57 protein-coding genes, 1 tRNA gene and 1 pseudogene (1 of these 59 cut by a window edge) are annotated in these 55,123 nt (G+C 70.6%); 30 read left to right on the top strand and 29 right to left on the bottom strand.

Annotation, left to right across the window (positions count from 1 at the left end; genetic code table 11):
* The 7 genes from A9A59_RS00285 to A9A59_RS00255 all read right to left on the bottom strand — a co-directional run.
* Window positions 1-402: the 5' portion of a class I SAM-dependent methyltransferase gene (locus A9A59_RS00285; protein ID WP_098502365.1), read on the bottom strand. 468 nt of this gene lie to the left of the window's left edge; 402 of the gene's 870 nt are visible here — the first part of the coding sequence; it begins with the start codon at window positions 400-402; its stop codon lies beyond the left edge, outside the window.
* A gap of 63 nt (window positions 403-465) precedes the next feature.
* Window positions 466-541: transfer RNA gene (locus tag A9A59_RS00280), tRNA-His, on the bottom strand.
* Window positions 542-606: 65 nt separating this feature from the next.
* On the bottom strand, window positions 607-1,272 hold the full coding sequence (phoU, locus tag A9A59_RS00275; protein WP_098502364.1) for a phosphate signaling complex protein PhoU: 666 nt from the start codon (window positions 1,270-1,272) through the stop codon (window positions 607-609).
* Between the two features lie 23 nt (window positions 1,273-1,295).
* A complete protein-coding gene (gene pstB, locus A9A59_RS00270) occupies window positions 1,296-2,180 on the bottom strand; it encodes a phosphate ABC transporter ATP-binding protein PstB (RefSeq protein WP_098504755.1) in 885 nt (294 codons plus the stop codon).
* 21 nt (window positions 2,181-2,201) lie between these two features.
* The gene (pstA, locus tag A9A59_RS00265; RefSeq protein WP_098502363.1) at window positions 2,202-3,098 is read right to left on the bottom strand and encodes a phosphate ABC transporter permease PstA; all 897 of its coding nucleotides are present in this window, start codon (window positions 3,096-3,098) and stop codon (window positions 2,202-2,204) included.
* Window positions 3,098-3,964 carry a phosphate ABC transporter permease subunit PstC gene (gene pstC / locus A9A59_RS00260; protein WP_423242391.1) on the bottom strand — a complete coding sequence of 289 codons (867 nt, stop codon included), beginning with the start codon at window positions 3,962-3,964 and terminating at the stop codon, window positions 3,098-3,100. The genes pstA and pstC overlap by 1 nt, the downstream gene beginning before the upstream one ends.
* Window positions 3,965-4,136: 172 nt before the next feature.
* Complete coding sequence (locus tag A9A59_RS00255) at window positions 4,137-5,303, bottom strand: PstS family phosphate ABC transporter substrate-binding protein (protein WP_423242389.1); 1,167 nt, start codon at window positions 5,301-5,303, stop codon at window positions 4,137-4,139.
* A gap of 325 nt (window positions 5,304-5,628) precedes the next feature.
* Between A9A59_RS00255 and A9A59_RS00250 the strand changes: the two genes are divergently transcribed.
* Together A9A59_RS00250 and A9A59_RS00245 are read left to right on the top strand one after the other, a co-directional pair.
* Window positions 5,629-6,309 carry a response regulator transcription factor gene (locus A9A59_RS00250; protein ID WP_098502361.1) on the top strand — a complete coding sequence of 227 codons (681 nt, stop codon included), beginning with the start codon at window positions 5,629-5,631 and terminating at the stop codon, window positions 6,307-6,309.
* A gap of 77 nt (window positions 6,310-6,386) precedes the next feature.
* Window positions 6,387-7,910, top strand: coding sequence for a sensor histidine kinase (locus A9A59_RS00245; RefSeq protein WP_098502360.1), 1,524 nt, complete (start codon window positions 6,387-6,389; stop codon window positions 7,908-7,910).
* Here the strand turns inward: A9A59_RS00245 and A9A59_RS00240 are convergent.
* Genes A9A59_RS00240 through A9A59_RS00225 form a run of 4 tightly spaced genes read right to left on the bottom strand, consistent with a single transcriptional unit; the run spans window position 7,861 to window position 11,522 of the window.
* A complete protein-coding gene (locus A9A59_RS00240; RefSeq protein WP_098502359.1) occupies window positions 7,861-8,823 on the bottom strand; it encodes a phosphotransferase family protein in 963 nt (320 codons plus the stop codon). The two genes, A9A59_RS00245 and A9A59_RS00240, sit on opposite strands and share 50 nt — an antisense overlap.
* On the bottom strand, window positions 8,823-9,758 hold the full coding sequence (locus A9A59_RS00235; protein WP_098502358.1) for a phosphotransferase family protein: 936 nt from the start codon (window positions 9,756-9,758) through the stop codon (window positions 8,823-8,825). Before A9A59_RS00235 ends, A9A59_RS00240 begins: the two co-directional genes overlap by 1 nt.
* Window positions 9,759-9,794: 36 nt before the next feature.
* A complete protein-coding gene (locus A9A59_RS00230; protein WP_098502357.1) occupies window positions 9,795-10,571 on the bottom strand; it encodes an SDR family NAD(P)-dependent oxidoreductase in 777 nt (258 codons plus the stop codon).
* Window positions 10,572-11,522 (bottom strand): SDR family NAD(P)-dependent oxidoreductase, encoded by a 951-nt coding sequence (locus A9A59_RS00225; protein ID WP_098502356.1) that lies wholly within the window; start codon window positions 11,520-11,522, stop codon window positions 10,572-10,574.
* A gap of 141 nt (window positions 11,523-11,663) precedes the next feature.
* Between A9A59_RS00225 and A9A59_RS00220 the strand changes: the two genes are divergently transcribed.
* From A9A59_RS00220 to A9A59_RS00215, 3 genes are read left to right on the top strand one after another with little or no spacing between them, the layout of a single operon-like run.
* Window positions 11,664-12,413 carry a PIG-L deacetylase family protein gene (locus A9A59_RS00220; protein WP_165772390.1) on the top strand — a complete coding sequence of 250 codons (750 nt, stop codon included), beginning with the start codon at window positions 11,664-11,666 and terminating at the stop codon, window positions 12,411-12,413.
* 39 nt (window positions 12,414-12,452) lie between these two features.
* Entirely contained in the window at window positions 12,453-12,608 is a 156-nt protein-coding gene (locus A9A59_RS13850; RefSeq protein WP_165772389.1) for a hypothetical protein, read from the top strand.
* Between the two features lie 37 nt (window positions 12,609-12,645).
* Entirely contained in the window at window positions 12,646-12,933 is a 288-nt protein-coding gene (locus tag A9A59_RS00215; protein ID WP_165772388.1) for a DUF503 domain-containing protein, read from the top strand.
* A gap of 3 nt (window positions 12,934-12,936) precedes the next feature.
* On the opposite strand, the gene A9A59_RS00210 is transcribed toward A9A59_RS00215, so the two are convergent.
* Genes A9A59_RS00210 through A9A59_RS00195 form a run of 4 tightly spaced genes read right to left on the bottom strand, consistent with a single transcriptional unit; the run spans window position 12,937 to window position 16,181 of the window.
* Entirely contained in the window at window positions 12,937-13,836 is a 900-nt protein-coding gene (locus A9A59_RS00210) for a glycosyltransferase family 2 protein (RefSeq protein WP_098502354.1), read from the bottom strand.
* Window positions 13,833-14,465 carry a serine O-acetyltransferase gene (locus tag A9A59_RS00205; RefSeq protein ID WP_278286737.1) on the bottom strand — a complete coding sequence of 211 codons (633 nt, stop codon included), beginning with the start codon at window positions 14,463-14,465 and terminating at the stop codon, window positions 13,833-13,835. The genes A9A59_RS00210 and A9A59_RS00205 overlap by 4 nt, the downstream gene beginning before the upstream one ends.
* Complete coding sequence (locus tag A9A59_RS00200; protein WP_098502353.1) at window positions 14,465-15,406, bottom strand: ABC transporter ATP-binding protein; 942 nt, start codon at window positions 15,404-15,406, stop codon at window positions 14,465-14,467. The genes A9A59_RS00205 and A9A59_RS00200 overlap by 1 nt, the downstream gene beginning before the upstream one ends.
* Window positions 15,390-16,181, bottom strand: a complete 792-nt coding sequence (locus A9A59_RS00195) for an ABC transporter permease (RefSeq protein ID WP_098502352.1) — start codon at window positions 16,179-16,181, stop codon at window positions 15,390-15,392. Before A9A59_RS00195 ends, A9A59_RS00200 begins: the two co-directional genes overlap by 17 nt.
* A gap of 68 nt (window positions 16,182-16,249) precedes the next feature.
* Between A9A59_RS00195 and A9A59_RS00190 the strand changes: the two genes are divergently transcribed.
* Entirely contained in the window at window positions 16,250-17,383 is a 1,134-nt protein-coding gene (locus A9A59_RS00190) for an NfeD family protein (protein WP_479725457.1), read from the top strand.
* A gap of 19 nt (window positions 17,384-17,402) precedes the next feature.
* Here the strand turns inward: A9A59_RS00190 and A9A59_RS00185 are convergent, their stop codons facing one another.
* From A9A59_RS00185 to A9A59_RS00160, 6 genes are all read right to left on the bottom strand, one after another.
* Window positions 17,403-18,176, bottom strand: coding sequence for an SDR family oxidoreductase (locus tag A9A59_RS00185; protein WP_098502350.1), 774 nt, complete (start codon window positions 18,174-18,176; stop codon window positions 17,403-17,405).
* Between the two features lie 64 nt (window positions 18,177-18,240).
* Complete coding sequence (locus tag A9A59_RS00180) at window positions 18,241-19,488, bottom strand: MFS transporter (protein WP_098502349.1); 1,248 nt, start codon at window positions 19,486-19,488, stop codon at window positions 18,241-18,243.
* 54 nt (window positions 19,489-19,542) lie between these two features.
* On the bottom strand, window positions 19,543-20,493 hold the full coding sequence (locus A9A59_RS00175; RefSeq protein WP_098502348.1) for a prohibitin family protein: 951 nt from the start codon (window positions 20,491-20,493) through the stop codon (window positions 19,543-19,545).
* 36 nt (window positions 20,494-20,529) lie between these two features.
* Complete coding sequence (locus A9A59_RS00170) at window positions 20,530-21,330, bottom strand: heme ABC transporter ATP-binding protein (protein WP_098502347.1); 801 nt, start codon at window positions 21,328-21,330, stop codon at window positions 20,530-20,532.
* Window positions 21,327-22,403: a FecCD family ABC transporter permease gene (locus A9A59_RS00165; protein ID WP_278286736.1), complete on the bottom strand. Its 1,077-nt coding sequence runs from the start codon at window positions 22,401-22,403 to the stop codon at window positions 21,327-21,329. The genes A9A59_RS00170 and A9A59_RS00165 overlap by 4 nt, the downstream gene beginning before the upstream one ends.
* Window positions 22,404-22,506: 103 nt before the next feature.
* Entirely contained in the window at window positions 22,507-23,559 is a 1,053-nt protein-coding gene (locus tag A9A59_RS00160) for a heme/hemin ABC transporter substrate-binding protein (protein ID WP_098502345.1), read from the bottom strand.
* A gap of 145 nt (window positions 23,560-23,704) precedes the next feature.
* Between A9A59_RS00160 and A9A59_RS00155 the strand changes: the two genes are divergently transcribed.
* Complete coding sequence (locus A9A59_RS00155; protein ID WP_098502344.1) at window positions 23,705-24,019, top strand: antibiotic biosynthesis monooxygenase family protein; 315 nt, start codon at window positions 23,705-23,707, stop codon at window positions 24,017-24,019.
* A 107-nt stretch (window positions 24,020-24,126) separates the two neighbouring features.
* On the opposite strand, the gene ruvB is transcribed toward A9A59_RS00155, so the two are convergent.
* Window positions 24,127-25,173, bottom strand: a complete 1,047-nt coding sequence (ruvB, locus tag A9A59_RS00150) for a Holliday junction branch migration DNA helicase RuvB (RefSeq protein WP_278286735.1) — start codon at window positions 25,171-25,173, stop codon at window positions 24,127-24,129.
* A gap of 25 nt (window positions 25,174-25,198) precedes the next feature.
* The gene (locus A9A59_RS00145; protein ID WP_098502342.1) at window positions 25,199-29,335 is read right to left on the bottom strand and encodes a PAS domain-containing hybrid sensor histidine kinase/response regulator; all 4,137 of its coding nucleotides are present in this window, start codon (window positions 29,333-29,335) and stop codon (window positions 25,199-25,201) included.
* Between the two features lie 201 nt (window positions 29,336-29,536).
* On the opposite strand from A9A59_RS00145, the gene A9A59_RS00140 reads away from it, so the two are divergent.
* Genes A9A59_RS00140 through A9A59_RS13845 form a run of 4 tightly spaced genes read left to right on the top strand, consistent with a single transcriptional unit; the run spans window position 29,537 to window position 34,151 of the window.
* The gene (locus A9A59_RS00140) at window positions 29,537-30,370 is read left to right on the top strand and encodes a universal stress protein (RefSeq protein WP_098502341.1); all 834 of its coding nucleotides are present in this window, start codon (window positions 29,537-29,539) and stop codon (window positions 30,368-30,370) included.
* On the top strand, window positions 30,363-33,041 hold the full coding sequence (locus A9A59_RS00135) for a cation-translocating P-type ATPase (protein ID WP_278286734.1): 2,679 nt from the start codon (window positions 30,363-30,365) through the stop codon (window positions 33,039-33,041). Before A9A59_RS00140 ends, A9A59_RS00135 begins: the two co-directional genes overlap by 8 nt.
* Window positions 33,042-33,096: 55 nt before the next feature.
* Window positions 33,097-34,002, top strand: coding sequence for a TIGR03560 family F420-dependent LLM class oxidoreductase (locus tag A9A59_RS00130; RefSeq protein ID WP_098502339.1), 906 nt, complete (start codon window positions 33,097-33,099; stop codon window positions 34,000-34,002).
* A gap of 5 nt (window positions 34,003-34,007) precedes the next feature.
* Window positions 34,008-34,151 (top strand): hypothetical protein, encoded by a 144-nt coding sequence (locus A9A59_RS13845; protein ID WP_165772387.1) that lies wholly within the window; start codon window positions 34,008-34,010, stop codon window positions 34,149-34,151.
* 3 nt (window positions 34,152-34,154) lie between these two features.
* Here the strand turns inward: A9A59_RS13845 and A9A59_RS00125 are convergent, their stop codons facing one another.
* A complete protein-coding gene (locus tag A9A59_RS00125) occupies window positions 34,155-35,027 on the bottom strand; it encodes a PAC2 family protein (RefSeq protein WP_098502338.1) in 873 nt (290 codons plus the stop codon).
* A 62-nt stretch (window positions 35,028-35,089) separates the two neighbouring features.
* On the opposite strand from A9A59_RS00125, the gene dinB reads away from it, so the two are divergent.
* Window positions 35,090-36,289: a DNA polymerase IV gene (gene dinB / locus A9A59_RS00120; protein ID WP_098502337.1), complete on the top strand. Its 1,200-nt coding sequence runs from the start codon at window positions 35,090-35,092 to the stop codon at window positions 36,287-36,289.
* A gap of 35 nt (window positions 36,290-36,324) precedes the next feature.
* Window positions 36,325-36,990, top strand: coding sequence for a MerR family transcriptional regulator (locus A9A59_RS00115; RefSeq protein WP_165772386.1), 666 nt, complete (start codon window positions 36,325-36,327; stop codon window positions 36,988-36,990).
* Between the two features lie 28 nt (window positions 36,991-37,018).
* Here the strand turns inward: A9A59_RS00115 and A9A59_RS00110 are convergent, their stop codons facing one another.
* A complete protein-coding gene (locus tag A9A59_RS00110; protein ID WP_098502335.1) occupies window positions 37,019-38,119 on the bottom strand; it encodes a hypothetical protein in 1,101 nt (366 codons plus the stop codon).
* Between the two features lie 252 nt (window positions 38,120-38,371).
* Here A9A59_RS00110 and rplI point away from each other — a divergent pair, with 252 nt between their 5' ends.
* The 5 genes from rplI (at window position 38,372) to A9A59_RS00085 (ending at window position 42,954) form a co-directional block, all read left to right on the top strand.
* Window positions 38,372-38,893, top strand: a complete 522-nt coding sequence (rplI, locus tag A9A59_RS00105; protein WP_098502334.1) for a 50S ribosomal protein L9 — start codon at window positions 38,372-38,374, stop codon at window positions 38,891-38,893.
* A gap of 78 nt (window positions 38,894-38,971) precedes the next feature.
* On the top strand, window positions 38,972-40,366 hold the full coding sequence (gene dnaB / locus A9A59_RS00100) for a replicative DNA helicase (RefSeq protein WP_098502333.1): 1,395 nt from the start codon (window positions 38,972-38,974) through the stop codon (window positions 40,364-40,366).
* Complete coding sequence (locus tag A9A59_RS00095) at window positions 40,350-41,078, top strand: DnaD domain-containing protein (RefSeq protein WP_098502332.1); 729 nt, start codon at window positions 40,350-40,352, stop codon at window positions 41,076-41,078. The genes dnaB and A9A59_RS00095 overlap by 17 nt, the downstream gene beginning before the upstream one ends.
* Window positions 40,993-42,396, top strand: coding sequence for an ATP-binding protein (locus tag A9A59_RS00090; protein ID WP_098502331.1), 1,404 nt, complete (start codon window positions 40,993-40,995; stop codon window positions 42,394-42,396). Before A9A59_RS00095 ends, A9A59_RS00090 begins: the two co-directional genes overlap by 86 nt.
* A gap of 24 nt (window positions 42,397-42,420) precedes the next feature.
* A complete protein-coding gene (locus A9A59_RS00085; protein WP_098502330.1) occupies window positions 42,421-42,954 on the top strand; it encodes a hypothetical protein in 534 nt (177 codons plus the stop codon).
* On the opposite strand, the gene A9A59_RS00080 is transcribed toward A9A59_RS00085, so the two are convergent.
* Genes A9A59_RS00080 through moaD form a run of 3 tightly spaced genes read right to left on the bottom strand, consistent with a single transcriptional unit; the run spans window position 42,941 to window position 44,183 of the window.
* Window positions 42,941-43,483 (bottom strand): NUDIX hydrolase, encoded by a 543-nt coding sequence (locus A9A59_RS00080; protein ID WP_165772385.1) that lies wholly within the window; start codon window positions 43,481-43,483, stop codon window positions 42,941-42,943. The two genes, A9A59_RS00085 and A9A59_RS00080, sit on opposite strands and share 14 nt — an antisense overlap.
* Window positions 43,480-43,932 carry a molybdenum cofactor biosynthesis protein MoaE gene (locus A9A59_RS00075; RefSeq protein ID WP_098502328.1) on the bottom strand — a complete coding sequence of 151 codons (453 nt, stop codon included), beginning with the start codon at window positions 43,930-43,932 and terminating at the stop codon, window positions 43,480-43,482. The genes A9A59_RS00080 and A9A59_RS00075 overlap by 4 nt, the downstream gene beginning before the upstream one ends.
* A gap of 2 nt (window positions 43,933-43,934) precedes the next feature.
* Entirely contained in the window at window positions 43,935-44,183 is a 249-nt protein-coding gene (gene moaD / locus A9A59_RS00070; protein WP_098502327.1) for a molybdopterin converting factor subunit 1, read from the bottom strand.
* A 49-nt stretch (window positions 44,184-44,232) separates the two neighbouring features.
* On the opposite strand from moaD, the gene A9A59_RS14270 reads away from it, so the two are divergent.
* The 8 genes from A9A59_RS14270 to A9A59_RS00030 all read left to right on the top strand — a co-directional run bounded on the left by A9A59_RS14270 (window position 44,233) and on the right by A9A59_RS00030 (window position 51,897).
* Window positions 44,233-44,943 carry a ComF family protein gene (locus A9A59_RS14270; protein ID WP_278286733.1) on the top strand — a complete coding sequence of 237 codons (711 nt, stop codon included), beginning with the start codon at window positions 44,233-44,235 and terminating at the stop codon, window positions 44,941-44,943.
* Between the two features lie 94 nt (window positions 44,944-45,037).
* Window positions 45,038-46,027, top strand: a complete 990-nt coding sequence (locus A9A59_RS00060) for an AAA family ATPase (RefSeq protein ID WP_098502325.1) — start codon at window positions 45,038-45,040, stop codon at window positions 46,025-46,027.
* 22 nt (window positions 46,028-46,049) lie between these two features.
* Window positions 46,050-46,994, top strand: coding sequence for a DUF58 domain-containing protein (locus A9A59_RS00055; protein WP_165772384.1), 945 nt, complete (start codon window positions 46,050-46,052; stop codon window positions 46,992-46,994).
* Window positions 46,991-47,908, top strand: coding sequence for a hypothetical protein (locus A9A59_RS00050; protein WP_133117449.1), 918 nt, complete (start codon window positions 46,991-46,993; stop codon window positions 47,906-47,908). The genes A9A59_RS00055 and A9A59_RS00050 overlap by 4 nt, the downstream gene beginning before the upstream one ends.
* On the top strand, window positions 47,905-48,849 hold the full coding sequence (locus tag A9A59_RS00045) for a vWA domain-containing protein (RefSeq protein ID WP_098502322.1): 945 nt from the start codon (window positions 47,905-47,907) through the stop codon (window positions 48,847-48,849). Before A9A59_RS00050 ends, A9A59_RS00045 begins: the two co-directional genes overlap by 4 nt.
* Window positions 48,846-50,732, top strand: a complete 1,887-nt coding sequence (locus A9A59_RS00040) for a VWA domain-containing protein (RefSeq protein WP_098502321.1) — start codon at window positions 48,846-48,848, stop codon at window positions 50,730-50,732. The genes A9A59_RS00045 and A9A59_RS00040 overlap by 4 nt, the downstream gene beginning before the upstream one ends.
* A 46-nt stretch (window positions 50,733-50,778) precedes the next feature.
* Entirely contained in the window at window positions 50,779-51,024 is a 246-nt protein-coding gene (locus A9A59_RS13840) for an Lrp/AsnC family transcriptional regulator (RefSeq protein ID WP_158067395.1), read from the top strand.
* Between the two features lie 3 nt (window positions 51,025-51,027).
* Window positions 51,028-51,897: a cytochrome c oxidase assembly protein gene (locus A9A59_RS00030; RefSeq protein WP_098502320.1), complete on the top strand. Its 870-nt coding sequence runs from the start codon at window positions 51,028-51,030 to the stop codon at window positions 51,895-51,897.
* A gap of 10 nt (window positions 51,898-51,907) precedes the next feature.
* On the opposite strand, the gene A9A59_RS00025 is transcribed toward A9A59_RS00030, so the two are convergent.
* Window positions 51,908-52,408, bottom strand: a complete 501-nt coding sequence (locus A9A59_RS00025; protein WP_098502319.1) for a YajQ family cyclic di-GMP-binding protein — start codon at window positions 52,406-52,408, stop codon at window positions 51,908-51,910.
* A gap of 130 nt (window positions 52,409-52,538) precedes the next feature.
* Between A9A59_RS00025 and A9A59_RS00020 the strand changes: the two are divergent.
* From A9A59_RS00020 to A9A59_RS13835, 4 genes and pseudogenes are all read left to right on the top strand, one after another.
* Window positions 52,539-54,184, top strand: a pseudogene (locus tag A9A59_RS00020) (acyl-CoA mutase large subunit family protein); the annotation flags it as partial.
* Between the two features lie 29 nt (window positions 54,185-54,213).
* Window positions 54,214-54,519: a pyridoxal phosphate-dependent aminotransferase family protein gene (locus A9A59_RS14195; protein ID WP_098502318.1), complete on the top strand. Its 306-nt coding sequence runs from the start codon at window positions 54,214-54,216 to the stop codon at window positions 54,517-54,519.
* Window positions 54,520-54,527: 8 nt separating this feature from the next.
* Window positions 54,528-54,878, top strand: a complete 351-nt coding sequence (locus tag A9A59_RS14190) for an aminotransferase class I/II-fold pyridoxal phosphate-dependent enzyme (RefSeq protein ID WP_181950220.1) — start codon at window positions 54,528-54,530, stop codon at window positions 54,876-54,878.
* Window positions 54,853-55,123: aminotransferase class I/II-fold pyridoxal phosphate-dependent enzyme (locus A9A59_RS13835; protein ID WP_165772383.1), on the top strand; the 271-nt coding region annotated here is incomplete at its 3' end. The genes A9A59_RS14190 and A9A59_RS13835, both read left to right, overlap by 26 nt.

Genomic DNA, 55,123 nt, shown 5'->3' with positions numbered 1-55,123 from the left:
CGCTGCGGCACCAGGGCCCGGCGGCCAGGCCATCTCCACGATCTCGATATTCGTCCGCCCCGCCTCCTGTGCCGCCTCAGCCAGCTGCGCCCGCATCGCGCGCGACGGCTCGACCGCAATCACCCGCGCCACCTTCGCCGCCAGCGGCACCGCAAACCGCCCGCCGCCAGCACCGATATCGAGCCAGGTATCATCGGGCTCAGCCAGCGCCAGCAGCGGCTCCAGCTCCGGGACCGGCATCCGCCCCGGCCGAAACGCTGCCGCGCGGGCGGCCCAGTAGTCCTGCCCCGGCCGCTCAGGGCCTTCGATCGACTGGATGTACGCCCGGTTGGCGGCGACCTGCGCGGCGTACGCCGCCAGTGCGTCCTCAGGCGTTGGCCTGAGCGTCACCGTCGCGGTCATTCCGGGGCCTCGCAGCGGCCCGCCGCAGTCCGTGCCCGGGTCGAGAGGGAAGGGAGAAAGCAATGGGGCGAGCGGTGGGATTCGAACCCACGATCTTCTGAGCCACAATCAGACGCGTTAACCACTACGCTACGCCCGCCATGGCGCACCTTAATCCTACCAGCCCCGGGCCGCGTCGCGCCAATCGTCCTGAGCCCACCATGGTCAGTAATTCGAAACGTTCAGCTCGTCCATGTGCCCGGTGACCGTGTAGATCACCCGCTCGCAGACGTTCGTGCACCGGTCTGCGATCCGCTCCAGGTTGTGGGCGGTCCACAGCAGGTAGGTATACCGCTGGATGGTCGAAGGGTCGGCAACCATCGCCCGGAACGCCTCCTCGTACACGCTATCCTGCAGTCGGTCCACCTCGTCGTCCGCGTGGCAGATCTGCCGCGCCGCCTCAACATCCTGGTCAATGTACGCCTTCAGCGAATCGCGGAGCATCGCCACCGCACGGTCGGCCATCGCGGGGATGTACCCAAGCTTTCGCGGCAGCGGCTCCGGCTCCATCATCGTGTTAATCCGCGCGATGCCCTCCGCGTGGTCGGCCATCCGCTCCAGGTCGGTGATGATATACAGCACGCTCACCAGCGCCCGCAGGTCGGTCGCCATCGGCTGCTGCGTCGCGATCACCGAAATCGTCCGCTCCTCGATCTCGAACCGCTTCCGGTTGATCCGGTCGTCGTCCGCGATGATCTGGCGCGACCACTCGACATCGCCATCGCGCAGCGACTCCATGGCGTCGAGGATGGCCTTCTCGGTCATCGAGCCGAGCGTCAGCACATCGTCCTGGAGCTGCCGGAGCTCCGACTTGAACAGGTCCCGTGTCATCCCCGCGCCCCTTCCTCGATGCCTTAGCCGAATCGGCCGCTGATGTAATCCTCGGTCCGCCGGTCCTTCGGAGTCGTAAAGAGTTCCTCAGTGGGGCCGTATTCTATCAGCTGGCCCGAGACCCGTTCGTCCGTCAGCATGAACGCCGTGTAATCGGAGACGCGCGCCGCCTGCTGCATATTGTGCGTCACGATGATGATCGTGTAGTCCTTCGCGAGCTCCCGCATCAGGTCCTCGATCTTCAGCGTCGCGATCGGGTCCAGCGCCGAACACGGCTCGTCCATCAGGATGATGTCCGGCGCCGTCGCAATCGCCCGCGCAATGCACAGCCGCTGCTGCTGCCCGCCCGAAAGCGCCAGCCCCGACTTGTTCAGGTCGTCCTTCACCTCGTCCCACAGCGCCGCCCGCCGGAGCGACTCCTCCACCAGCCGGTCCTTATCCCCCTTGAACCCGTTCACCTTCGCCCCGAACAGGATGTTCTCCTTGATCGACCGCGGGAACGGGTTCGGCTTCTGGAACACCATGCCGACCCGCCGGCGAACCTCCACCGGGTCCACCGACCTGTCGTAGATGTCCTGTCCGTCGAGGTAGACCTTCCCCTCGATCCGCACCCCCGGGATGAGGTCGTTCATCCGGTTGAAACAGCGCAGGAGCGTGCTCTTCCCGCAGCCGGAAGGCCCAATCAACGCCGTCACCTTGTTGCGCGGGATCTTGAACGAAACGTCGGTCAGCGCCTGCTTGTGCCCGTACCAGAGCGAAAGCCCCCGCACCTCGATCGTCGGGTTCGGAATGTCCTCCAGGATCGCGCCCTGGGTCGCGCCCTGCGGCCGGAGATGCTGCTCGGCCCCATCCCGGCCGAGAGCCGGCACCCGCGTCAGCGTCGTCGGCTGCGTCTGCTGTTCAGTCATCACGTCCTACCTCCTCGGCGCCTAGAACCGCCGCTGCAGCTTCTGCCGCAGGAAAATTGCCACGGAATTCATCAACAACAACACCACCAGCAGCACAATAATGCCCGCCGCGGCGACCCCCTGGAAATCCTGCTGCGGCCGCGACACCCAGTTGAAAATCTGGATCGGCAGCACCGTAAACCGGTCCAGCGGATTATCGGGCGTGAAGGGGACGTACGTCAGTGCGCCGATCGTAATCAGCGGCGCGCTTTCGCCAATCGCCCGGGAGGCGGCAAGGATGTTCCCGGTCAGGATGCCCGGCAGCGCGTACGGCAGCACGTGGTACCGGATCGTCTCCCACCGCGTCGCTCCCACCCCGTACGACGCATCCCGGATGCTCGGCGGTACCGCCCGCAGCGCCTCCTGGGTGGCCACCACGATGATCGGGAGGATGAGCAGCGCCATCGTCAGTGAACCCGCAAGCACGCTCCGTCCCAGCTCCATCCAGCGGACGAAGACCTGCAGCCCGAGCAGCCCGTAAATGATCGACGGCACCGCCGCCAGGTTCGAGATGTTGATCTGGATAAAGCTCTTCAGCTTCCCCTCCCGTGCGTACTCCTCCAGGTAGATCGCCGACATCACCCCGATCGGCAGCGCCAGCACGATGGTAAAGAACATCATGTACGCCGTGCCGTAAATCGCCGCCTTCGCCCCTGCCCGGTCCGGGAACCGCGAGTCGAAGCTCGTCAGAAATTGCCAGTCGAGCCACGGCAGGCCGGACACGAACGTATCGACCAGCAGCCACAGCAGCATCCCCAGGCCGACCGCAATGGCAACCAGCCCAATGCCCGTGAAAATGGCCCCCGTCACCTTCCGGAAGCCCAGCCGTGGCCGGAACTGCTCCCGCGCCGGGAATTGCTCCGCAGTCGTTACCGCCATCAGTCGTACACCTCACGGAATTTCCGCACGAACCAGAAGCTGAAGATGTTCATCACGAACGTCAGCACGAACAGCGTCGTCCCGACCGCGAACAGCGTGCGGTACTCAAGCGACCCGTACGGCGTGTCGCCAAGGCTCACCTGCACGATGTAGGTCGTCATCGTCATCACCGGCACCGTCGGGTCGAACGTGAACGTCGGATTCTGCCCGGCCGCGATGGCCACGATCATCGTCTCGCCGACCGCCCGCGAAAGGGCCAGGATGATCGACGCCACAATCCCCGAAAGGGCCGCCGGCACCACAACCCGGGTCGCCACCTCCATCCGCGTCGCCCCAAGCCCGTACGCCCCTTCGCGCAGCGCCTGCGGCACCGACGACATCGCATCCTCGCTGAGCGAGGCGACCAGCGGCACGATCATGATGCCCATCACAATCCCCGGGCTCAGCGAGTTGAAGAGCGTCATGTCGATGAACCGCTGCAGGAACGGCGTCATCACCGTCAGGGCGAAGAAGCCGTACACCACCGTCGGCACCCCGGCCAGCACCTCCAGCGCCGGCTTCAACACCGCCCGCGCCTTCGGGTGCGCAAACTCGCTGAGGTAGATCGCCGACATCAGCCCAAGCGGAACCGCCACCAGCAGCGCAATGAGCGACGTCAGCGCCGTCGCCGAAACCAGCGCCCAGATGCCGAACTTCTTAATCGAAAACAGCGGCGTCCACTGCGTCTCGGTAATGAACTCGATGAACGAGACCACCCGGAAAAACGCGATCGTCTCGCCCGCCAGCGAAAGGATGATGCCCGCCGTTGTGAACGCGCCCACGGTGGCGGCCACAAAGAACACCCCGGCGATGGCACCCTCTCTCAGCTGCCGCGACCGCTTGTGACCGAGGCTCACCCGCGACGGGTACGCTCCCTTCCAAATGTCCTGCGCCACGATTCGCACCCCGTTCCCGAAACGTTAGGCTGGCAGGGGGCCAGGCTGCGCCCCCTGCCAGCCTCCATCCTGGCCGGCCAGGTTGTCGCCGGCCGGCTGCACCTTACTTCAGGTACCGGTCGAGCGTCGCCCCGACCTCAGCACCCTTCGGGAACAGCGTCCCGAGCGTCTTCGATTCGAACCGCTTGGTGATCGCGGCGTACAGCTCGTCCGTCAGGGGGACGTAGCCGACTTCCTTGGTCGGGATGATCGGCGTGAAGCTCTTGCTCAGGTAGAACTTCACGAACGCCTGGACCTCCGGCCGCTCCGCAGCCTCCTTTCGGACATAGATGAAGATCGGCCGCGACAGCGGCTGGTACTTGCCGGTGCGGATCGTCTCCTCGCTCGGCAGCACGCAGTTGCCGTCACCCTTCTCGTCGATTGCGACGAGCTTCAGCTTGCCCGGGTTCTCTACGTAGTACGCATAGCCGAAGTAGCCGAGCGAGTTCTCGTCACCGCTCACGCCCTGGACGAGGATGTTGTCGTCCTCCGACGCCTGGTAGTCGCCGCGGCTCGACTTCGCCTTGCCCACGATCGCTTCGGTGAAGTAGTCGAACGTCCCAGAGTCCGCGCCCGCGCCGTACAGCTTCAGCGGCCTGTCCGGGAACGAATCCCGCACCTGCTTCCAGTTCGTGATCTTCCCCTGGGCATCCGGCTCCCAGATCTTCTTCAGCTCGGCCACCGTGAGGCACTGCGCCCACGTGTTCTTCGGGCTCACCACGACCGACAGGCCGTCATACGCCACCGGCAGCTCGATGTACTCGATCCCCTTCGCCTTGCACGCCTCGACTTCCTTCGGGTCGATCGGCCGAGAGGCGTCCTGGATGTCCGTCTCGCCGTTGCAGAACTTCTTGAAGCCGCCGCCCGTGCCCGAAATGCCGACCGAAATGCGGACGTCCTTCGCGTACTTGCGGAACTCTTCCGCCGCCGCCGCCGTCACCGGGTACACCGTCGACGACCCGTCGATAATGATCTCGCCCTTCAGCTTGGCGAGCTCATCCTTGTTCGCCGGCGGCACCGGCTTCCCGGCCGCAACCGTGGGCGTCGGCTGCGCAGTCGGAGACCCCGCCTGGCCGCCCGACGGCTGCGTGGCCGTCGGACCCGCAGCCGGCGTCTCGCCGCCTTCGTCATCGTCGTCGCCGCCGCACGCGACCGCGACCAGTGCGATGAGGGACACGAGCGCTCCAAGCAGGATCGCCCACTTCCCTCCACGTACGTTGCGAAGCATCAAGCTATTCCCCCTGAAGTCAGTATGGTTGGTGCTTCGTGCCGCATGCTCCCCCCGCCCCTTTAACCCGGGTTTAACGGCAGCGGCCCGTCACCCCGGCGCTTCGTCAAGGTTTTACACCCGCTTTGCAGCTCGCCGCTGATTCCCCCGGCTCCGCCCGCGAACATACCTTCAGGCAGCAGGCGGACGACGGCCCCGCCCGTCTGCCTGGCCAGGTCGCCCGGGGCTCCTGGTCCGCCAGCTCCCCCGTCCGGGCTTCCGCCCGGTGGCGGACCATGAGCCCCCGGCGCATACTCGAACCACCTACCTCCACGGCCACAAGGCGCCCATGGCCCAGAAAATCCTCCTCGTCGACGACGAAGCCAACATCCGCGACCTCAACGCCCTCTACCTCGAAAAGGAAGGGTTCACCGTCGAACACGCCGCCGACGGCCGCGATGCCCTCGCACGCTTCGCCCAGTCGCCCCCGGCCCTCGTCGTCCTCGACGTCATGATGCCCGGCCTCGATGGCTTCGAAGTCCTCCGCGAACTCCGGCGCGAAAGCGACGTCCCCGTCATCATGCTCACCGCCCGCTCCGACGACATCGACAAGATCGTCGGCCTCGAACTCGGCGCCGACGACTACATGGCCAAGCCGTTCAACCCCCGCGAGCTCGTCGCCCGCGTCAAGCGCATCCTCCACCGCGTCGAAGGCGGCCGGAAGCCGCAAACCGCCATCACCATCGGCAACCTCAGCGTCGATAAGGCCCGCCGCGAAGCCCGCGTCGATGGCCAGCTCCTCGACCTCCGCACCAAGGAGTTCGACCTTCTCGTCGCCTTCGTCGAAAACCCCGGCATCGCCCTCACCCGCGACCAGCTCCTCGGCTCCGTCTGGGGCTACGACTTCGCCGGCGAAACCCGCACCGTCGATGTCCACGTCCAGCACCTCCGCTCTAAACTGGTCAACGCGACCGTCCAGATCGAAACCCTGCGCGGAGTCGGCTACAAGCTCGTCGAACCCGAGGCCTGAACCGCCGGTCGCCCATCCTTTCCCCCGGAGCCCGCCCGCCGTGACCCGCCGGCTGCCCCGCAACCCCCGTCAGCCCCATGGGTAGCCTCCAGGTCCGCCTGCTCTTCACCTACCTCTTCATCATCGCGGTCACCCTCTTCCTCGCCGCACTCTCCCTCTTCCTCCAGATTGGTGGCTACCGCGACGACATCTCCTACGGCAACCTCGAAGACCTCGGCCGCCTCATCAACGCCCAGGCCAACGCCGAGCTGCAGGCCCGCCTCGAAACCGCCCCCGGCGACCCCGTCCCGACCACCAACGACCTCCTCCTCACCCTCCGCAGCTTCCTCGGCCGGCCCAACCGCGTCTCCGCCGAAACCGCCCTCGCCCTCGTCGACGCCAACGGCCGCGTTATCCCCGGCCTCACGTCATCCCCCGCCGACCTCTCCCTCGATAACGCCGTCGTCCGCGACCTTGCCAGCCAGCCGCTCCCCCCGCCCGGCTCCCCAGCCGCCCTCGAGCCGCGCCGCTGCCGCCTCGAAGTCCCCGGCCGCCAGCCGCTCCTTTGCGTCTCCATGGCCCTCGAGCCCGAAGTCCTCCAGGCCCTCAGCGAAACCGGCGCCGCCGCCATCATCGTCGCACGCCCGGCCGCCTCCCTCGGCGAAATCGTCGGCGACCTCATGCCGCGCCTCCTCTTCTCCGGCCTCATCGGCGTCGCCGCCGCCCTCGTCCTCGGCTTCGCCTTCAGCCAGAGCGTCGCCGCCCCCCTCCGCAACATCGCCCGCGCCGCACGCTCCGTCGCCCGCGGCAACTACCGCCAGCGCGTGCCGGCCACCGGCCCCCGCGAAGTCCGCGACCTCGCCGCCAACTTCAACCGCATGACCGAAGAAGTCCAGCGCTCCCAGCAAACCCTCCGCGACTTCCTCGCCAACATCTCCCACGAACTCAAAACCCCGCTCACCTCCATCCGCGGCTTCAGCGAAGCGATCCTCGACGGCACCATCGACGACCCCGAGGGCATCCAGCGCTCCGCCCGCGTCATCAGCGACGAATCCGCTCGCGTCCTCCGCCTCGTCCAGGAGCTCCTCGACCTCTCCCGCATCGAATCCGGCCAGGTCTCCATGGAGCAGAACGACGTCGACCTCAACGAGCTCTTCGCCCACCTCGCCGACGTCTTTAGCCTGCGCGCCGAAGAGCACGGCATTCGCCTCGAATTTGCACCCTCCGGCACCGCTCGCGTCCGCGGCGACTTCGACCGCCTCGAGCAGGTCATGAACAACCTCATCGACAACGCCCTCCGCTACACCCCGCCCGGCGGTACCGTCCGCGTCACCTGCCGCGACCTCCAGCCCGGCACCATCCAGGTCGCCGTCTCCGATACCGGGCCCGGCATCCCCTCAGAAGACCTCCCGCACCTGTTCGAACGGTTCTACCGCAGCCGCACCACCCGCGAGCCTGCCAACGGCCGCAAAGGCTATGGCCTCGGCCTCGCCATCGCCCGCGAAATCGTCCGGGCCCACGGCGGCGAAATCTGGGCCACCAGCGAACTCGGCCGCGGCACCACCTTCGTCTTCACCCTTCCCATCGCGGGCCGAGCAGCACCGCGAGCCGCCGCGCGATGACTTCCAGCGTGTGCCCCGCCGACATCGCCCCGAACCGGCCCGCCCAGCCCGCCATCACGATCGCCATCCGGTACAGTCCGAGCGCCTCGTAGTACTCCAGCGCGGTCAGCTGCTGCCCGGTCACCGCCGCGTACGCCTCCGAGAGCAGCGTTTCGCCCCGCGGCCCGCCCATCCCGCCGAATACCGTCTGCAGCGCCGCATAGAACCCCAGGTCGGAGCGCGGGTCGCCCAGCGCCGCCAGCTCCCAGTCCAGCACCGCCACTACCTGCCTGCCCGCGAACAGGTAGTTGCCCGGGTTCGGGTCGCCGTGGAGCAGCGCCACCCGCGCATCCGCGGGCTGGTTCGCCCGCAGCCACTCCCCCAGCGCGATGAGGAGCGGCGCCCGCGCAATCCGCAGCCGCTCCGCCCGTGCCCGCCACGGCCCCAGCTCTGCCTCCAGCGGATCCTCGGCCGGCCCTTCCGCCAGGAATTCGAGCCCCGCCGCCCGCCAGTCCACCGCGTGCACCGCCGCCAGCGCCGCTGCCGCCGCCGGCAGCCGCTCCGACCGCCCGTACCAGAAGAGCGGCAGGGTCTTCCCGCGCACACGGCTCATCACGTAGAACGGCACCCCAAGCACCGCGCCGGTCGGTTCCAGCCACGCCGCCGCCGGCACGGGCACATGCGTGCCGGCCAGCGCCCGCAGCACCCGGTACTGCCGGCTCACGTCGTACGGCGCGAGGATGCCTGCCTCCCGCTGCGGCCGCAGCACCATCGGCAGCGCCCAGGTGCACCCATCGGCCCACACACACAGGTCGAACCCCACCGTCTCGTTGCTCGCCCCGGCCGGCATCGCCCGGGGATTCCTCACCTCCACCCGCTCGGCCGCCGGTAGCTGCTCCCTGAGGTACGCCGCCAGCCGCTCCGTCCAGTGCATCAGTCCAGCTCTGCCAGCGCCATCAGGAGCAGCTCCGAAGCCTGCTCCAGCGAATACCAGGGAGTGCTGCCGTTGCCGTATCGCCGCCACCCGTAGTGGATGACCGCCAGCTGCCAGAGCCACATCGCCCGGAACCAGCGCAGGTCGCCCGGGTCCGCCCCCGCAGCCGCCCGGTAGCGCACCGCAAAGGGCATCCGCTCCGCCGGCCCGAATGGCGCACCCTTCAGGTGCGAGAGCGCCAGCAGCTGCCCGACATCGACCCGCGGGTCCGAAATCCGCGCCTGCTCCCAGTCGACCACCCTCACCACCTCGCCGCCGCGAAACAGGTAGTTGAACACGTTGATATCGCCCTGGCAGAGCGCCAGCCTCCCTTCCGCAGGGACCGTTGCACGCAGGCGCGACAGCGCGTCCTCCAGCAGCGGCTCGCCCGCGCAGCCGAACCCCGGCATCCGCGCCTCCACCGCCGCAAGGTCACGCTCCAGCGCCTCCGGCACGCTCGCCGGGACGCCGAGGAACGCCAGCCCGGCTGCCTGCCAGTCGACCGCATGGATCCGCGCCACCATCCGCGTGAACGCATCGAAGTCCGCATCCGGCGCCAGCCCCATGTGCGGCGCATCGACCCACTCCAGCACGATGAACGGCGCGCCGAGCGGATCCGCCGAGGGCTCCATCCCCAGCAGCCGCGGCACCGGCACATCCGTCGCAGCCAGCGCCGCGATGACCCGCCCCTCGCGGATGACATCGTACGGCTCGAAAATTCCCCGCTCCCGCTGCAGCCGCAGGCACACCCGCCGCACCGTCCCCGAGAGCAGCTCCACCCGGCAGGTCACATTCGAGGCGCCGCCGTCGACCGCCGTGATCGAACCCACCCGGGCATCCTCGAAGCCCGGCAGCCGGTTCAGCCACGGTTCGAAGTCGGCCGGGCGCGGCACCATCCCCCGGATTGTACGGCCCCGCCCGCTGCCCGGCCTTCAGCGCGCGTCGTAGCCGCCGTCGACCGGCAGCACCGTCCCCGTGATGAACGAGGCGTCGTCGCTCGCGAGGAACGCCGCCGCCGCGGCCACCTCCTCCGGCCGCCCCAGCCGCCCCATCGGGTGGAGGCCGACCAGGAACTCCTCCGCCATCTCCAGCGAACGGATCTCCGCCGTCATCGGCGTGACGATGTACCCCGGCGCCACGGCGTTCACCCGCACCCCGCGCCTCCCGTAGATGATGGCAAACTGCCGCGTCAGCCCCACCACGCCGTGCTTCGCCGCCGTGTAGGCGCCCGCGCCGGGCAGCACCGGCGAAAGCTCGGCGCCCGGCAGCGGCGGCCCGACGAGGCCGTTCAGCCCCGCCACCGAGGCCGTGTTCACCACCGCGCCCCCGCCCAGCTCGGCCAGCCGGGCGCACCCGTGGAAGCAGCCGTAGTACACCCCCGTCAGGTTCACCGCGATCGTCCGCTCCCACGAGTGGCCGCGCCCGCCGATCCCCGCGTTGTTGAACACCACGTGCAGCCCGCCCAGTTCCCGGACAGTCCGGTCCAGCGCAGCCACGAACGCTGCCTCATCGGTCACATCCAGTTCAAGCGCGAGGCTGCGCCCTCCGTGCTCCGCGACCCGCGCCGCGACCGCCTCCGCAGCCGCGCCGTCGATATCCGCGCACGCCACGGCTGCCCCCTCCGCCGCAAAGCGCAGGGCCGAGGCTTCGCCGATCCCCGACCCTGCGCCCGTGACGAACGCGACACGCCCCGCGAGCCGCCCCGCCACTCAGCTCTGCTCCGGCGGCCGCGGATTCACCAGCCCGGCGCCCAGCGTCCCCGGGAACACCTCGATGAGCGATTCGAGGTCCCATCCGCCCTTCTTGTAAATCGTCTTCTCCCGCGTCGGCAGGCTCATCAGGCTGATCTCATCGCCTCCCACGATGAAGTCTCGCCCGTTGACGTTCGCCGCCTCCGGCAGGCAGAGGTACACCACCAGCGGCGCGACCAGCTCCGGCGACATCGACGCGATCCGCGCGATCGCATCCTCCGCCGAGGTGGGCGGCGTCGCCGGCTCCTGCCCCTGCGCCGCGAGCTGCGCCCGCCGCGCCCGGGCCGCCTCCATCTCAGGGCTGAGCGTCAGCCGCGTCGCCGCCCGCGGCCGGATGGCGTTCGCCGTCACCCCGTACTTCCCGAGGTCGAGCGCCAGCGTCCGCGTCAGCCCGACGATACCCTCCTTCGCGGCCGAATAGTTCGCCTGCCCGAGGTTGCCGAGCCCCGACTCCGAGCTCGTGTTGATGATTCGGCCGCTCCGCTGCTGCCGGAACACCATCGCCGCATGCTTGGTGATGGTGAAATGGCCCTTCAGGTGCACCGCGATGACCGCATCCCACTCCGCCTCCGTCATGTTGAAGATGATCCGGTCCCGCAGGATGCCCGCGTTGTTCACGAGGATGTCGAGCCGGCCCCACGTATCGAGCGCCTGCTTCACCATCGCCTCGCCGTCCGCCATCGAGGTCACGTCGCCGAAGTTCGGGACCGCCTCGCCGCCCATCTTCTTGATCTCCGCCACCACCTCTTCCGCAGGCGTCGTGTCGCGACCCTCGCCGGCCGCGCTCCCGCCGACGTCGTTCACGATGACCCGGCACCCCTCGCGCGCCAGCGCCAGCGCCTCGGCCCGGCCGATGCCCCGGCCAGCTCCCGTCACAATCGCAACTTTGCCTTCCAATCTCCCGGCCATGCTGCTGTTCGAACTCCTCTGCAGGGGTCTTCGCGGCCGCCCGGGACTCTCCGCCCCGTCGGCCGGCGAGAATCTACCACCTTACCGGCCGACTGTCTTTCGCCCCTGACGAACCATCGCCCCGGCACGTACCATTGCCCCGTGCCCCGCATCCTCGCCCTTATCCCCCACCCCGACGACGAGGCCTACAGCGTCGCCGGGACCCTCGCCCTCGCCGCCCGCGCCGGTTGGATCTGCACCGTCATCGCCATCTCCGCCGGCGAAGCCGGCCAGTGCCACAACGGCGCCGCCGCTGACCCGGCAGCTCTCGCTGACCTCCGCCTCGCCGAACTCGCCCGCTCCTGCGCCGTCCTCGGCGCCGAAGCCGGCCCCTCGCCCCGCCTCCCCGATGGCGGCCTCGCACGCGACCCCCGCCTTGCCGATGCCGTCGCCGCCGCCATCGCCGCCGCCGCCCCCGACCTCCTCCTCACCCTCGGCCCCGACGGCGCCTACGGCCACCCCGACCACCTCGCCCTCCACCGCGCCGTCGTCGCCGCCGTCGACGCAGCCCCCGCACCGCCGGCACTCCTCTTCGCCGCCTTCCCCTCCGGCCTCTTCCTCCCCCAGTACGAACTCTGCAGGCCCATCCTCGGCAACCCGCCCGCCGTCGCACCGGCCGACCTCGGCGTCGAACGCCCCGACTTCCGGATCCCCATCGCCGCCGTCGCAGACCGCAAACGCGCAGCGCTCGCCGCTCACCGCTCCCAGCTCCCCGGCGGCGACCCGGCCGCCATCTTCCCGCCCGGGATCGTGCCTGCCCTCCTCCGTGAGGAGTGGTTCCTCCTCCACCGCCCCGGCGATATGGCCCGGGTCGCCCGCCTCCTGCTCGATATCGAAGCGGCCTGCCCCTGACCGGGAACTCTTGCGGCCACGTTTCGCGTCTTCCATGGCATGACCCCATGGTTCGCCCTCGCAGCGCTCGCCCCCGCCGCCGCGCCCGCCGATGACTCGCCCTTCTGGATCGCCGCCATCGTCGCGGCCGGCGCCATCCTCCTCGTCCTCTTGCTGCTCCTCGGCGGCCCCCGCAACGACCGGCCCCGCCGCTGACCTTCGCCCGTCCCGTGCAGCCCCCTACACTGGGCCCATGACCGTCGGCGTCCTCAGGGTCTCGCTCCGCATCCCCTCCCGCACCCTCAAAGAGAAGCGCGCCATCGTCCGCCCTGTGGTCGAACGGCTGCGCAGCCGCTTCAACGCCTCCGTCGCCGAAATCGATGCCCTCGATGCCGTCGGCCTGGCCGTCATCGCTGCCGCCGTCATCTCCAACGACCCGCGCCACGCCGATGAGCAGCTCCAGGCCATCGCCGCCGCCATCCAGGACTGGCGGCTCGACGCAGAACTCGTCGACCTCGAAACCGAACTCCTCGACGCCTGAGCGCTACCCTCGCCGCGGCCCCATCCGCCCCAGCGCGAAGTCCCGCATCCCGGCGGCCGTCGCCCGGACCAGGTCCCACCGTCCCTCCCGCGCCCAGAGCGCCATCCGCGCCGCCCGCGTGGCCAGGTAGTACGCCAGGAACGCCGCGAACGCCGCCCGCCCGCGGTGTTTCCGGATGAGATACGGCCGGTTCCGCGCCAGGTAGTAGCAGCCGAACGCGCTCGCCTGCCCGCCCAGCGTCGCACCCTTCCGGTGGTACACCACCGACCGCGGCTCGTAGAACAGCCGGTACCCTGCCGCCCGCGCCCGCCGGCAAAAGTCCGTGTCGTCGTAGTAGACGAAGAACGCATCGTCGAGCAGCCCCACCACCCGGAACGCCCCGACGGGCACCAGCAGGCACGAGAGGTTCACCGTCTCGACCGCATGCGCGTACCGGTCCCCCGGCCCCTCCGGCCGGCCGAGCACCCGCCGCTTCCACGTCCCCCGCAGCCAGTCGAACGTCCCCGCGGCATCGTCGAGCACGCCCGGCTGCCCCGCCAGGTACGTCTTCGGCGCAACCATCGTCCGTTCGTCAGCCAGCGCCACCAGCGGCTCGAGGAAGCCGGGCGTCACCTCCGTGTCGTCGTTCAGGAAGAGCACATATTCCAGGTCCTCCCGCTCCCGGAGCAGCGCCAGGGCCCGGTTGCACGCCCCCGTAAAGCCGAGGTTCGCCCCGTTCTCCAGCACCGTTGCAGCGGGCAGCCGCTCCCGCACGCAGGCCGCCGAACCGTCCGCCGAGCCGTTGTCGACCACCCAGAGCTCCCACGCCGGGTAGGTCACCCGCTCCAGCGCAGCAAGGTACGCCGGCAGGTGCGCGCCGGCATTCGTCGTCACCGTCAGGATCGCGACCCGCGGAGCCGTCATCCCCTCGGCGGCTCCCAGGTCTCCGTCTCCCGCCTGCGCCCGCCCGGGATCGCCCGCGCCGGCACGCCCACCGCCGTGTGGAACGGCGGGATATCGCTCACAACCACCGCGTTCGCGCCGATCTTCACGCCCTCGCCGACCTTCACCCGCCCGATCACCTTCGCCCCGGTCCCGATGTTCACATCGTCGCCGATCTCCGGGCCCCACAGTTCGAACGGCCGCCGTGAACTGTTGCCGATGCCCAGCGTCACGAACGGGTTGATCTCCACCCGCTTCCCCAGCCGCGTCCAGCCGTCGAGCACCACGTGCCCGTGCGCGATCAGCAGCCCGCCGCCGGCCCGCACGTGGTTCCCAATCGTCACGTCGAACAGGAACGCGTTCAGCCGCGAGACCGCCGTCGCCGCCCGCGGGAAGCCGCTCTCATACAGAAACACCTGCAGCCGGTAGAGCACCACCGCCGGGAACATATGAATCGCAAACAGCAGGTACAGGAACGTGAACCACGTCGGCCGGTCCCTCCGGATCAGCCCGAAGGTCCGGGGCCACGCCGCGTGCAGCTCGATGTCCTCCCGCAGCAGCGCCCGCAACTCCCGCCAGTTCGCCCGGATCCGCTGCAGCCGACCGCCCATCATCCGCGGCCCTCCCGCTCCGCCTGCTCGCGCAGCCGCTCGTGGAACGCCGGGTTCCGTTCCAGCGCCGCTGCGAACGCCGCGGCCCATTCCGGGTCCTCCTCGAGCATCTGCCGCACGCGCTCCTCATCTGCCGCGATCCCTTCATCGATCGCCTGCCGGATCTCCGGCGACGTTTCGGCCAGCCGTTCAAGGTGCAGACCGATCACCTTCCGCGGCGGCCCGATCGCCACCATTCGCCCCCGCTCCATGAGCGCCGCCCGGTCCGAGAACCGCTCCACCGCAGCGAGGTCGTGCGACACCATCACCATCGTCACCCCCTTCCGCTGCAGCCCCGCGATGTGCTCGTAGCACTTCTCCTGGAACTTCGCATCCCCCACTGCCAGCACCTCGTCCACCAGCAGGATCTCCGGGTCCATAAACGCCGCGATGGCGAAACCCAGCCGCACGTACATCCCCGATGAGTACGTCCGCATCGGCTGGTCGATGAACTCCTGCAGCCCCGCAAACTCCACAATCGCCGGCAGCAGCGCCTCCATCTCCCGCTTCGTCCGGCCCATCAGCAGGCCGTTCATGATCACGTTCTCCCTGCCGCTCACCTGCGGGTGGAACCCGCTCCCCAGCTCGAGCAGCGTGCTCACCCGGCCTCGCACCTCCACCGACCCCCGCGTCGGCTTCGAAAGCCCGGCCAGCAGCCGCAGCAGCGTGCTCTTCCCGCTGCCGTTCGCCCCGACAATCGAGAAGAACTCCCCGCGCCGCACCTCAAAGGTCACATCCCGCACCGCCCAGAGCTCCCGCCGTCGCCGGGTCCGCCAGGCCCGCAGCGCCTGCCCCGGGTGCAGGAGCGTCGTCTTCAGCGCCTGCCCCGGCACGGCCAGCGGGTACCGTCGCGATACCCCGCGCGCCGTCAGCACCACCTCGCCGTCAGATGGCGTCGGCAAAGCCGTCCTCCAGCCGCCGGAACGTCATCCAGCCCGCCGCCAGCGCCGCCGCCGTCAGCGCCGCCGATGCCCCGAGGTGGCTCCACGCCGGGAGCGCCCCGTCGAGCAGGATGCTCCGCCACCCCTCCATGATCGGCGCCAGCGGATTTACATAGGTCAGCCAGCGGTACCCCTCCGGCACCCGGTCCACGCTGTAGATGATCGGCGTCGCGTAGAACAGCAGCGTCAGGAGCACCTCGGTGATGTGCTCCAGGTCGCGGAAATACACGGTCACGCTTGCCACGAACAGCCCCAGCCCGGCCGTCAACCCCAGCTGCAGGACGAACACCAGCGGCAGCCCCAGCCAGGCCGCCGATGGCTCGTTGCCGGCCGCCACCACGAACCCGAGCAGCACCGGCAGCGAAAGCGCAAACTGGAGCGTGGCTCCCAGCACCGTGCTCAGCGGCAGCACCGCCCGCGGAAAACGCACCTTCTTCAGCAGCCCTCCGTTCCCGATGAAGCTCCCGGCCGCGCCCTGCACCCCGCCCTGGAACCAGAACCATGGGAACAGCCCCGCCAGCAGGAACTCCGCCGTAATCCCCGTGCCCAGCACGCGCCCCAGCGCAAACGCCAGCACCGCCCCCAGCGCCAGCGGCCGCGCCAGCGACCACGCCCACCCCAGCACACTCCCCTGGTAGCGCAGTTTCAGGTCGCGGCTTGTCAGCGCCGCCACCAGCTCGAGCGCGTTCCGCAGGCTCCGCTGCGGCGCCGGCCGCGCCATCGCCATCGCCGTCATGCCGCCAGTATCGCCCGCCCACACCCGTCGGAGAAGCGCCCGCCCATCCCGGCTATACTCGACGTGTGATGCGCCGAATCTTCACCGCCGCCTGCATTGCCCTCGGCCTCCTCGCAGCCTGCGCCGGCGACGAACCCCCCGATGGCGCCGTCCACGTCGCCCGCGTCGATGGCACCGTCGGCCCCATCATGGCCCGCTACATCGACCGCATCATCTCCGATGCCGAAGACCAGAACGCCCGGCTCGTCGTTCTCGAGCTCGATACCCCTGGCGGCCTCGACACCTCCATGCGCGATATCGTCCAGCGCATCGGCCGCGCCGATGTCCCCGTCGCGGTCTACGTCGCACCAATCGGCGCCCGGGCCGCCAGCGCAGGCACCTTCATCACCATGGCCGGCCACATCGCCGCCATGGCCCCCAACACCGCCATCGGCGCCGCCTCCGCCATCAACGCCGATGGCTCCGACATCGAGGGCACGCTGGGAAAGAAGATCGAGAACGACGCCGTCGCCTACATCCGCGGCATCGCAGAGCTCCGCGGCCGCAACGCCGACTGGGCCGAGCAGGCCGTCCGCGAGGCCGTCGCCGTCAACGAAAACGAAGCCGCCCGCCTCGACGTCGTCGATTTCGTCGCGGCCGACCTCGATGACCTCCTCCGCCAGTCCGAGGGCCGCACCATCACCCTCCGCCCGGGCGTCACCGCCACGCTCACAGGGCTCCCCGGGGCGCCCCGCGTCGACCTCGAAATGACCGTCTGGGAGCGGTTCCTCGCCTTCATCGCCGACCCGGCCATCGCATCGCTCCTGCTCTCCCTCGGCTTCCTCGCCATCATGATCGAACTCTTCTCACCCGGCCTCGGCGTCCCGGGCGTCGCCGGCGCCATCGCCGTCATCCTCGGCTTCCTCGGCTTCGGGCTCCTCCCCGTCGATACCGCCGGCCTCGTCCTCATCGCCCTCGGCCTCGCCCTCGTCGCTGCCGAACTGTTCGTTACCAGCGGCATCCTCGGCGCCGCGGGGGCTGTCGCCATCGTCCTTGGCGCCATCATCGCCTTCCGCGATACCCCCGCCGACTTCCGCCCGCCGGCCTGGGCATTCGCCACCGCCGGCGGCATCCTCCTCGCCGTCGTCCTCCTCCTCGTCGCTATCGTCCTCTTCGCAGACCGCCAGGCCCGGCGTGCCCGCTCCGACCCCTTCGCCTTCTGACGCGCCTTCTGACGCGCCGCTACTCGTGCCGGGTCGACATCCCCCCGTCGACTGGCAGGACGACCCCCGTCACGTACGCCCCCGCCTTCGACGCCAGGTAGATCGCCGTCCCCGCCATATCCTCCGGACGCCCGATCCGCCCCAGCGGATTGCTCGCCCGGATGCTGTCGCCGAACCGCCGCAGCGTCTCCGCCATCATCTTGCTCTCGAACGGCCCCGGCGCAATCGCGTTCACCGTGATCCGGCTCGGCGCCAGCTTCTGCGCCAGGTGCCGCGTCAGGTGGTGCACCGCCGCCTTGCTCGAAGAGTACGCATAGGTGTCGAACCCCGGCGCCTGCAGCCCGTCGATCGAGCCGATGTTGATCACCCGCGCCGGGTCGTCATCCGTCGCAGCCCGCTCCAGCAGCGGCACCAGGAAGCGCGTCAGGTGGAATACGCCTTTCACATTCAGGTTCATCACCTTGTCCCAGGCATCATCCGGGAACTCGGCAAGCGGCGCATTCCAGTTCGCCCCGGCGTTGTTCACCAGGATGTGGAGCCGCTCCTCCCGTTTCGCCATCTCCTCCGCGAGGTACCGGCACCCGGCTTCCGTCCCGAGGTCCGCCGGGATGGCGATGCACGTCCCCGTCTTCGAAAGCTCCGCGGCCACCTCCGCGCACACGTCCGCCTTCCGCGACGAAATGTAGGTCTTCGCGCCCGCCTCCACGAACCCGCGCGCAATCATCAGGCCGATCCCGCGCGACCCGCCCGTGACGAGCGCCACCTTCCCCGCAATGTCGAACAATCCGGTCATCGCCAACGTCTCTCCTGCCGAGCATCGTGGTGAGGGGCAGCCGCCATTCTCGCCCCGCCCGGCCTTACGGTCCGCCGGCCGCTCCCGGCTCCGCCGCCAGCCCGCCGTCCGGCGCACGCGACCTCCACGCCGCCAGCGCCGGTCCGCCGAACGCCAGGACACCGGCAGCCGCCGCAGCTGCCCCCAGGCCGAAGGCGGCGCCCACGCCCCAGGTATCCACCGCAAACCCGATTCCCGGCGCCAGTACCGCCATCGCGATGCTCAGGCTCATGCTCCCGATGGAAAGCACCGTGGCCCGCCGCTCCGACCCCACCTGCCGGTTGATGGCCCCGGTCATCAGCGGGTAGGCGCACGAATTCAGCGCCATCAGCGCCGGCAGGGCGCCGTACAGCCACAGGCTGGGCCGGGCCGCCAGCAGCCCGAGCAGCACCGCGCCCACGGCTCCCAGCCCGAGCAGGCCCCCGGTCGGCCCTGCCAGCCGCTCCACCCGCCCCGCAACCAGCGCGCCCGCCATCCCCGCCGCGAACAGCGGGACCTGCAGCAGCGAGAACGCCGCGCCGACCTCGACCCCGTTCTCCACGAGGAACGGCTGCACCAGGTAGTGCACCGTCTCAATCCCGGCGACGGCCACGCCGAACAGCAGCAGCACGTAGCGGATGGCCCGCACCCGCCACGCCTCCCGGAACGCCCGCCCGATCGTCAGCAGGTACCCGCGGACGCCGCCCTCGTGCGCCGCCGTCGCCCGTGGCGGTTCCCACAGCGCAAAAGCGACCGCAGCCGCGGCCAGGCAGGTGGCCGCCCCAATCAGGATCGTCGCCCGGGTGTCCAGCACCGCTGCCACCGGCCCGCCGAACAGCGTCGCCAGCCCGACACCCGCCCACGACACCGCCTGCCCGCGCCCCGCCGCCCGCTCGTAGGTATGCTCCTGCCCGCCCGCCTTCAGCGTGTCGTAGAGCAGCGCCATGTCGGCCCCCGACATCAGCGTCGTCGCCACGGCCCACCACGCGAACGACGCGAACAGCACCACCGGCGACGTCGTAAACGCAAAGATGGTCACCGAGGACGCCAGGCTGATTGCCCCCAGCCCCAGCGATACCCGCCGCCCGAACCGGTCCGCAATCGCCCCCGTCGGCACCTCCAGCGCCAGCACCCCGACCAGGTACAGGCTCTCGGCAGCCGCGATCTGCGTGAACGAAAACCCCCGCTCGATCGTCAGGTAGACGATCCACACCGGGATCCACAGCTGAAAGTCGCGCAAAAACCAGAACGCACCGAGCAGGCGGAGATTCCGGCCGATGCGCGCCTCGGGCATCCCGCCAGCCTACCAGCCGGCTCCCCGGCGCGGGAGCCGCCCCCGCGCCCGGCCCTACCGGTTCCCCGGCTGCTGCTGCCCCAGCAGCGTCGCCGGGTCGATGATGATCCCCTGCCCTGCCGGCAGCAGCGCGATCTGGATGTTGTCCCCCAGCTTCTGCAGCGCCTGGAACTGGATCACCTCCGGCGTCAGCGACTGCGCCAGCAGCCGGTTCGCCTCAGCCTGCCCCTCGGCCCGCACCCGGATCGATTCCGCCTCGCCCCGCGCCAGCTCGATCTGCTGCTGCGCCTCGAACTGCCGCTGCCGCACCCGCTCCTGCTCCCGCAGCGCGTCCTGCGTCGCAATCTGCTTCTGCTCGATCGCCGCCTTGAACTCCGCGCTGAACTCGATGTTGTCGATCAGCAGGTCGTTAATCTCGATCGAAAACGGCGCCAGCTCCTGGCTCAGCCGCGCCCGCACCGCCGACCGTATGTTCTCCCGGTTCGGCCCAACATCCACCGTCGAATACTTCACCGTCTCTTCCTTGAAAAAGTTCAACACCCGCGGCTCAATCAGCCGGTCGAACCAGCGGGGGCCCACCGTCCGGTAGAGCGTCTGCACCGCCGAGGGCGACACCGAATAGTTCAGCGTTGCAATGAAGAAGACGTCCTGCGTCTCCTGCGAAAACGCCGTAATGTTCTCGAACCGGTACCGCTGCACCTGCACGCTCTCAATCCGCAGGTCCTGCCACGGCCAGATAAACTGCAGGCCCTCCGGCTTCTGCCCCACAATCTCGCCGAACTGGTACACCACACCCACGTGGCCCGCCTCGATCGGCTTCACCGAGCGGAGCGCCGTGTGCACCCCGACCCAGGCAACGAACACAACGATGGCGCCGCCCATAACCAGCCCGCCGCGAACCCGCTCGGGCGAGCCCGGCGCCGCCGCCCCGCGTGCCGCCCGCCCGACCACGAACACCGTCCCGCATACCAGCACAGCAAGGAACACACTGACAACCCAGGGCATCGAACCGCCTCCGAAACGCGTGATGTCCCCGTCACTCTACCCGCTCAGGCCGAACCCTGCCGTCACCGCCCCCGCCCGCGGCAGCACCACCAGGCGGGGCGGCTCCCCCGCGCGCACAACCTCGACCGGGTGCTCGTAGATGCGGCTCAGCACTTCGCCCGTCAGCACCTCCTCAGGGCATCCCGCAGCAGCCACGCCACCCCGGTGCATCGCAACCACGCGCGTCGCATACGCCGCTGCGAGATTCAGGTCGTGCAGCACCGCCAGTACCGCCTTCCCATGCTCCGCCAGCCCCCGCACGACGCCCAGCACCTGGTGCTGATGGCGGATGTCCAGCGCCGCCGTCGGTTCGTCGAGCAGCACCACCGGCGTGTCCTGCGCCAGCACGCGCGCCAGGCATGTCCGCGCCTGTTCGCCACCGGAGAGCCCCGGGTACGCCCGCCCGGACAGCCGCGCGACATCCGCGGCGGCCATCGCCCGCTCGATCAGCCCCTCCTCGTCCTTCCCCCGGGCCCCCCGCCTCATGTACGGGCTCCGTCCCATCTCGACGACCTGCCGCACCGTGAACGCGAACTCAATTCGCGATTGCTGCGGCAGCACCGACCGCAGCCGTGCCAGCCCGCCCGCACCGTACGCATCCAGCGGCTTCCCGCCGAGCAGCACGGTGCCCCCGCTCGGCCGCAGGTCGCCCGCCAGGAGCCGAACCAGCGTCGATTTCCCGGCCCCGTTCGCACCGACGACCGCCACGAACTCGCCAGGCTCAACCGCCAGGTCCACCCTTCGGACCAGCTCGAACGGCCCGACCCGGAAGCTCACCCCGCGCGCTTCCAGCCTCATCCCCAACCCCCTTGCGCCCGCCGCGTCCGGTGAATGAGCCAGAGGAAATACGGACCGCCCGCCAGCGCCGTCACAACCCCCAGCGGCATCTCCGCCGGCGCCACGACCGTCCGCGCCGCCAGGTCCGCAAGCGCTATCACGGCAGCGCCAAGCAGCGCCGATGCCGGCAGCAGCCGCCGGTGGTCGGGCCCGAGCATCAGCCGCAGCATATGCGGCACCACCAGCCCGACAAAGCCGATGACCCCCGCAAACGACACCGCCGCCGCCGTGGCCAGTGCCGCCAGCGCAATCACCTGCAGCCGCAGCCGTTCAGTGTCGACGCCGAGGTGATACGCTTCCCGCTCCCCAAGCGCCAACAGGTTGAGGCGGTGTCCGTACCGCATCAGCGGCACGACGGCGACAACCGCAGCAAGTACTGCCGGCCTCACATTCGGCCAGGTCGCTCCCCCAACGCTCCCCAGCTGCCAGAAGACCACATTCCGCAATTGCGCATCCGTCGCGTAAAACAGCGCGAACCCGATCAGCCCGCCGGCAATCGCATTGAGCGCCACCCCGGTCAGGACCAGGGTGACCACCTCGGTGCGGCCGTCGCGGCGCGACAGTGCATACACCATCAGCGTCAGCAGAAGCCCGCCCGCAAACGCCGCCGCGGGAACAGACCACATCCCGAGCGGACTTACTCCCAGGATGATGAGCCCCACCGCACCCAGCGCCGCCCCGCTCGAAACGCCGATGATGCCCGGGTCCGCCAGCGGATTCCGGAAAATACCCTGGAGGGCGCACCCGGCAGTCCCCAGTCCTGCCCCCACCATCAGGGCCAGCAGCACGCGCGGCACCCGAATGTTCCACACCACCGCCTCCTGCTGCGGGGTGTACTCCAGTCCCGTCGAGAACCCGGCGTGGTCGAGCAGGATGCCGAGCACCGCCGAAGGCGGTACCCGAACAGCTCCAATCGCCAGGTTCAGAAGGACCGCACAACCCAGCAGAATTGCCAGGGTTGGCAGCGCAGCCAGCCGGAAATGCGCACGGGCGTGCCCGGCACGTCGTGCAAGCTCACTCACCGCCAGGGCCATACCTCTGCCTCCTTGCATTCCTGGCCGGCCCGCCCGCGCTTAGGACGCGAGTCAGGCCGGCCGCGACGCCGCCGCTCGCGGCAGCTCCACCGCCTGGGCCGGGCTACCCCTTGAGTTCCGGGTGCAGCGCCTTCACCAGGTCCATCAGCGCCTTCCCCGCCCGCGGGCCCATCCCAAGCAGGTACTGGTCGTCAAAATCCACCACCCGCCGCGCCTTGCCCGCGGGCGTCTGGGCAATGCCCGGGATCTGCAGCAGGCCGTCCACCCCTCCAACCGACTGCAGACCGGACGTCGTCACAACAATGACGTCCGGCGCAGCCGTCACCAGCGACTCCGGCGTGAGCGGCTTGCTCCCGACTATCCCCGCTTCCGACCCCGCGTCGATCCCGCCAGCCGCCGTTATCAGCATGTCGGCGCCCGACCCCTTCCCGGCCATCGTTTGAACCGTCGAACCCCGCAGGTAAAGGAACGCCACCCGCGGCTTGCTCGTCGCCTTCGCTGCAAGCGCCAGCGCCTCATCAATCTCCGCCTTCGTCTGCTGCGCCAGCAGCCTGCCGCGGTTCGGCACGCCCAGCGCTGTCGCGACGTCCGTAATCTTGCGCTGGATGTCGTCGAGCGACGACACCGTCTTGAACAGCACGACCGGCACCCCTGCCGATCGGATCTGCTCGATGACCGCCGGCGGCCCCGCCAGCTCGCTCCCGATAATCACCGTCGGCTGCAGGCTCAGGATCCCCTCCGCGTTGAGCGATCGCTGGTAGCCAATCTTCGGTTTTTCCCGCGCCTCTGGCGGGTACGTCGCCGAGGTGTCCACCCCCACGACGTTCTCGCCGAGCCCCAGCGCGTACACCACCTCGGTCAGGTCGCCGTTCAGCACGACAACCCGGCTGATGTCGCTGACGGTGATCTCCTCCCCGTCCTTGTCCTTCACGGTCGCCGGCAGCACCGGCCGGGATTCCGCGGTGATCGCCGGCGTCGGGGTCGGCGCCGCCGTCGGACTTTCTTCCGCAGCTGTCGTCGCCGTCGCAGCAGGAGCAGTCGCGCCTGCCTGCGCGTCGTCATCATCGTCGCCCCCGCAGGCGGTCGCGGCCGTCGCCGCCAGGATGCTGGCAAGCCCGGCCAGGACGAACCAACGGAGCCCGTTCCGTGGAATCATGTCACACCTCCTCATCCCAAGTACGGGATGTCCCAAAGATCTAGCATTAGGATTGACTAATAACAAGTGATCGGATTACCATCTCGACTGACGTCGCTTGCCCTGTATGACCGGCAACGCCCATCCATCAGGCCCTGGAGGCACTATGTTCGTCGCAATGAACCGCTTCTCCATTAACCCCGGCCGCGAGGCCGACTTCGAGGCCGCCTGGCGCACTCGCGAGTCCTACCTCGCATCCGTTCCCGGCTTTGTCCGCTTCGCGCTGCTCAAGGGCGATGAACCGGGCGAATACATCTCCCATTCAACCTGGGAATCCCGCGCAGCTTTCGAAGCCTGGACCCGCTCCGAGGCCTTCCGTGCCGCACACAGCCAGGCGCCCATGAGCGGCGTCCTCGCCGCCCCGCCCCGTCTTTCCGTCTACGAGGCCGTTCTCACCCAGGAGGCTCCGGCGCCCGCCTGAGCCGCGGGTTTGTCCCTCACGCTCCCCCTGCTGCGGAGGCCCGGCACATCGTGCCGGGCCTCCATGTTCTCTGTCACCGCCCCCGCCCGCGGCAGCACCGGCACCCCCTAGGGAGCCCCGGCACCGTCCCACAGCGCCGCCTGCGCCGGCCGTTCCCGCGGCGGCTCCAGCCCCAGGTGGCGGTACGCCGCCTCCGTCGCCACTCGCCCTCGCGGCGTCCGGTTCAGGAACCCGCACTTCAGGAGGAACGGCTCGTACACGTCCATGATCGTGTCCGCCTCCTCCGAAATCGCCGCGGCAATCGTCTCCAGCCCCACGGGCCCGCCGTTGAACGTCTCCACCACTGCCCGCAGCACCGCCCGGTCCGATTCATCCAGCCCGAGCTCATCCACCTCCAGCATCGCCAGCGCCTCCCGCGCCGCCTCCAACGTCACGACCCCTCCGTTGCGTACCGCCACGAAGTCCCGCACCCGCCGCAGCAGCCGGTTCGCAATCCGCGGCGTTCCCCGCGACCTTCGCGCAATCTCCATCGCCGCGTCATCCGGCAGCGCCATCCCGAGGATCGCCGCCGACCGCCGCAGGATCAGCGCCAGCGTCTCCGGCTCATAGAAATCCAGCCGGTACACCGAGCCGAACCGGTCCCGCAGCGGCGCGCTCACCATCGCATACCGCGTCGTCGCACCGATCAGCGTGAACCGCGGCAGCGCCAGCCGCACCGACCGTGCCCCGGCCCCTTTCCCGATGACGAGGTCGAGCGCGAAATCCTCCATCGCCGGGTAGAGGATCTCCTCCACCGCGCTCGAAAGCCGGTGAATTTCGTCGACGAAGAGGATGTCCCCCTCTTTCAGGTTCGTCAGCACCGCCGCAAGGTCGCCCGGCCGCTCGAACGCCGGCCCGCTCGTCGTCCGGATCGACACCCCCATCTCGTGCGCGATGATGTTCGCCAGCGTCGTTTTCCCCAGCCCCGGCGGACCGTACAGCAGCACGTGGTCGAGCGGCTCCCCCCGCTGCTTCGCCGCCGCGATCGCAATCGCAAGGTTCCGCTTCGTCCGCTCCTGCCCGGGGAACTCCGCGAGCCGCCGCGGCCGCAGCGAACGCTCCAGCTCCGCGTCCTCGGCCTGTGCCTGCGGCGCCACCACCCGTTCCTCGGTCACGCCGGCAGTATAACGTACAGATGTTCTAGGGCGTCGAATCCCCCGCCACCCGCCGGACCAGCTCCTGCAGCCCCCCCAGCTCATACGGCTTCTGCAGGAACCCGGCCAGCCCGCCCTCTGCAAATTGCTCAGCGGCGTCCTGCTCGGTATAGCCGCTCATCAGCACAACCTTCGCCCCGGGGTCCAGCGCCCGGATCGCACGGAAGGCGGCCTGCCCGTTCATCCGCGGCATCGTCATATCCAGCAGCACCAGCACCACCCGCTCCCGGTGCTGCGCAAACAGCTCGACGGCCGCCTGCCCGTCTTCGGCCTCAAGCACCTCGAACCCCATCCCGCTCAGCGCCCGCGCCGTCACCTTCCGCACGCCCGGCTCGTCATCCGCCACGATCACCAGCCCCGAACCCCGCCACGCCGCAGTCGAACGGGTGCCTTCCTCGGCTGGCGGCAGCTCACCCGCAGCCGGGAGCATCACCCGGAACCGTGTGCCTTCGCCCGGCGCGCTCGTCACCGAGATCCCGCCCTGGTGGCCCCGCACAATCCCCAGCACTGCGGCCAGCCCCAGCCCGCGCCCCGTGAACTTCGTCGTGAAGAACGGGTCGAAAATCCGCGTCAGCGTCGCCGCATCCATCCCCGACCCCGTGTCCGCCACCTCCAGCACCACGTACCGCGCGGCCAGTTCGCCCGGCGTCACGACCGCTCCCGCGAACAGCTCCGGGCGGCCCGGCGCTGCCGCCGTCGTCACGCGGACCGTTCCCTCCCCCGCGCCAATCGCGTCGGAGGCATTGATGACGAGGTTCATCACCACCTGCCGCAGCTGCGTGGCATCGCCCACCACCGGGGGCAGCCCCGGCGCAAGGTCCAGCACCAGCCGCACGCCCGCCCCCACCGACACCCGCAGCAGGTGCGCCATCTCCTCCACCAGGGCGTTCAGCTGCAGCGGCCCGACCACAAACTTCCCGCGTCCCGAGTACGCCAGCATCTGCCGGGCGAGGTCGGCAGCCCGCTGCCCGGCCGTCTCAATGTCGGCAATCGTCGCCCGCACCGGCGATTCCGGCGGCAGTTCGGCCAGCGCAAGCCCCGCATTCCCGAGAATGCCGACCAGCAGGTTATTGAAATCGTGTGCGATCCCGCCGGCCAGCACCGCCAGCGACTCCGCCTTCTGCGCCTGCAGCAGCCGCTGCTCCGTACGCTTCCGCTCCGTCACATCCCGCAGCGTCACGGCAACCCCGCGCACGCCCCCGTCGGGCAGCAGCACCCGCCCGAACGAGAGCTCCAGCACCCGCTGGTTCCCCTCCCGGTCCGTTACCGCCTGCTCGAACGAGGGCGTCCCCCCCGCCAGCGTCTCCGCGATGACCTCGCCGAAGCCGGCCTCGTGTTCCGGGGGCACCACCTCCCGCCAGTGCATCCCCGGCCCGGGAACGACCCCGAAGACGGCGCCGATGGTCTCCTGCATCGCCGGGTTCACCAGCAGCACGCGCCCGTCCGGGTCCAGCAGCGCCAGCCCCTCGTGGATCGCCCGGAGCGTGCCCTCGAGGTCTGCCGCCTGCTCGGCAATCTGCCGCTCCATCTCCCGCTGCCGGGTCACGTCGTGCGAGGTGCACCCCACCCCGGTCACCCTCCCCTCGGCGTCGCGCAGCGGGAAGTAGGCCGATTCAACGACCAGCCGCCGCCCATCTTTCGTCACCCGCGGCATCTCGCCGCGCAGCGCCTCGCCCGAGAGCAGCCGGGCGAACAGCGCAGCGCCCCGCTCGGCTTCCTCCGGCGGCAGGATCATCGTAAACGGCTGACCGAGCGCCTCCGCTGCCGTCCACCCGTAGAGCTCTTCCGCCGCCCGGTTCCAGCTTTCAATCCGCCCATCCCGCCCGATGGCGATCACCGCCTCGGTCGAGCTCTCCACCACCGTGGCCAGCCGCCGGGCCTCAGCCAGCGCTGCCTCGCGCTCCAGTTCGAGCAGGCGCCGCCCGGTCACGTCCCTCCCGGTGTACACCACCCCGGTCACCTCGCCGTCCCGGCCGACTACGGGCCGGATGCGCACCTCGAACCAGCGCTGCTGACCCGGCGTCCGAGACTGCACCTCGAAGGCGACCCACCGGCCCGCCAGCGCCTCCCGCACGCGCGCCACGAGGTAGGGCGCGCTCTCCGGCGAAACGCACGCCTCGAACGGCATCCCCGGCTCCGGCGAAACCCCCCGCCGGAGCCGCGTCCCTTCGGCGAAGGTCGAGTTGAAGGCGATCAGCCGGAGGTCGCGGTCGAGCAGTGCCACCCCTTCATCGGAGTTCTCGAGGATCGTTGCCAGCTTTGCGTACTCGGCCGCCAGCTCCTCCCGCGCACGCTGCAGCTCCCGCCGGGTGCGGGCCTGCTCCGTCACGTCCCGGGCCGACACCAGCACACCCGTCACGCCGCCCTCGCCATCCCGGACCGGGTTCACCTGGATGTCGAAGTACACCCGTCTCCCGGCTGCGTCACGCGCGGCCAGCTCGCCCTGCACCGCCTCCCCCGCCAGCGCCTTGCGGATGACCCCCGCCAGCAGGCCCCGGTGTTCCCCGTCCGCGAACATCACCATGGAGTCGCCCGGCTGCGGCTCGCGCCCGAAAACGGCCCGGGCGAAGGCGCGCGCCGGGCCGTTGCACATCACCAGCTTCCCGTCCCGGTCCAGCAGCCAGAGGTGGTCCTGCGTGCTCTCGAACACGCCCCGGAGCGTTGCCTCGCGCTCGCGCAGCGCCGCGGTCATCGCCCGCTCCCGGCTGATGTCCCGGACGAACGAAGCCGCACCCGTCGGCCGGCCGTCCCGGTCGTACACCAGGAACGTCGATGCCTGCGCCGGGAACACCCGCCCCCACCGGTCCATCCGCTCCACCTCCACCACCTCCGGCGCCGCGCCCGGGTCGTGGGGGCGTTCTGCCGCCGCTGCGATGCCAGACAGCCGCTCCAGGTACTCCTCCCGGCGGTGCTCCGGGACCGTCTCGAGGCCCAGCCCGCCGACCATCTCCGCCGCCGTGTACCCGAACAGCCGCTCCGCTGCCCGGTTCCAGCTCGTAATCCGCCCCTCCAGGTCACGGCCGATGACCGCGTCCTCCGCCGACTCCACAATCGCCGCCAGCCGCGCCAGCTCCGCCTGCCGCGCCCGCTCCTCGCTCAGGTCGACAATCGCCCCCACCGACCCGACGACGGCGCCCGACTCGTCCCGCAGCGGCGTCCCCCGCACCAGCGCCGGGAAGGTCGCCCCATCGGCCCGCCGCAGCTTCAGCTCGACCGAGATATCTGCCCCCGCGGCCAGCTTCGCCACTTCGCGCATCGCCGCCTCCCCGGCGGACCCCGCCACCAGGTCCAGGGCGTTCAACCCGCGCATCTCCGCTTCACTGCGTCCGAAGAGCCGCTCCGCCTCCCGGTTCCACGTCAGGATCCTGCCCTTGCGGTCCGTCGCGACCGCCGCAACCCCCAGGTGCGCAAACAGCTCCGCCTCCCGCCGCAGCCGCTCCTCCATCGCTCGCCGCGGGCGCAGGTCCCGCGCCACCCCCTCCACCGCCCAAGGCCGGCCTTCCCGCGTCACGACCCGGCTGTTCACCTCCACCGGCACAACCTCGCCCGTTGCCGTGGTGATATGCAGTTGGAGCAGCGACGCATCGAGGAGCCCGTCGCGCTTTTGCTCCAGCTCCTCGGCGGCCCGCGCAGCCTCCGCCGGGTCGCGGACGAGCTGCAGCATATGCATGCCCACCAGCTGATCCTGACCGTAGCCCGTCAGCCGCTCCGCCGCCGGGTTCACCCACCGCAGCCGGCCGTCGAACCCCAGCGTGAACATGGCATCGTTCACCGCCGCCGCAGCCAGGCGTGCGCCGGCCTCCTGCGGCCCCAGCCGCTCCAGCACCGCCAGCCGCGCCAGCAGGGCAGCCACGTCGCCCGCCGGGTAGACGTCGCCAACCCCGGCCTCGAGCGCAGCCTCAACGCCGCCGGGGATGTCCGTGAGCCCGGCGATGACCGGCAGCGCCCCCGTTTCCGCCTCCGCGGCCCACCGCGATGCCTCCGCGCCGGATATGCCATCCACAACCGCGGCCTCCGCCGGCCTGCCGTCGCCCTCGTCCGCCGCCAGCACATGCCCCGCCGCCTGGAGCCCCTTTGCCAGCTCCTCTGCTCCGCCCGCGGCGGCAATAAGCCGAACCCTCACCCGTCCCTCCGCATCTCAGCGCGGATACTAGCCCAGGGTGCCTCCCCTTCGCGTAGGGGAAATCACCGAAATTCCGCGACCCGCCCGCCCCGGAGCCGCCCGAACAGGCCCCACGTTCCGCAACAGATGCCCGCCACGTCCCCAATCGCCACGGCCATTCGGCCCCTCCCGGCGTCAACCGCCCTGCGCAATACTGACCGCATGACCATCCTCTGCGCGCTCCCCCTCCCCGACCTCCACGCCCTCCCCGCAGCCGCCCGGCCGCTCGCCACTGCCCTCGGCCTGCCGCTCCTCGGCACCGCCGTCTTCGACCCCGCCGCGAGCGCCGACCCGGCCCGCCCGGCCGCACTCGTCGCCGCCATCCGCGCCGCCGCCGAAGACCTCGAAGCCATGCTCCCCGCCGGTGTCGCATCCGTCGGCCTCGCGCTCCGCCTCTACGGCGAACCCGAGTGGGCCCCGCCCGTCCGCCGGGCCATCGAACTCGATGCCCGCCTCCTCGCCGTTGACTCCCGCGAAGGCCCCGGCCTCAGCAGCCTCGGCGAAACCGTGCGGGCCGCACCGGTGCCCGTCCTCGCCATCGGCCCGCGCTACAGCCCCGCCGATGAGGCGCCTGTCCGCGTCCTGGCCCTCACCGATGGAAGCCCCACGGCCGCCGCTGTCGGTCCCGGCCTCGCCGGCCTGCTCCAGGGCGCCGCGGTCCCGGTCGAGCTGCTTGCCGTCGCCGTCCCCGCCCTCGGCGAAGCCCCGCGGGAGCGCGAACTCGAACTCGCGAATGCCCTCGAAGAGCTCGAGGCCGCGATGCCCGGCGTCCAGGTCGTCCACCGCCGCGTCGAGCCCGCGCGCTCGTTCGAATCGGTTGCCGCTGCCGCCATCCGCGTCGCTCGCGAATCCGCGGCCACCCACATCGCCCTCTCTACCCACGGCCGCGGCCGCGCCCTCCGCTTCCTCCTCGGCTCGGTTGCCGATGCCCTCGTCCGCTCCAGCCCCCTGCCGCTCCTCCTTGTCGCGCCCCCGGGGGAACACTCCGGTGTCTGAAGCCCGACCCGTGCCGGCCTGGCACACCCTCGCCGCCGACGAGGTCGCAACGGCACTCGGCGCAGGACCCCACGGGCTCACCAGCCGGGAGGCCGCCGACCGCCTCGCCAGCTCCGGTCCCAACGTCATCGACCCCGTCCCGCCGCCGCCCTGGTACGCCACCCTCCTCCACCAGTTCACCTCTCCCGTCATCTACATCCTCCTCGTCGCCGCGCTCGTCACCCTCGCCCTCGAGGAATGGATCGATGCGGGCGTCATCGCGGCCGTTCTCGCCCTCAACGCCACCATCGGCTTCACCCAGGAGCGCCGCGCCGAACGGTCCGTCCGCGCCCTCATGGGCCTCGTTGCGCCGCGCGCCCGCGTCATCCGCGACGGCCACGAACGCGACATCGACAGCCGCGACCTCGTCCCCGGCGACCTCGTCCTGCTCGAATCCGGCATGCGCGTCCCCGCCGATATCCGCCTCATCGCCGTCAACGACCTCGTCGTCGACCAGTCGCTCCTCACCGGCGAATCCGAAGGGGTCGCGAAATCCGCCGACCCCAACCCCGACCCCGCGACGCCCATCGCCGAGCGCTCCTGCATGGCCTATTCCGGCACCATCGTCGTCCGCGGGCGGGGCCGCGGCTACGTCGTCGCCACCGGCATGCAGACCGAACTCGGCGCCATCGCCGGCAGCATGCGGACCCAGGATATCCCCACAACTCCCCTCCAGGAGCGGATGGAGCGCTTTGCCCGCGCAATCGGAATTCTCGTCGCGGCCGGGGCCCTCGTCTCATTTGTCCTCGGCGTCATCGTCGGCGAATCCCCCTCGCAGATGTTCCTCGTCGCGGTCGCCCTCTCGGTCGCCGTCGTCCCTGAAGGGCTGCCCGTCGCCTTCACCATCGCCCTCGCCCTCGGCGTCCGCCGCATGGCCCGCCGCAACGCCATCATCCGCAAGCTCCCCGCCGTCGAAACCCTCGGCAGCACCACCGTCATCGGCTCCGATAAAACCGGCACCCTCACCGAAAACCGCATGACCGTCCGCGAAGCCTGGACGGCAGCCGGCACCCGCGCCGTGCCCCCGCCCGGCTCCAGCACGGCGCCGGACATCTCCGAACTGGAGCGCCTCCTCTTCGTCACCGGCGTCATGACCAACGAAGCTGACGCCTTCCTCACCGATGACGGTTATGAAACCAGCGGCGACCCCACCGAGGCCGCCCTCCTCCTCGCCGCCATCGCTGTCGGCCTCGAACCGGCCGACCTCCGCGCCGCCCCCGTCCTTGCCGATGTCCCCTTCGAGTCAGAACGCCAGTACTCGGCCAGCTGCCGCACCTGGGAGGGCCGCCCCGCCTGGTTCGTCAAGGGCGCCCCCGAGCGCATCGCCGAGCGCTCCGCCAGCATGCTCACGCCCGCCGGCGAAGCGCCGGTGGACCGCGCCGCTATCCTCGCAGCCGCCCACGACCTCGCCAGCCGCGGTTACCGCGTCCTCGCCATGGCCTGGCGCCCCCTCGACGCCCCGCCCGACCCCGACGACCACCCCCGCGACCTGGTCTTCCTCGGCCTCCAGGCGATGATGGACCCGCCGCGGCCCGGCGTCCGCGAAGCGATCCGCGGCTGCCAGCAGGCCGGCATGCGCGTCATCATGATCACCGGCGACCACGCCACCACCGCCAGCGCCATCGCTGCCGAGCTCGGGATTGCACCCCCGGGCGCCCCCGTCCTCCCCGGCCCCGAGGTCGATACACTGGACGACGACGCGCTCCGCGCACGCCTCCGCGAAACCTCCGTCATCGCCCGTGCAGCACCCGAGCACAAGCTCCGCGCCGTCCGTGCCCTCCGCGCCGACGGCCACGTTGTCGCCGTCACCGGCGACGGTGTCAATGACGCCCCCGCCCTTCGCGCAGCCGATATCGGCATCGCCATGGGCCGCTCCGGCACCGATGTCGCCCGCGAGGCCGCCGACATGGTCCTCGCCGACGACAACTTCGTCACCATCTACGCCGCCGTCGAAGAAGGCCGCGTCACGTTTGAAAACGTCCGCAAGGTCACCTTCTTCCTCGTCTCCACCGGCGCCGCCCTCCTCATCGCCATCCTCGCTTCCGTCGCACTCCAGTGGCCCGTGCCGATGGTCGCTGCCCAGTTCCTCTGGCTCAACCTGGTCACCAACGGCCTCCAGGACGTCGCCCTCGCCTTCGAACCCGGCGAGAAAGATGTCCTGCGCTACCCGCCGCGCAGGCGCTCCGAGGGCATCATCTCGCCCCTCCTCTGGGAGCGCACGGCCGTCGCCGGCATCATCATGTGCATCGGCACCCTCGCCCTCTTCCGCTGGGAGCTCGACCAGGGTGCCAGCCTCGAAGCCGCCCGCACCGTCGCCCTCACCACCATGGTCCTCTTCCAGGCCTTCCACCTCGGCAACGCCCGCGTCGAACGCCAGTCCGCCTTCGCCCGCAGCCCCCTCAAAAACCCGTTCCTCTTTTATGCAACCGTCGCGGCCCTCGCCCTCCACATCGCTTCGCTCTACCTCCCGCCGACCCAGTACGTCCTCCGCGTCGAGCCGCTCCCCCTCGAAGCCTGGCTCCGGATGATCCCGGTGGCAGCCTCCGTCATCGTCGTCGTCGAACTCCACAAGCTCCTCGTTCGCCTTCGCGGCGGCAGCCCGCTCTACCGCACCCTCGTGCGCCGCGCCTGACGCTGCCGCCCGTGCGGCGTACGATGCTCGCCACATCCCACCCGGAGCGCCGCCTGTGAAATTCGCCGTCTGGCCCAGCATGAACGACCCCTGGGCCGAAACCCTCGCCATCGCCCGCCACGCCGAAGCCACCGGCTGGGACGGCGTCTACTACGCCGACCACTTCATGCCCAACGATACCGACCTCTCCGCCCCCGTCGGCGAATGCTGGACGACCCTTGCCGCCCTCGCCGCCGCCGTCCCACGCATCCGCATCGGCCCCCTCGTCACCGGCAACACCTACCGCCACCCCGCCGTCCTCGCCAAGATGGCCGCCACCGTCGACATCATCAGCGGCGGCCGCCTCGTCCTCGGCCTCGGCGCCGGCTGGCAGGAAAACGAACACCGCGCCTACGGCATCGAATTCTCCACCGTCGGCGGCCGCCTCTCCCGTCTCGAAGAAGCCTGCCACATCATCACCAGCCTCTTCGCCAATCGCCGCACCACCTTCGCCGGCCGCTATTACCAGCTCACCGATGCCCCCCTCGAGCCGAAACCGGTCCAGTCGCCGGTTCCGCTCCTCATCGGCGGGGGCGGCGAACAGCGCACCCTTCGCATCGCGGCACGCTACGCAAACGAGTGGAACGTCTGGGGCACCCCCGAAGTCCTCGCCCGAAAAGGCCAAATCCTCGATCGCTACTGCGAAGAGCTCGGCCGCGACCCCCGCACCATCCGCCGCTCCGCACAGGCGCTCCTTGTTATGACCGACGACCGCTCCCTCATCGAACGCGTCCGCGCCTCAGGGCGCCCCGTTCTCGGCGGGACAGGTCCCGAGCTCCGCGCGCTCGTCGAACAGTACGCCGAGGCCGGCGTCAACGAGCTCATCATTCCCGGATTCAGCATCGGCCGCACCCTCGAAGAGAAGCTCGCCACGCTCGACCGGTTCAACGAGCAGGTCATCACCCGCGTCAGCAGGGAGTAAGCCGTATGCGCACACTCGCCGCCGCGCCGCTCCGCCTGGTTCGCCGCCTCGTCCGCATCGCCGTCGTGACGCTCGTCCTCGTTGGCCTCTACGCCGTCCTCGATGCGCTCCTGCTCCCCGGCGAGCCAAGCGGCCGCCGGTCCGCCTGAGCCTTAGTCCTCGCCCCGGCCCTCGCGCTGCTCCCGCAGGAACCGCTCGATATCAAGCACGAGGTCCTCGCCGCGCGGCAGCTGCGGCGCCTCCGGCCCCGCTTCTTCGTAGCTCGCCTCGAGCCGGCGTACGTACTCCTGCGCCTCGGGATTCGCCTGGAGCGCACCCTCCACCTCGGCCAGGAACCGCTGAGCCGCTGCGTCGAGCTCCGCAAGGTCGAAGGTCACCTCGAGCAGCCCCGAAATCCGCCGCAGCAGCGCCGCCGTCGCCGCCGGGTTCTGGCTGGCCGTCAGGTAGTGCGGCACGTTCGCCCAGAGGCTCGCGCCCGGCAGCCCCGCATCCCGCAGCGCCGTGTGCAGCACCCCCACGATCCCGGTCGGCCCTTCGTACCGCGACGGCTGCAGCCCGAGCCGCTCACCCACCGCCGGGTCGAACGCGCTCCCCGTCACCCGCACCGGCCGCGTATGCGGCACATCCGCCAGCAGCGCCCCAAGCGACACCACCAGCTCGGCCCGCATCCACGTCGCCAGCTCCACCAGCTCCCCGGTATACGTCCGCCACTTCAGGTTCGGCTCCGTGCCGATGAACACCAGCACATCGTGCGGCCCCGTCGGGTTCCGGGCGTAAAACGCGTCGTTCGCCGGCCAGATCACCTCCCGCTCCCCCCGCACCGTCAGCCGAACGTGCGGGCGCACCTCCCGGAAGTCGTAAAACGGCTCCGGGTCGAAGCTCCCGAACTTCCGCGCCCCGAACCGCCGCACCACGAATCGCGCCGCGTTCGTCGCCGCCGAAGCTGCGTCGTTCCACCCCGCAAAGGCGCAGATGAACACCGGCGAGCGCAGCTCCGGGAGGTTCTCCAGCCGCAGATGCTCCATGCCCTCAGCATACACCCCGGCCGGTCACCTGCAGCTCGTCCCGCCTGCTACCATCCGAACACATGGTCGATTCCGCCACCGTCCTCCACGTCGACCTCGATGCCTTCTTCGTCGCCATGGAGCTCCTCCGCCGCCCCGAGCTCCGGGGAAAACCGGTCGTGGTCGGCTACCTCGGGCCCCGCGGCGTCGTCAGCACCGCCAGCTACGAGGCCCGCCGCTACGGCATCCGCTCCGCCATGCCGACCCTCCGCGCGCGCGAACTCTGCTCCTCAGCCGTCTTCCTCCCTCCCGACTTCTCGTGGTACGCACCCGCCTCGAAGACCTTCCACGCCATCCTCCGCAGCTACACCCCCGTCGTCGAATCAGTCAGCGTCGACGAAGCGTACCTCGATGTCGCCGGCTCCGAGCAGCTCTTCGGCACCCCCGTCGCCATCGCCGAGGCCATCCGTCGCCGCGTCCGCGACGAAATCGGCATCACCGCATCCGTCGGCATCGCCGCGAACCGCCTCGTCGCCAAGGTGGCCAGCGACGCCGCGAAGCCGGACGGCCTCCTCCGCGTCCCGCCCGGCGAAGAGTCAGCCTTCCTCGCGCCCCGGCCCGTCCGCGACCTCCCCGGCATCGGCCGCCGGACGGCAGAGATCCTCGAACGCCTCGGCGTGACCACCATCGGCGACCTCGCCGCCCTGCCCGAGTCGGTCCTCGTCGCGAAGTTCGGCCGCCACGGCGCCGACCTCCGCCGGCGCGCCCTTGGCATCGCCGATGACCGCGTCGTCGCCCTCCGCCCCGACCGCCGCTCCATCTCCCGCGAACACACCTTCGCCCGCGACGAGCCCTCCGCCGACGTCCTCCGCGCCACCCTGCTCCGCCAGGCCGAGCGCGTCGCCGACGACCTCGCCCGTGAGCAGCGCGCCGCCCGCACCGTCGTGCTCAAGCTCCGCTTCCCGCCCTTCGAAACCCTCACACGCTCCCACACGCCCGGCCGGCAGCTCCTCTACACCGAAGAGCTGTACCGCGAAGCTCTCCGCCTCTTCGAAGCCGCCTGGGACGAGCACGCCCGCCGGCCCGTCCGCCTGGTCGGCCTCGGCGTCACCGGCCTCACCGAACGCGCCCGCCAGCTCGCCCTCGGCGAGAGCACCGCACCGGCTGCTCTCCAGCACGCCCTCATCGACCTCCGCGACCGCTTCGGCGATACCGTCATCCGGCGTGCCGCAGAGCTCGAACAGCCGCCGCCCCGCGAGAGCCCCGGCCGCGCGCCGCATTGACACCCTCCGCCGACAGGCGAAAGAATTGGCACGCTTTGGAGAAGTTTGACGACCCCTTGCCCGAGCTTGATGCCGGCGGCAGCCGCTGGCTCACCCTCGGCGCCGCCAGCAAACTCCTCGGCGTCAGCGAATCCACCATCCGCCGCTGGGCCGATGCCGGCGAAATCCGCTCCTACCGCACCAGCGGCGGCCACCGCCGCATCCTCGCCGAAGACCTCAAGCACATCGTCGCCAGCATCGCCCCCCGGCAGGCTGCGCGAGACCCCTCCCGCATCAGCGACCTCGCCACCGCCCGCGTCCGCCGCCGCCTCCACCCCCGCGGGCGCGCTGCCCACGCCGCGCCCGCCTTCGACCAGCTCAGCCCCGATGCCATCGACCGCCTCCGCCTCCTCGGCCGCCAGGTCGTCGACCTCTTCTCGCGCATCATCGCCGGCGAGGCCCGCCGAGAACGCGCCCTCGAGGATGCCCGCTCCATCGGCCGCGAGTACGGCCGCACCCTCGTGAGCGAGCACATCAGCCTCACCACCGCCGTCGCCACCTTCAACGCGCTCCGCCGCTCTCTCGAAGAAACGGCCGCCCAGATCGCCACGGAGGCCGGCCTCTCCGCCGAAGAGGCCGTCGACGCCGTCGAGAACGTCCTCTCCCTCGCCGACGTGATGCTCGAGGGCATGGCCTCCGTCTACGAAGCCCAGTCGCGCTGAGCCCCAGGCGTCGCCGCCGCGCCCGGGCCTACCGCCCCTCCCAGGCCGCGTCGTTGAGCGCCATCAGCCCGCCCGAGACGAGCGAGTGCCCGCCGAGCACGACGGGCACCGGCGCCTCCAGCGCTGCCTTCGTGAACCGCCGCAGCTCCGGCTCCGCCACCCGCTCCCACGCCCCCAGGTCGCTCTGGAACCGGTCCTCCCGCGAGGGCGTAATCCCCAGGTGCGCCTCGATCACCCGTGTATCGATCACCACCGCGTCACCCAGCTCCGCCATCCGCTGAAAGAACCGCTCCGGCCCAATTTCCTCCAGCAGAAAGCCGAGCACGCTCCGCGCCCGGTACCCCTCCGGCGCCGTCGCCAGCCCCCGCTCCTCGCTGATCACCCGCACCCGGCATGCCGTCTCCCGCTCCAGGTACTGCCACGCCTGGCTCCCCACCCGCCCCGCGACTACCAGCTGTGCCGAGCGGTCGCACAGCACCGGCATTACCGCCCGCAGCCGCTCCGTCAGCGCTGCCGCAGGGGCCGCAGCAGCCCGCAGCGCCGGCGGGACCCCCGGCGCCAGCCCAAGCACCGCCAGGTCCGTCGGCGTGTCGAGGTCGAACTGTGTCGCCGTCGTCCGCGGCAGGATCACCGGCGCAAGTTCCGCCTCGTCCCGGAGCCTTCGCGGCAGCAGGTTGTCCCTCCCGAACGGCCCCAGCCGCCGCACCGCATCCCCCGGCGTCCACCCCGTCAGGTCCGCCGAGTAGAAGTTGTTCGTCACAAACCGGCCGTCGCGCGCCTGGAGCTGCTCCACCACCAGCGCGAACTCATCCGCCCCCAGCAGCGGCACCGACCCCGACCCCATCACCGCCGGGCGCATCAGGCCGTACCGCTCGATCAGCCGCACCAGCCGCTCCTGGTACACGAACGGCTCCCCGGCCGGGTCCGGGTCGACCAGCACGCCCGGCTCCGGCGGTTCGAACGCCCCCGGCTCGTCCGTCGCCACGATAACCGCCTCGAAGCCGGCCGCCAGCGCCGCCCGCGCCGTCTCCCTGGCCGCGGCCACCCGCGCCCGGGCCATCAGCCGCTCCGCGTCGCCCGTGCCCGTGCCCCCGTGAAAAATCACCAGCACCGGCTGCTCGTAGCCCATGGCGCACAGCGTAGGACGCGCACCGTTTCGCCGCGAATCCCGCCCCCTCCGCCAGCCCGCGACAGCACCTGTCGCCGCCCCTCGCTAGCCATAAGCCAGCGCGAACGTGAACGTCCCGTCAAAACCCTGCACACCTGACCATAACCGCTGGAACCGGTATGCTAACTTCCCTACCCTGCCCCCGGGATCGCCCCGGGCGGGCTTCCACCCCGCCGGGACCCGCCGGGCCATCCCGCAAACCCCGAGGTCACCATGAAGGTCGTCTTTTTCGAAGACGTTGAAGGCACCGCACAGGCCGGCGAAGTCAAAGAAGTCAAGAACGGCTTCGCCCGCAACTACCTCCTGCCCCGCGGCATCGCCGGCCCCACCACCAAAGAGAACCTCCGCCGCGCGAACGCCATCGCCCAGCGCGAAGCCCGCCGCCAGGAGAAACTCGACGCCGAGGCCCGCGCCATCGCCGCCAAACTCGAAAACCTCGTCGTCAGCATCGAAGCGCGCGTCGGCGAAACCGGCCGCCTCTTCGGCTCCGTGACCAACCGCGATGTCGCCGCGGCCATCCACGCCGCCACCGGCGTCGAGCTCGAGCACCAGCAGGTGCTCCTCCCCGAGCCGATCCGCGAACTCGGTCAGCGGCCCGTCGATATCAAGTTCACCCGCAACGTCAGCGTCACCGTCACCGTCGACGTCGTCCCCGACGCTGCCTCGAAGCCCGTGGTCGAAAAGCTGGAGGCCGCCCGCGCTGCTGAAGCGCCCGCCACCGAGTCCGCCGAATAACCGCGAAAGGAGGGCCGTAGGGACAGGACTCGCACCCCCGCCGCGCACGCCAGCGTCTCCTGCGTCCCTCCTTCACCCATGACCCTCGCACCCCTCGAACGCCTCCCTCCGCATGACATCGAGGCCGAGGAGGCCGTCATCGCCTCCCTCATGGTCGACCCCGATGCCATGCTCGCCGTCGTCAACATCCTCAAGCCCTCCGACTTCTTCCGCGAAAAGCACGGCTGGATCTACGACGCCTGCCTCGCCCTCTGGAACCGCGACGAAGTCATCAACCAGATCACCGTCGCCCACGAACTCGCCGTCCGCGACCAGCTCGAAGATGTCGGCGGCCAAACCTTCCTCGCCGACATCATCCGCCGCCTGCCCACCTCCATCGGCGTCGAGTTCTACGCCCGCATCGTCAAGCGCGACGCCACCTACCGCGGTCTCATCCACGCCGCCGCCGCCATCATGCAGATGGCCTACGAGGCCCCCGCCGAAATCGAGACCGTCTTCACCCGCGCCGAATCCCTCATCCAGCGCCTCCGCGGCGGCGAATCCTTCCGCGATTTCGTCCACATCCGGCAGGTCCTCGATGCCTACCTCGAACAGGACCCCGCCGAGGCCGAGCGCCTCCAGATCTCCGCCATCCGCTCCGGCTTCACCGACCTCGATACTCTCCTCGGCGGCTTCAAGCGCTCCGACCTCGTCATCATCGGCGCCCGCCCCAGCGTCGGAAAATCCAGCTTCGCCCTCGGCATCGCCCGCAACGCCGCCATCCTCCAGAAAGCGAACGTCGCCGTCTTCTCCCTCGAAATGTCCGCCGAGCAGCTCGCCGTCCGCCTCCTCAGCGCAGAGGCCGGCGTCGAAAGCAACCGCCTCCGCCTCGGCCAGAACACCGAATTCGAAGAGCGGAAGGTCATCAACGCCGCCTCCCGCCTCTCCGAGGCCAACATCTGGTTCGATGACTCCCCCTTCCTCACCGTCGCCGAGCTCCGCGCACGCGCCCGCCGCCTCGCCGGGCAGGCCGGCGGCCTCGACCTCATCATCATCGACTACCTCCAGCTCATGCAGGGCGAATCCACCGGCTCCCGCGAAAACCGCGTGCAGGAGATCTCCTACATCTCCCGCACCCTCAAGAGCCTCGCCCGCGAACTCGATGTCCCCATCATCGCCCTCGCCCAGCTCTCCCGCGCCATCGAAAACCGCCACCCCCGCATCCCGATGCTCTCCGACCTCCGCGACTCCGGCTCCATCGAACAGGACGCCGATATCGTCATCTTCCTCAGCCGAGAGGAGCTCTACGTCACCCCCGAGCAGTGGGCCCAGCAGCACCCCGACCTCCCCGAGTCCGCTTACCCCCGCGGCGTCGCACAGGTCATCGTCGCCAAGAACCGCCACGGCCCCATCGGCACCATCGAACTCCGCTTCCGCGCACCCTTCGCACGCTTCGAAGACTGGGTCCTGAAGACCGATGACGACCTCCTCTAACCACGACGCCTTCGCCGGCTTCCCGGGCATCGGCAAGGCCACCGCCATCCCCAACCTCTTCTTCGCTACCGTCCTCCCCCGCATGGACGCCCCCGGCGACCTCCTTGCCTTCCTCTGGGTCGCACGCCTCACACAGGAGCTGAAGGCCGAGCCCCGCTGCGTCTCCGCCGACGCCATCTGGGCCCACGAGCCGGCCCGCCGCTCCTTCGAACGCCTCGCCGGCGGCCGCCCCGGCCTCGATGCCGGCCTCCAGCGCTGCCTCGAACTCCGCGCCCTCCTCGCCCTCGAAGTGCGCGGCCCCGGCGGCCCCGAAGCCCTCTACTTCGTCAACACCCCCGCTGCCCGCCGCTCGATCGCCCGCGCCCTCGCCGGCGAACTCGAACTCCGGCCCGGCGCAGCCGTCGCCCCGCTCCGCGCCCGCGAAGAGCGCCCCGGCATCTTCCGCCTCTACGAAGAGCACATCGGCACCATCACCCCCCTCGTCGCCGAAAAGCTCGTTGAGGCCGAAGCCGCCTATCCCCCAGATTGGATCGAAGACGCCTTCCGCGAAGCCGCCGAACGCAACATCCGCAACTGGCGCTACATCCAGCGCATGCTCGAGACCTGGGCTCTGGAGGGCCGCCCCGATGAAACGACTGGACGAGATGCTCTCGAAGATGCGAAACGCCGCTTCCTCGGCGGACCCTTCGGCAACATCGCCCGCTACCGCTGACGCCCCCGACCCCGAAGAGGAGACCGCCTGCCCCATCTGCCGCGGCGCCGGCTTCGTCCGCCGCCCCTACCCCGTCGGCCACCCCCGCTTCGGCCGCGCCGAACCCTGCGACTGCGTCCTCGATGAAGCCGAAGACCAGCGCCGCGAACGGCTGACCCGCCTCAGCAACATCGGCGCCCTCGCCCGCTTCACCTTCGCCACCCTCAACCCCCGCGGCCGCACCGGTGCCGATGACGCCTTCGAAGACGCCGTGGCCGCCGCCCGCGCCTTCGCCGAGCGCCCCGAAGGCTGGCTCGTCCTCAGCGGCCCCTCCGGCACCGGCAAGACCCACCTCGCTGCCGCCCTCGCCAACCGCCGCATCGAACTCGGCCATCCCGTCCTCTTCATGGTCGTCGCCGACCTCCTCGACCACCTCCGCGCCGGCTACGACACCGACGACGAAGACCTCTCCTTCAACCGCGTCTTCGAACAGGTCCGCAACGCCCCGCTCCTCATCCTCGACGACCTCGATGGCGCCTCCGGCACCCCGTGGGCCCGTGAAAAGCTCCTCCAGGTCATCAATCACCGCTTCAACCTCGCCCTCCCCACGGTCATCACCACGAGCACCCCGCCATCCACCCTCGACCCCCGCCTCGCCACCCGCCTCCTCGACCCCGCCCTGGCGCGCCTTGTCACCCTCGGCGGGGGCCCCGCCGCCGGCTACTTCGAAATCGGCGGCATGACCCGCGAGCGACTCGCCGCATTCCAGTTCCGCACCTTTGATGTTCGCGCCCCCGGCCTCCGCGACGAAGAGCGCGCCTCCCTCGAAGCCGCCTTCGAAGCCGCTCGTCAGTACGCCGAGGCCCCCCAGGGCTGGCTCGTCTTCTGCGGCACGAATGGCTGCGGCAAGACCCACCTCGCCGGTGCCATCGCCAACCGCGCCCTCGAACGCGGCCAGTCGGTCGTCTTCGCCGTCGTCCCCGACCTCCTCGACTACCTCCGCGCCTCCTTCGCACCCGGCCGCGAACTCCCCTACGACGAACTGTTCGAACGCGTCCGCACCGCCGACCTCCTCGTCCTCGACGACTTCGGCGCACAGGCCGCCACCCCCTGGGCGCAGGAGAAGCTCTACCAGGTCGTCAACTACCGCCACGTCGCCGGCCTGCCAACCGTCGTCACCTCCGACCGCTCCCTCGAGGAGCTGCAGGCCGTCAATTCCCGTATCGTCGCCCGCATCGCCGACCCCCGCGCCGGCGCCATCATCGTCATCCTCGCACCCCACTACCACCTCGGGCGCGGCGCCTCCGGACCGGCCCGCACGCCCCGCCGCGCACGCTAACCCGCCGCCCGGTACGATGCCGGCGTGACCTGGAAGCGCGGGCTCCTGTTCTTCGCCGCCGGCACCCTCCTGCTCCTCGTCGGCCTCGCCGTCTTCCTCGCCCGCGAAGCCGAGCGTATCGCCGTCACCACACCCCCCTCCGCCGGCCCGCTCACCGGGTCCGCCGGGGGCGAAACCGCATCGCCTATCGCCGCCGCTCCAGGGCTCACCGCCATCCACCAGGGCATCCGCTACACCGTCCTCCAAATCGCCGACCCCGAACCCGCGGGCATCTACCCCGTCAAGCCCGGCCTTCGCCGCATCGGCATCCTCCTCCGGCTCGAACCTGTCGAGGCAGGCGCCGCCTGCAACTTCGCCTCCATCCGCCTCCGCGGGAGCGACGGCGTCCGCTACGGCTGGGCCCTCGCCAGCCAGGAGCCCGCCCTGCGCATCGGCACCCTCGCCGCGGGCGACAGCGTCGCAGGCTGGGTCGCCTACGACCTCCCTCCCGGCGTCCGCCCGGCCGCCCTTGAGTACGGCACCGCCGCCCGCGCCGAGCCGTTCCTCACCCTGCCCTGATCTCCGGGATGTCCAGCCCGCGCTGCCGCGCCCACGCCCGCAGCGCCGCCTCCGTGCTGTCGAACGCCAGCTCGTCCCACGGGATCGCCTCCGGCGCGAACCACCGGACCTCGCTCGTCTCGTGCCCCGGCGCCCCCTCGCCCAGCGCCCGCCCCTCGTACACAATCACCACAATCCCCGGCCCGGTCCGCGTGAACACCCCCACCAGCCGCAGGTCCGCCACCTCCAGGTGCGCCTCCTCCAGCGTCTCCCGCATCGCCGCCTCCTCGGCCGTCTCCCCGAGGTCCATGTACCCGCCGGGGAACACCCAGGTCCCGCTCCGCGGCTCGACCGTCCGCCGCACCAGCAGCAGCCGGCCGTCCTCCCGCACCGGGATGATGCCCGCCACCGGCCGCGGGTTCAGGTAGTGCACAAACCCGCAATCGAGGCAGACCATCCGCCGCTTGGTGTCCCCCTCCGGGATCGCCGTCGTCAGCCGCTGCCCGCAGTGCATGCAGTACCGGCTGAACGCGTGCGGGTGGCTGGTCATGGGCGCATGCTCGCCGGCGCCTGCTGCATCCCGAGCGATTCCGGCCCCTCGATCCATTCCTCCCCGTCCTCCCAGACTTCCTTCTTCCACACCGGCACCCGCTTCTTCACCTCGTTCACAATCCACAGCCCCGCCTCGTACGACTCCCGCCGGTGGCCGCAGCTCACCGCCACCACCAGGCTCGTCTCGCCGATCTCCAGCCTCCCGGTCCGGTGCAGGATCGCGCAGTCCTCGAGCCCGAACCGCGCCTTCGCTTCCTCCGCAATCGCCCGCATCTCCTTCTCCGCCATCGTCGGGTAGGCGTCGTACACCAGGTGCGAGACCGCGCGCCCCAGGTTGGTGTTCCGCACCACCCCGAGGAAGACGTTGATCGCCCCGGCCGCCGGCGAGGCCACTGCCCGCGCCGCCTCGTCCGCCGAAAGCGGCTCCTCCGTCACCCGGATCAGCATCGTCAACCTCCCGAAACCGGCGGGATCAGCGCGAGCGTCGCCCCGGCTCGCACCGGTGCGTCCTCCCGCGCGTACTCCTCATCCAGCGCATACATCAGCGTCGGCACGGCCGCGGCCAGCTGCGGATACCGCGCCACCACCCGGTCGCGCACGTCCCGCACCACTTCCCCCTCGCCGACCTCGACCTCGAGCCGCCGGGTCCCGGCCCGTTCCGCCAGCGAAGCGAAGAGCAGCACCGTGACCGAACCCATGCCCCCATTGTAGCCCCGCCCGGTGCCGGCGGTTGCTATCCTCCCCGCGATGCGCCCCCGCGCCCTGCTCGAACGCGCCGTCGACCTCCTCTTCCCGCTCCGCTGCGCCGGTTGCGGCGCCTTCGATACCGCCCTCTGCCCCGCCTGCGAAGCCCGTCTCCAGCCCGCCGTTGGCCCCGGCCGCTGCGGCAACTGCTCCGCCGCCTGGGACGGCGCCGATTTCTGCCCCCGCTGCTTCGGCTGGCGCGAACTCGCCGGCATCCGCTCCGTCTACGAACACGTCGGTGCCGCCCGCGCCCTCGTCCACCGCCTCAAGTATCAGCGGTACCGGGCGCTCGCCCCGCTCATGGCCGAGCGGCTCGCCCGGGTCGCGTCAGACCTGCCCGTCGATGGCTGGGTCGCCGTCCCCCTCCACCGCAGCCGCGAACGCGACCGCGGCTTCAACCAGGCCGAGCTCCTCCTTCGCCATGCCGGCCTCCCGCCCGCCCCCGCCCGCCTGCGCCGCGTCCGCAACACCGGCACTCAGGTGCGCCGCACGGCCGCCGCCCGCGCCGCCGCCCTGGCCGGCGCCTTTGCCGCCGAAGGTCCGCCGCTCGATGGCCTCGTCATCGGCCTCATCGATGACGTCATTACCTCCGGCGCCACCGCCCGCGAATGCGCCCGCGCCCTCCTCGACCACGGCGCCCGCGCCGTCTGGGCCGTCAGCTTCACCCGCGCCAGCCTCGACCTCGCCGCCCTGTCGGCGCCAATCGACGACTGACCCTTCCCCCGGCCGTCGTCCTTCGTCCAGCCTCTCGCCGGCTTTACCCTCGGCCCGCCTACAATACGGGCACCCTGTAGCCCCGGAGCCTGCCGTGCCGCCCGGCGCACCCCCACTCTCGCCCGCCGCCGCTCTCGCCGCCGACACCCTCGCCCGCGTCCGCGCCGAGGTCCACCGCGTCATCATCGGCCAGGACCGCCTCATCGACCGCCTCCTCATCGGCCTCCTCTGCAACGGCCACATCCTCGTCGAGGGCGTCCCCGGCCTCGCCAAGTCCCTCACCGTCTCGACCCTCGCCCGCGCCCTCGACCTCCAGTCCGTCCGTATTCAGTTCACGCCCGACCTCCTCCCGGCCGACCTCGTCGGCACCGAAATCTTCAACGCCCGTGATGGCCAGTTCACCATCCGCAAGGGGCCCATCTTCGCGAACTTCGTCCTCGCCGACGAAATCAACCGCGCCCCGGCCAAGGTCCAATCCGCCCTCCTCGAAGCGATGCAGGAGCGGCAGGTCTCAATCGGCGGCCAGACCTTCCCACTCGATGACCCCTTCCTCGTCATCGCGACCCAGAACCCCATCGAGCAGGAGGGCACCTATCCCCTGCCCGAGGCCCAGCTCGACCGCTTCCTCCTCAAGGTCCGGGTCGACTACCCCTCCCGCGCCGAGGAGCGGCAGGTCCTCGAGCTGAGCCTCGCCCCGGAGCCGCCGCGCGTCGGCGTGGTCGCCTCCCGCCAGGCCATCCTCGATGCCCGCGCTGCCGTCCACGGCGTCGCCCTTGATGACGCCATCCGCGACTACATCACGCAGCTCGTCGCCGCCACCCGCCGTCCCGCCGACTACCGCCTCCCCGACCTCCAGCCCCTCATCGCCTTCGGCGCCTCCCCGCGTGCCTCGATCAGCCTCGCACTCGCCGCCCGCGCCCACGCCTTCCTGCACGGCCGCAGCTACACCACCCCCGACGATGTGAAGGCCGTCGCCCATGAGGCACTCCGCCACCGCATCATCACCACCTACGAAGCCGACGCCCGCGAACTCACGCCCGACGACCTCATCGACCGCCTCCTCGAAGGCGTCGACCTGCCCTGAACCGTTTCCCGCCGGGGGTCGCATGGTTCGTCTCCGCATCCCCTTCCGCCGCACCGCCGCCGCCCCCCGGCCCGCCTCCGCCTTCGATGACCCCCTCACGCCGGAGCTGCTCGCCCGCGTCCGCGCCATCGAGCTGCGCGCCCGCCGCCTCGTCAACACCCTCTTCCTTGGCGAATATCACGCCGTCTTCCGCGGCCGCGGCCTCGAATTCGATGAACTTCGCCCCTACGTCCCCGGCGACGACGTCCGCGCCCTCGACTGGAATGCCTACGCCCGCACCGGCGAGCCGTTCATCCGCCGCTACCGCGAAGACCGCGACCTCACCGTCATCTTCGCCGTCGACGTCTCCGCATCGCAGTTCGCCGGCGCCGCGCCCGTCCCCAAGAGCGCCCTCGCCGCCGAAATCGCTGCTGTCCTCGCCCTTGCCGCCATCCGCAACAAGGACCGCGTCGGCCTCCTCCTCTTCGCCGGGCGCCCCCAGCGCTACGTCCGCCCCGCCGGCGGCGCCACCCACGTCCTCCGCGTCATCCGCGAAATCCTCCGCGCGCGCCCGGCACATCCCGGCACCGACCTCGCAGCTGCCCTCCAGTACCTCGTCGGCGTCCAGCGCCGCCGCGCCACCGTCTTCCTCATCTCCGACTTCCTCGCCCCCATCGAGCCGGCCCGCCTGCGCGCCGCCGCGAGCCGCCACGACCTGATCGCCGTCACCATCCGCGACCCGGTCGACGAAGCGCTCCCCGATGCCGGCATCATCACCGTCGCCGACGCCGAAACCGGCGCCGCCCTCGAACTCGATACCTCCAGTCCCGCCGTCCGCGATGCCTACGCCCGGCGCATCCGCCAGCTGGATGCCGACCTCGCTGCCCTCTTCGGCCAGCTCGGCATCGACGACATCCGCGCCGTCACCGGCGAGGACTACGTCCCCGCCCTCCTCCGCTTCTTCCGCCGCCGGGGGGCCGCCGCATGAACCGGCGCATGCTTCTGGTCGCTGCCCTCATGGCGCTCGCAGCCATCGTCGCCGGACCCGCGGCCCGGGCCCAGCCCGCCCCTGCCCCCGAGGTGACGGTCCAGCCCGCCAGTGCGCGCATCGGCGACCACCTTCAGCTGACGGTCCGCCTCGCCCTGCCGCCGGGGCAGCAGCCCGAATTCGCGCCCGGCACCGCAGGCTGGGGCGCAGTCGAACTTGTCCGCCTCGAACCGCCGCGCCAGCTCCGCACCACGTCCGCCGGCACCGAGTGGCTCCTCGAAGCGGTCGTTGCCCCCTTCGCTCTCGGCGACCTCGCCTTCTCGCCGACGCTCGCCGTCACCACCGGCTCCGCGGTCGCGACGCTCGAGCCGCCCCCGGTCACTATCGCGGTGCTCCCAACCCTCCTGCCCGATGCCCCCCTCGAGCTCACCCCGCTCCCGCCGCCGGTCGCCATCGCCGGCGCCGAATCGCCGCTCCTCCGCCCCGCGCTCGTCGCCGGCACTGCGGTCGTCGTGGCTCTCCTCATCCTCGCCCTCGTTTCCCTCGCCAGGCGCCGTAGCCGCCGACCCAGTCCCGCGCCCCCGGCCCCGCCAGCCGCCGCCGAACCCGCCCTCCCCGGCCTGCTGCTCGCCGAATCAGCCATCGATACCGACCCCGTCGCCGCCTACCGCGCCCTCGCCGCCACGGTCCGCGCCGAACTTGCCCGCCGCTTCGCCATCCCCGCGACCGCCCTCACCGCCGCCGAACTCCGCGCCCGCCTCGAAGCCTCCGGCGCCGACCGCTGGGTCGCCCGGCTCGCCGGCGGCCTCCTCGAGGAGTGCGACGCCGTCGTCTACGCCGGCTATCGCCCGGCTCCCGAACGCCGCCGCGCCGACCTCGCCATGGCCTACGAACTCATCGGTGAACCGCAGTGAACGGCCTCGATTTCGCCGCACCGGCCGCCCTCGCCCTCGTCCTCCTCGCGATCCCCCTCGCGGTTGCCGCCCGCCGCCGGCCTGTACCGCTGCCCGTCTCAACCCTCGCTCCGCTCGCCGGGGCCCGCCCCGGCTGGCGCCTCCGGTTCAGCCGCGCACTCCCCGCCCTCCGCATCCTCGCCGTCGTCCTCCTCGCCATCGCCGTTGCAGGCCCGCGCCGGGGCGATGCCCGCACCCTCGTCCCCGGGGAGGGCATCGACATCGTCATCTCCCTCGACCTCTCCAGCTCCATGCTTGCCCGCTTCGGCGACTCCAACCGCCTCACCGTAACCAAAGACGTGGTCCGCGAGTTCATCCGCTCCCGCGAAAACGACCGCGTCGGGCTCGTCGTCTTCCAGCAGGACGCCCTCCCCCTCTCCCCGCCGTCCACCGACTACGCCGCCCTCGACCGAATGGTCGCCGACCTCGACTCCGGCCTCCTCCCCGATGGAACCGGCATCGGCGTCGGCCTCGCAGCCGCCCTCTCTATGCTCCAGGAGTCCACCGCCGCCAGCCGCATCGTCATCCTTCTCACCGACGGCGAACACAACGCCCCCTCCATCCGCCCCGAGGATGCCGCCGCCCTCGCCGCTGCCCTCAAAATCCGCGTCTACACCATCGGCATCGTCAGCGAATCCCCCGGCGAACGCGCCCGCGAAATCGATGAAGACCTCCTCCGGGAGATCGCCGCCCAGACCGGCGGCCGCTACTTCGCCGCCAGCGACCCCGGCCAGCTCGCCGACGTCTATGACGAAATCTCCTCCCTCGAGCGCTCCCGGATCACCCGCGAAGCGTTCGACGACTACGACTACTTCGCCCCCTGGTTCGCAGGCGCCGGGGCCGCGCTCCTCGCCCTCGAACTTCTCCTCGCCGGCACCCTCCTCCGGAGGCTCCCCGCATGAGCGGCATCACCTTCGCCCACGAGTGGGTCCTCCTCATCCTTCCGCTGCCGCTCCTCGCGCTCGCCGCCTGGGGCGTCGGCATGGCGCGCGGACGGCGCCGCGCCCGCCGCCTCTCCCGCTTCCTGCCCGCACCCCCATCCGCCACCGCCGCCCTGCTGTACACCCTCGCCGCTTGCCTCGCCATCGTCGCCGCCGCCCAGCCCCGCTGGGGCACCCGCGTCTCCCAGGTCCCCCGCACCGGCGCCGACCTCGTCATCGTCATGGACATCTCCCGCAGCATGGATGTCCCCGATGTCCAGCCCTCCCGCCTCGCCGCCGCCAAAGCCGCCGCCGTGCAATCCATCGACCGCCTCGCCGGTGACCGCGTGGGACTCGTGATCTTCGCCGGCAGCGCCCGCATCCGCTTTCCCCTCACCACCGACGCCGCCGCTGCCGCCCGCGTCGTCGAATCGCTCGAAACCGGCGTCGTGCTCGTCGAAGGCGGCACCGATGTTGCCCGCGGCCTCGAGCTCGCCCTCGACCTCCTCGCCGACGACTCCTCCGCAGGCCGGCTCATCCTCCTCCTGACCGATGGCGACAACCTCGGCGGCGACGTCGCCGCAGTCGCCGAGAGCATCCGCGCCTCCGGCGTCGAGCTCCTCGTTGCCGGCGTCGGCACCCCGGATGGCGGCATCGTCCCCGCCGTTGACCCGCTGACCGGCCGCGTCAGCCCCCGCCTCGATGCCGCCGGCCAGCCGATCGTCTCCCGCCTCGATGAGCCGTTCCTCCGCGCCCTCGCTGCCGCCGCGGGCGGCCGCTACCTGGGCACCAACCTCGTCGTCGTTCCCGGCGTCGTCGAAGGCCGCATCCGCGCACTCGAGCGCACCCGCCTCGACGAGCGCACCACTACCCTCCCCGTCGAGCGGTTCCAGCTCTTCGCCGGCGCTGCCCTCGCCGCCGTCCTCCTGGGCACCTTGGTCGAACGCTTCCGCCCCCGCCGTCCCGCCCATCTCCTCCCTGCCGCTGCCGCGCTGGCCCTGCTCCTCGCAGGCTGCGCTTCCCCGGCCTACCAGGCGAACGAACGCGGCCGCGCGGCCCTCGAGGCCGGCGACCCCGAAACCGCCATCGAGGCCTTCCTTGAAGCACAGGTCGAGCGCCCGAGTGACCCCGATATCGCCCTCAACCTCGCCGCCGCCTACCACGCCGCCGGCCGCTACGAAGACGCCATCCGCAACGCCCGGCGCGCCCTCGAATCCAACGACCCGGAAATCCGCCGGCGCGCCTTCGCCAGTATCGGCCACCACCAGTTCGAAGCCGGCCGTCTGCCCGAGGCCCTCTCCGCTTTCCGCGACGCCCTCATCATCGACCCCTCCGACGACGCCTCCCGCCATGACTTCGAGGTCGTACTCCGCCTCCTCTACCCGCCCGAGCCGGCGCCGACGCCGACACCCCCGGCGACCCCCTCACCCGCCCCCGGGCAGTCACCCACACCCAATGGGCCGCCCGGGACACCCTCCCCGGGTGCCGGGGCACACCCGGTCCCGGCCAGGGCACCCCCCTGCCCGGCCAGGGCGGCCAAACCCCGCAGCCCGGCGCCACGCCCCAGCCCACCCCGGGCCAGGACGGGACTCCAGTGCCCGGCTCCGGCGGCACGCCCGGCCCGACCATCGCCCAGCTCAACCGCCAGATCGAGGCCATCGACCGCGAAGTGCAGCGGCTCCTGCTCCAGGCCGGCGAGCAGCCAACCCCCGCCCAGGCGCTCCGCATCCTCGAACTCCTCGCCGAGCGCAGCCGCCTTGCCCAGCTCCGCGATGCCCTCGCCGGCCGGCCCGGCACCGACTATTGACGTTCGGTCCCAGGCTCTCCCGCCCTTCGACCCCTCCCCGCAACGCCGCCCGCGGTGACCATGGCCACCGCAGGGCCCTGGCGGCCATGCCGTACACTCCATCCATGCGCGCAGTCTTCGTGATGATCAAGACCGACCCGGGGCACACCACGGCCGTCGCCAACCGTGTCGCCGAAGTGCCCTCCTTCTCCGAGTGCTACAGCATCACCGGCCAGTACGACCTCCTGGCAAAGCTCTACGTCGACGACATCGACAGCATCGGCCGCGTCATCGAACGCGACATCCACGCCATCCCCCACGTCCGCGAAACCTACACCATCCTCACCTTCGAAGCCTTCGGAGTGCGCTGACCTGTGACCTTCGCCGGCTGGACGCTCGACCCCCTCTGGCTCCCGGCCGCCATCCTCGTCCTCGCGGCCTACGCCCGCGCATGGCGGGCCGCCGCCGGCGCCCACTCCCCATGGCGCGCTGCCGCCTTTGCCGCCGGTGTCGCGGTCGTCCTGGCCGTCGCCGTGACCCCCATCGAGCACCTCGGCAACCGGGTCCTCTGGATCAACTTCCTCGGGTTCCTCCTGCTCACCATGGTCGCGCCGCCCCTCCTGCTCCTCGGCGCGCCCCTCACCCTCGCCTTCCGCGTCGCCTCCCCCGCCGGCCGTCGCCGCCTCCGCGCCCTCTACCGGAGCCGCCTCGCCGCCGTCCTCACCTTCCCCGTCTTCACCTGGCTCCTCTTCGCCGTCCTCACCTACCTCTGGCAGTTCACGCGCCTCACCGACCTCGCTGCCGAGCACGGGCTCCTCCGCGATTTCCAGCTCGCCTCGCTCCTCCTCACCGGCCTCCTCTTTTGGATGCCCGCACTCGCCATCGACCCCGCTCGCTGGCGCCTCCCCTACCCCCTCCGCGCCCTCTACGTCTTCGTCGAAATGACCCATAAGGCCCTCTTCGGCGGCATGTTCCTCAGCATGAACACCGCCATGCACAGCGGCTTCGCCGCCCGCGCCCCCGGTTGGGCCCCCGACCCGATCACCGACCAGCGCATCGCCATCATGATCCTCTGGCTCGCCGGCAACATCATCTTCGTGGCTGCCCTGGCCGCCATCGTCGTCGGCTGGATCCGCTACGAAGCGCGCAACCAGCGCCGCATCGACCGCCGCCTCGCGCTCCAGCGTGAAGTCGAACGCCGCCGCCGCGCCGCCCTCGAACAGGTTTTCCACCGCCCCATCTGACCGGGCCGCGCTACCGGAAGTTCCCGAACTTCAGCTCAATCCCCCAGTCCTGCGCCTTCACGTCCCGGATCACCTGCTGCAGTTCGTCCCGGCTCGGCGAACTCACCCGCACCGCATCCCCCTGGATCTGCGCCTGCGCCTTCTTGTACTTCTGCTCCTTGATGAACTTCACAATCTTCCGCGCAATCTCCTGCTCAATCCCCTGCACGATCGTCACCTCCTGCCGCAGCGTCCCGCCCGAGGCCTTCTGCGGCGTCCCCCGCACCAGGTTCTTCAGCGGTACGTTCCGCGCCACCATCCGCTGCGCCACCACCTGCCACATCGCCTCCAGCTTGTAGTCGTCCTGCGCGTGCAGCACGAACCGGTTCGTCCCGTGCTCGTAGTCGATCTCGGCGACCACCCCCTTGAAGTCGAACCGCGTCCCAATCTCCTTCCGCGCCTGGTTGATCGCGTTCGCTACTTCCTGGAGGTCCGCGCCCGTCGTGATGTCGAAACTCTCGTCCTTCGCCATGCCCACGAGCGTACCCCCGCCCCCCGCCAACGCGCACCCCACCCCCTCCCTCCCTCCCGCCGGATTCGTGTAGAGTACGTCCAATACCGTTTGGCCAGCCGGCCAAAACTCGCCCTTACCGGAGCCCGCCATGCACGTCGACCCCGACCGCGCCCGCCAGCTTCGCGCCGAGTACGACGAGGCCGTCCTGCGCGAAGGCAAAGAGCTCGCCGGCCCCTTCATGACCGTCTCCGGCCGCCCTATCAACCGCGTCTACGACCCGACCGACACCGCGGATCTCGACTACGAACGCGACATCAACCTCCCCGGCAACTACCCCTTCACCCGCGGCATCCACCGCACCGGCTACCGCGGCAAGCCCTGGACCATCCGCATGTTCAGCGGCTTCGGCTCCGTCGAAGAGACCAACCAGCGGTACAAGGACCTCCTCGCTGCCGGCAACAACGGCCTCTCCATCGCCTTCGATATGCCCACCCTCATGGGCTACGACCACGATGACCCCTGGGCCGAAGGCGAATTCGGCGCCTGCGGCGTCGCCGTCGACCACCTCGGCGACATGGAGATCCTCCTCGAGGGCATCCCCCTCGACAAAATCACCACCTCCATGACCATCAACAGCCCGGCGCCCGTCGTCTGGGCCCTCTTCATCGCTGCCGCCGAAAAGCGCGGCATCCCCCGCGCGAAGCTCGCCGGCACCCTCCAGAACGACATCCTCAAGGAGTACATCGCCCAGAACGAGTTCATCTACCCGCCGGCCGAATCGATGCGTCTCGTTACCGACACCATCGAGTTCGCATCGAAGGAGATGCCCCTCTGGAACCCCATCTCCGTCTCCGGCTACCACATCCGCGAAGCCGGCGCCACGGCAGCCCAGGAGCTCGCCTTCACCCTCGCCGACGGTATCGAGTACGTGAAGTGGGCCCTCGCCCGCGGCCTCGATATCGATAGCTTCGCACCCCGGATCTCCTTCTTCTTCAACGCCCACAACGACTTCTTCGAAGAAATCGCCAAGTACCGCGCCGCACGCCGCATCTGGGCCCGCCAGATGCGCGAACGCTTCGGCGCGAAGAACCCGCGCTCCTGGGTCCTCCGCTTCCATACCCAGACCGCCGGAGTCTCCCTCACTGAACAGCAGCCCGAGGTCAACCTCATCCGCGTCGCCATCCAGGCGCTCGCAGCCGTCCTCGGCGGCACCCAGTCGCTCCACACCGACGCCATGGACGAAGCGATCGCCCTCCCCTCCGACAAAGCCGCCCGCCTCGCCGTCCGCACCCAGCAGGTCATCCTCCACGAGACCGGCGTCATCAACACCGTCGACCCGCTCGGCGGCTCCTGGTTCGTCGAACGGCTCACCGCCGATATCGAACGCGACGCCCTCGACTACATCGAAAAGATCGAAGCGCTCGGCGGCGTCATCCCTGCCATCGAATCCGGCTACCTCCAGAAGGAAATCGCTGACGCCTCCGCCCGCTTCCAGCGCGAAGTCGACACCCGCGACCGCATCATCGTCGGGGTCAACGAGTACGTCCTCGACGAACCGAAAGAGATCCCCATCCTCCGCATGGACCCCGAGGGCGAGAAGCGCCACCTCGCCCGCCTCAAGAAGCACCGCGCCGAGCGAGACCCCGACCGCTGGGCCGCCGCCATGCAGGCCCTCGAAAACGCCAGCCGCGACCCAGGGCGAACACCATGCCCTACATCCTCGATGCCGTGAACGCCGGGGCAACCGTCGGCGAGGTCTGCAACATGTGGCGCCGCGTCTTCGGCGAATACCGGAGCACGTGGTGGTGTAATCTTTCCGGTCGATGCCCCGCGCCCACATCGCGCGCCGCACGAGCGTCTTCAGCGAATCGGTCATCCGCGAGATGACCCGCCTCGCCATGCTCCACGGCGCCATGAACCTCGCCCAGGGCTACCCCGATTTCCCGGCACCCGCGTTCATCAAACAGGCCGCCGTCGACGCCATCAACGCCGACATCAACCAGTACGCCATCACCTGGGGCTCACCCCGCCTCCGCCGCGCCATCGCCGAAAAAACCCGCCGATTCTACGGCCTCGACATCGACCCGACCGCGAGGTCACCGTCACCTGCGGCGCCACCGAGGCGATGATGTGCGCCATGCTCGCCGTCGTCGAGGACGGCGACGAGGTCATCGTCTTCGAGCCCTTCTACGAGAACTACGTGCCCGATGCCGCCATGTCCGGCGCGCGCCTCGTCTTCGTCACCCTCCGCGGCGAAAACTTCTCCTTCGACCGGCGAGCTCCGCCGGGCCTTCTTCATCGTCACACGCCGAACAACCCCAGCGGCAAGGTCTTCTCCCGCGCCGAACTCGAGCAGATCGCCCCCTCTGCCAGGAATTCGACACCCTCTGCATCACCGACGAAATCTACGAGCACATCTCTACGACGGCCGCGAGCACATCCCCATCGCCACGCTGCCGGGCATGTACCAGCGGACCATCACCATTAGCGGCCTCTCCAAGACCTTCTCTGTCACCGGCTGGCGGCTCGGCTACCTCATAGCCCCGCCGCACCTCACCGACGCGCTCCGCAAGGTGCACGACTCCTCACTGTCGGCGCCCCGCTCCGCTCCAGGAAGCTGCCGCCGTCGCCATCGAACAGGCGATGCGTACTACCCCGAACTCCGCGAGATGTACGCCGCCAAGCGCGCCATCCTCCTCGACGCGCTCCGCGCAGCCGGCTTCGCCTGCCACC

It is taken from the genome of Tepidiforma thermophila (assembly GCF_002563855.1).
GTDB lineage: Bacteria > Chloroflexota > Dehalococcoidia > Tepidiformales > Tepidiformaceae > Tepidiforma > Tepidiforma thermophila.
Note: the sequence above shows the minus strand (reverse complement) of the source record. Positions and strands in the feature narration are given on the sequence as shown.

Excerpts from the sequence above, each read along its gene's own strand:
- phoU (WP_098502364.1), bottom strand. The coding sequence starts at position 1,272 with ATGACACGGGACCTGTTCAAGTCGGAGCTCCGGCAGCTCCAGGACGAT.
- pstB (WP_098504755.1), bottom strand. The coding sequence starts at position 2,180 with ATGACTGAACAGCAGACGCAGCCGACGACGCTGACGCGGGTGCCGGCT.
- pstA (WP_098502363.1), bottom strand. The coding sequence starts at position 3,098 with ATGGCGGTAACGACTGCGGAGCAATTCCCGGCGCGGGAGCAGTTCCGG.
- A9A59_RS00250 (WP_098502361.1), top strand. The coding sequence starts at position 5,629 with ATGGCCCAGAAAATCCTCCTCGTCGACGACGAAGCCAACATCCGCGAC.
- A9A59_RS00245 (WP_098502360.1), top strand. The coding sequence starts at position 6,387 with ATGGGTAGCCTCCAGGTCCGCCTGCTCTTCACCTACCTCTTCATCATC.
- A9A59_RS00240 (WP_098502359.1), bottom strand. The coding sequence starts at position 8,823 with ATGCACTGGACGGAGCGGCTGGCGGCGTACCTCAGGGAGCAGCTACCG.
- A9A59_RS00235 (WP_098502358.1), bottom strand. The coding sequence starts at position 9,758 with ATGGTGCCGCGCCCGGCCGACTTCGAACCGTGGCTGAACCGGCTGCCG.
- A9A59_RS00225 (WP_098502356.1), bottom strand. The coding sequence starts at position 11,522 with ATGGCCGGGAGATTGGAAGGCAAAGTTGCGATTGTGACGGGAGCTGGC.
- A9A59_RS13850 (WP_165772389.1), top strand. The coding sequence starts at position 12,453 with ATGACCCCATGGTTCGCCCTCGCAGCGCTCGCCCCCGCCGCCGCGCCC.
- A9A59_RS00215 (WP_165772388.1), top strand. The coding sequence starts at position 12,646 with ATGACCGTCGGCGTCCTCAGGGTCTCGCTCCGCATCCCCTCCCGCACC.
- A9A59_RS00210 (WP_098502354.1), bottom strand. The coding sequence starts at position 13,836 with ATGACGGCTCCGCGGGTCGCGATCCTGACGGTGACGACGAATGCCGGC.
- A9A59_RS00205 (WP_278286737.1), bottom strand. The coding sequence starts at position 14,465 with ATGGGCGGTCGGCTGCAGCGGATCCGGGCGAACTGGCGGGAGTTGCGG.
- A9A59_RS00195 (WP_098502352.1), bottom strand. The coding sequence starts at position 16,181 with ATGACGGCGATGGCGATGGCGCGGCCGGCGCCGCAGCGGAGCCTGCGG.
- A9A59_RS00190 (WP_479725457.1), top strand. The coding sequence starts at position 16,250 with ATGCGCCGAATCTTCACCGCCGCCTGCATTGCCCTCGGCCTCCTCGCA.
- A9A59_RS00185 (WP_098502350.1), bottom strand. The coding sequence starts at position 18,176 with ATGACCGGATTGTTCGACATTGCGGGGAAGGTGGCGCTCGTCACGGGC.
- A9A59_RS00180 (WP_098502349.1), bottom strand. The coding sequence starts at position 19,488 with ATGCCCGAGGCGCGCATCGGCCGGAATCTCCGCCTGCTCGGTGCGTTC.
- A9A59_RS00175 (WP_098502348.1), bottom strand. The coding sequence starts at position 20,493 with ATGCCCTGGGTTGTCAGTGTGTTCCTTGCTGTGCTGGTATGCGGGACG.
- A9A59_RS00170 (WP_098502347.1), bottom strand. The coding sequence starts at position 21,330 with ATGAGGCTGGAAGCGCGCGGGGTGAGCTTCCGGGTCGGGCCGTTCGAG.
- A9A59_RS00165 (WP_278286736.1), bottom strand. The coding sequence starts at position 22,403 with ATGGCCCTGGCGGTGAGTGAGCTTGCACGACGTGCCGGGCACGCCCGT.
- A9A59_RS00160 (WP_098502345.1), bottom strand. The coding sequence starts at position 23,559 with ATGATTCCACGGAACGGGCTCCGTTGGTTCGTCCTGGCCGGGCTTGCC.
- A9A59_RS00155 (WP_098502344.1), top strand. The coding sequence starts at position 23,705 with ATGTTCGTCGCAATGAACCGCTTCTCCATTAACCCCGGCCGCGAGGCC.
- A9A59_RS00140 (WP_098502341.1), top strand. The coding sequence starts at position 29,537 with ATGACCATCCTCTGCGCGCTCCCCCTCCCCGACCTCCACGCCCTCCCC.
- A9A59_RS13845 (WP_165772387.1), top strand. The coding sequence starts at position 34,008 with ATGCGCACACTCGCCGCCGCGCCGCTCCGCCTGGTTCGCCGCCTCGTC.
- A9A59_RS00125 (WP_098502338.1), bottom strand. The coding sequence starts at position 35,027 with ATGGAGCATCTGCGGCTGGAGAACCTCCCGGAGCTGCGCTCGCCGGTG.
- dinB (WP_098502337.1), top strand. The coding sequence starts at position 35,090 with ATGGTCGATTCCGCCACCGTCCTCCACGTCGACCTCGATGCCTTCTTC.
- A9A59_RS00110 (WP_098502335.1), bottom strand. The coding sequence starts at position 38,119 with ATGGGCTACGAGCAGCCGGTGCTGGTGATTTTTCACGGGGGCACGGGC.
- rplI (WP_098502334.1), top strand. The coding sequence starts at position 38,372 with ATGAAGGTCGTCTTTTTCGAAGACGTTGAAGGCACCGCACAGGCCGGC.
- dnaB (WP_098502333.1), top strand. The coding sequence starts at position 38,972 with ATGACCCTCGCACCCCTCGAACGCCTCCCTCCGCATGACATCGAGGCC.
- A9A59_RS00095 (WP_098502332.1), top strand. The coding sequence starts at position 40,350 with ATGACGACCTCCTCTAACCACGACGCCTTCGCCGGCTTCCCGGGCATC.
- A9A59_RS00090 (WP_098502331.1), top strand. The coding sequence starts at position 40,993 with ATGAAACGACTGGACGAGATGCTCTCGAAGATGCGAAACGCCGCTTCC.
- A9A59_RS00080 (WP_165772385.1), bottom strand. The coding sequence starts at position 43,483 with ATGACCAGCCACCCGCACGCGTTCAGCCGGTACTGCATGCACTGCGGG.
- A9A59_RS00075 (WP_098502328.1), bottom strand. The coding sequence starts at position 43,932 with ATGCTGATCCGGGTGACGGAGGAGCCGCTTTCGGCGGACGAGGCGGCG.
- moaD (WP_098502327.1), bottom strand. The coding sequence starts at position 44,183 with ATGGGTTCGGTCACGGTGCTGCTCTTCGCTTCGCTGGCGGAACGGGCC.
- A9A59_RS14270 (WP_278286733.1), top strand. The coding sequence starts at position 44,233 with ATGCGCCCCCGCGCCCTGCTCGAACGCGCCGTCGACCTCCTCTTCCCG.
- A9A59_RS00055 (WP_165772384.1), top strand. The coding sequence starts at position 46,050 with ATGGTTCGTCTCCGCATCCCCTTCCGCCGCACCGCCGCCGCCCCCCGG.
- A9A59_RS00050 (WP_133117449.1), top strand. The coding sequence starts at position 46,991 with ATGAACCGGCGCATGCTTCTGGTCGCTGCCCTCATGGCGCTCGCAGCC.
- A9A59_RS00040 (WP_098502321.1), top strand. The coding sequence starts at position 48,846 with ATGAGCGGCATCACCTTCGCCCACGAGTGGGTCCTCCTCATCCTTCCG.
- A9A59_RS13840 (WP_158067395.1), top strand. The coding sequence starts at position 50,779 with ATGCGCGCAGTCTTCGTGATGATCAAGACCGACCCGGGGCACACCACG.
- A9A59_RS00025 (WP_098502319.1), bottom strand. The coding sequence starts at position 52,408 with ATGGCGAAGGACGAGAGTTTCGACATCACGACGGGCGCGGACCTCCAG.
- A9A59_RS14195 (WP_098502318.1), top strand. The coding sequence starts at position 54,214 with ATGCCCCGCGCCCACATCGCGCGCCGCACGAGCGTCTTCAGCGAATCG.
- A9A59_RS14190 (WP_181950220.1), top strand. The coding sequence starts at position 54,528 with ATGCTCGCCGTCGTCGAGGACGGCGACGAGGTCATCGTCTTCGAGCCC.